This is a genomic window from Brevundimonas sp. EU05-FHT14B11, from assembly GCF_058790835.1.
In genome coordinates this window covers 546,496-601,244 of record NZ_JBYTCY010000003.1, presented here as the reverse complement: position 1 = coordinate 601,244, position 54,749 = coordinate 546,496, and the positions used below count along the sequence as shown (strand labels likewise).

At 69.3% G+C, this 54,749-nt stretch carries 55 protein-coding genes and 2 tRNA genes (2 of these 57 only partly in view); 21 read left to right on the top strand and 36 right to left on the bottom strand.

All coding sequences use genetic code 11. The features are described from left to right. From rpoN to AC3WRV_RS16270, 3 genes are all read left to right on the top strand, one after another. A protein-coding gene (rpoN, locus tag AC3WRV_RS16280) for an RNA polymerase factor sigma-54 (RefSeq protein ID WP_492314056.1) crosses the window boundary here: on the top strand, positions 1-1,030 show its 3' portion. The gene continues 476 nt to the left of window position 1, outside the view; only the last 1,030 of its 1,506 coding nucleotides appear in the window; its start codon lies off the left edge, out of view; it ends in the stop codon at positions 1,028-1,030. A gap of 243 nt (positions 1,031-1,273) precedes the next feature. After that, on the top strand, positions 1,274-1,939 hold the full coding sequence (gene hpf, locus AC3WRV_RS16275; RefSeq protein ID WP_492314055.1) for a ribosome hibernation-promoting factor, HPF/YfiA family: 666 nt from the start codon (positions 1,274-1,276) through the stop codon (positions 1,937-1,939). Between the two features lie 74 nt (positions 1,940-2,013). Then, positions 2,014-2,481 (top strand): PTS sugar transporter subunit IIA, encoded by a 468-nt coding sequence (locus tag AC3WRV_RS16270; RefSeq protein WP_492314054.1) that lies wholly within the window; start codon positions 2,014-2,016, stop codon positions 2,479-2,481. A gap of 48 nt (positions 2,482-2,529) precedes the next feature. Here AC3WRV_RS16270 and AC3WRV_RS16265 read toward each other — a convergent pair whose 3' ends face one another. The 4 genes from AC3WRV_RS16265 to AC3WRV_RS16250 all read right to left on the bottom strand — a co-directional run bounded on the left by AC3WRV_RS16265 (position 2,530) and on the right by AC3WRV_RS16250 (position 4,171). Further along, positions 2,530-2,790 carry a DUF1150 domain-containing protein gene (locus AC3WRV_RS16265; RefSeq protein WP_291835108.1) on the bottom strand — a complete coding sequence of 87 codons (261 nt, stop codon included), beginning with the start codon at positions 2,788-2,790 and terminating at the stop codon, positions 2,530-2,532. A gap of 82 nt (positions 2,791-2,872) precedes the next feature. After that, positions 2,873-3,292 carry an Hsp20 family protein gene (locus tag AC3WRV_RS16260; RefSeq protein WP_291835106.1) on the bottom strand — a complete coding sequence of 140 codons (420 nt, stop codon included), beginning with the start codon at positions 3,290-3,292 and terminating at the stop codon, positions 2,873-2,875. 161 nt (positions 3,293-3,453) lie between these two features. Further along, positions 3,454-3,529, bottom strand: a tRNA-Ala gene (locus AC3WRV_RS16255). A 180-nt stretch (positions 3,530-3,709) separates the two neighbouring features. Further along, the gene (locus AC3WRV_RS16250; protein WP_291835103.1) at positions 3,710-4,171 is read right to left on the bottom strand and encodes a TIGR02300 family protein; all 462 of its coding nucleotides are present in this window, start codon (positions 4,169-4,171) and stop codon (positions 3,710-3,712) included. 246 nt (positions 4,172-4,417) lie between these two features. On the opposite strand from AC3WRV_RS16250, the gene aroA reads away from it, so the two are divergent. The 7 genes from aroA to mscL all read left to right on the top strand — a co-directional run bounded on the left by aroA (position 4,418) and on the right by mscL (position 9,726). Then, complete coding sequence (gene aroA / locus AC3WRV_RS16245; protein ID WP_492314096.1) at positions 4,418-5,713, top strand: 3-phosphoshikimate 1-carboxyvinyltransferase; 1,296 nt, start codon at positions 4,418-4,420, stop codon at positions 5,711-5,713. Then, complete coding sequence (locus AC3WRV_RS16240) at positions 5,710-5,979, top strand: hypothetical protein (RefSeq protein ID WP_492314053.1); 270 nt, start codon at positions 5,710-5,712, stop codon at positions 5,977-5,979. The genes aroA and AC3WRV_RS16240 overlap by 4 nt, the downstream gene beginning before the upstream one ends. After that, positions 5,976-6,260 (top strand): hypothetical protein, encoded by a 285-nt coding sequence (locus AC3WRV_RS16235; protein ID WP_291835097.1) that lies wholly within the window; start codon positions 5,976-5,978, stop codon positions 6,258-6,260. Before AC3WRV_RS16240 ends, AC3WRV_RS16235 begins: the two co-directional genes overlap by 4 nt. After that, complete coding sequence (gene cmk / locus AC3WRV_RS16230) at positions 6,257-6,907, top strand: (d)CMP kinase (protein ID WP_291835094.1); 651 nt, start codon at positions 6,257-6,259, stop codon at positions 6,905-6,907. The genes AC3WRV_RS16235 and cmk overlap by 4 nt, the downstream gene beginning before the upstream one ends. A gap of 161 nt (positions 6,908-7,068) precedes the next feature. Beyond that, positions 7,069-8,772, top strand: a complete 1,704-nt coding sequence (gene rpsA / locus AC3WRV_RS16225; RefSeq protein WP_291835092.1) for a 30S ribosomal protein S1 — start codon at positions 7,069-7,071, stop codon at positions 8,770-8,772. A 244-nt stretch (positions 8,773-9,016) separates the two neighbouring features. After that, positions 9,017-9,301, top strand: a complete 285-nt coding sequence (locus tag AC3WRV_RS16220) for an integration host factor subunit beta (protein ID WP_291835090.1) — start codon at positions 9,017-9,019, stop codon at positions 9,299-9,301. A gap of 11 nt (positions 9,302-9,312) precedes the next feature. Then, positions 9,313-9,726 carry a large-conductance mechanosensitive channel protein MscL gene (mscL, locus tag AC3WRV_RS16215; RefSeq protein WP_291835088.1) on the top strand — a complete coding sequence of 138 codons (414 nt, stop codon included), beginning with the start codon at positions 9,313-9,315 and terminating at the stop codon, positions 9,724-9,726. A 13-nt stretch (positions 9,727-9,739) separates the two neighbouring features. Here mscL and AC3WRV_RS16210 read toward each other — a convergent pair whose 3' ends face one another. Next, a complete protein-coding gene (locus tag AC3WRV_RS16210; protein WP_492314052.1) occupies positions 9,740-10,849 on the bottom strand; it encodes an N-acetyltransferase in 1,110 nt (369 codons plus the stop codon). A 214-nt stretch (positions 10,850-11,063) separates the two neighbouring features. Here AC3WRV_RS16210 and AC3WRV_RS16205 point away from each other — a divergent pair, with 214 nt between their 5' ends. Genes AC3WRV_RS16205 through AC3WRV_RS16195 form a run of 3 tightly spaced genes read left to right on the top strand, consistent with a single transcriptional unit; the run spans position 11,064 to position 16,496 of the window. Beyond that, positions 11,064-11,717 (top strand): hypothetical protein, encoded by a 654-nt coding sequence (locus AC3WRV_RS16205; RefSeq protein ID WP_492314051.1) that lies wholly within the window; start codon positions 11,064-11,066, stop codon positions 11,715-11,717. Further along, positions 11,623-13,215 carry a Y-family DNA polymerase gene (locus AC3WRV_RS16200; RefSeq protein ID WP_492314050.1) on the top strand — a complete coding sequence of 531 codons (1,593 nt, stop codon included), beginning with the start codon at positions 11,623-11,625 and terminating at the stop codon, positions 13,213-13,215. Before AC3WRV_RS16205 ends, AC3WRV_RS16200 begins: the two co-directional genes overlap by 95 nt. Then, the gene (locus AC3WRV_RS16195) at positions 13,212-16,496 is read left to right on the top strand and encodes an error-prone DNA polymerase (protein WP_492314049.1); all 3,285 of its coding nucleotides are present in this window, start codon (positions 13,212-13,214) and stop codon (positions 16,494-16,496) included. Before AC3WRV_RS16200 ends, AC3WRV_RS16195 begins: the two co-directional genes overlap by 4 nt. A gap of 14 nt (positions 16,497-16,510) precedes the next feature. Here the strand turns inward: AC3WRV_RS16195 and AC3WRV_RS16190 are convergent, their stop codons facing one another. The 5 genes from AC3WRV_RS16190 to AC3WRV_RS16170 form a co-directional block, all read right to left on the bottom strand. Further along, positions 16,511-17,128, bottom strand: coding sequence for a hypothetical protein (locus AC3WRV_RS16190; RefSeq protein ID WP_492314048.1), 618 nt, complete (start codon positions 17,126-17,128; stop codon positions 16,511-16,513). An 18-nt stretch (positions 17,129-17,146) separates the two neighbouring features. Then, the gene (locus tag AC3WRV_RS16185; protein WP_291839156.1) at positions 17,147-17,335 is read right to left on the bottom strand and encodes a hypothetical protein; all 189 of its coding nucleotides are present in this window, start codon (positions 17,333-17,335) and stop codon (positions 17,147-17,149) included. Next, complete coding sequence (gene hppD / locus AC3WRV_RS16180) at positions 17,336-18,421, bottom strand: 4-hydroxyphenylpyruvate dioxygenase (RefSeq protein WP_291839162.1); 1,086 nt, start codon at positions 18,419-18,421, stop codon at positions 17,336-17,338. A 238-nt stretch (positions 18,422-18,659) separates the two neighbouring features. Beyond that, positions 18,660-20,600, bottom strand: coding sequence for a M1 family metallopeptidase (locus AC3WRV_RS16175; protein WP_492314047.1), 1,941 nt, complete (start codon positions 20,598-20,600; stop codon positions 18,660-18,662). A gap of 91 nt (positions 20,601-20,691) precedes the next feature. Further along, positions 20,692-21,951, bottom strand: a complete 1,260-nt coding sequence (locus AC3WRV_RS16170) for a multidrug effflux MFS transporter (RefSeq protein WP_291839167.1) — start codon at positions 21,949-21,951, stop codon at positions 20,692-20,694. Positions 21,952-22,031: 80 nt separating this feature from the next. On the opposite strand from AC3WRV_RS16170, the gene arsC reads away from it, so the two are divergent. The 3 genes from arsC to AC3WRV_RS16155 all read left to right on the top strand — a co-directional run bounded on the left by arsC (position 22,032) and on the right by AC3WRV_RS16155 (position 23,790). Continuing rightward, positions 22,032-22,391: an arsenate reductase (glutaredoxin) gene (gene arsC, locus AC3WRV_RS16165; RefSeq protein WP_492314046.1), complete on the top strand. Its 360-nt coding sequence runs from the start codon at positions 22,032-22,034 to the stop codon at positions 22,389-22,391. 65 nt (positions 22,392-22,456) lie between these two features. Then, a complete protein-coding gene (locus AC3WRV_RS16160; RefSeq protein WP_291839174.1) occupies positions 22,457-22,918 on the top strand; it encodes a hypothetical protein in 462 nt (153 codons plus the stop codon). Between the two features lie 98 nt (positions 22,919-23,016). Further along, positions 23,017-23,790: an energy transducer TonB family protein gene (locus tag AC3WRV_RS16155; RefSeq protein WP_492314045.1), complete on the top strand. Its 774-nt coding sequence runs from the start codon at positions 23,017-23,019 to the stop codon at positions 23,788-23,790. A gap of 59 nt (positions 23,791-23,849) precedes the next feature. On the opposite strand, the gene AC3WRV_RS16150 is transcribed toward AC3WRV_RS16155, so the two are convergent. The 9 genes from AC3WRV_RS16150 to AC3WRV_RS16110 all read right to left on the bottom strand — a co-directional run bounded on the left by AC3WRV_RS16150 (position 23,850) and on the right by AC3WRV_RS16110 (position 36,317). Continuing rightward, entirely contained in the window at positions 23,850-25,016 is a 1,167-nt protein-coding gene (locus AC3WRV_RS16150) for a cytochrome-c peroxidase (protein ID WP_492314044.1), read from the bottom strand. Further along, positions 24,989-27,514, bottom strand: coding sequence for a TonB-dependent receptor (locus AC3WRV_RS16145; protein WP_492314043.1), 2,526 nt, complete (start codon positions 27,512-27,514; stop codon positions 24,989-24,991). The genes AC3WRV_RS16150 and AC3WRV_RS16145 overlap by 28 nt, the downstream gene beginning before the upstream one ends. Before the next feature lie 136 nt (positions 27,515-27,650). Next, positions 27,651-28,340 (bottom strand): winged helix-turn-helix domain-containing protein, encoded by a 690-nt coding sequence (locus tag AC3WRV_RS16140; RefSeq protein WP_291838579.1) that lies wholly within the window; start codon positions 28,338-28,340, stop codon positions 27,651-27,653. A gap of 66 nt (positions 28,341-28,406) precedes the next feature. Continuing rightward, positions 28,407-31,082 (bottom strand): DUF4118 domain-containing protein, encoded by a 2,676-nt coding sequence (locus AC3WRV_RS16135; RefSeq protein WP_492314042.1) that lies wholly within the window; start codon positions 31,080-31,082, stop codon positions 28,407-28,409. Between the two features lie 2 nt (positions 31,083-31,084). After that, positions 31,085-31,660 carry a K(+)-transporting ATPase subunit C gene (kdpC, locus tag AC3WRV_RS16130; protein ID WP_492314041.1) on the bottom strand — a complete coding sequence of 192 codons (576 nt, stop codon included), beginning with the start codon at positions 31,658-31,660 and terminating at the stop codon, positions 31,085-31,087. An 11-nt stretch (positions 31,661-31,671) separates the two neighbouring features. Continuing rightward, positions 31,672-32,406 carry a TorF family putative porin gene (locus AC3WRV_RS16125; protein WP_492314040.1) on the bottom strand — a complete coding sequence of 245 codons (735 nt, stop codon included), beginning with the start codon at positions 32,404-32,406 and terminating at the stop codon, positions 31,672-31,674. A 19-nt stretch (positions 32,407-32,425) separates the two neighbouring features. Continuing rightward, on the bottom strand, positions 32,426-34,474 hold the full coding sequence (kdpB, locus tag AC3WRV_RS16120; RefSeq protein ID WP_492314095.1) for a potassium-transporting ATPase subunit KdpB: 2,049 nt from the start codon (positions 34,472-34,474) through the stop codon (positions 32,426-32,428). A 34-nt stretch (positions 34,475-34,508) separates the two neighbouring features. After that, complete coding sequence (kdpA, locus tag AC3WRV_RS16115; protein ID WP_492314039.1) at positions 34,509-36,212, bottom strand: potassium-transporting ATPase subunit KdpA; 1,704 nt, start codon at positions 36,210-36,212, stop codon at positions 34,509-34,511. A gap of 12 nt (positions 36,213-36,224) precedes the next feature. Continuing rightward, complete coding sequence (locus AC3WRV_RS16110; RefSeq protein WP_492314038.1) at positions 36,225-36,317, bottom strand: potassium-transporting ATPase subunit F; 93 nt, start codon at positions 36,315-36,317, stop codon at positions 36,225-36,227. A 280-nt stretch (positions 36,318-36,597) separates the two neighbouring features. On the opposite strand from AC3WRV_RS16110, the gene AC3WRV_RS16105 reads away from it, so the two are divergent. From AC3WRV_RS16105 to AC3WRV_RS16095, 3 genes are read left to right on the top strand one after another with little or no spacing between them, the layout of a single operon-like run. Next, the gene (locus tag AC3WRV_RS16105; RefSeq protein ID WP_291837611.1) at positions 36,598-36,735 is read left to right on the top strand and encodes a hypothetical protein; all 138 of its coding nucleotides are present in this window, start codon (positions 36,598-36,600) and stop codon (positions 36,733-36,735) included. Further along, positions 36,732-36,953: a hypothetical protein gene (locus AC3WRV_RS16100; protein ID WP_492314037.1), complete on the top strand. Its 222-nt coding sequence runs from the start codon at positions 36,732-36,734 to the stop codon at positions 36,951-36,953. The genes AC3WRV_RS16105 and AC3WRV_RS16100 overlap by 4 nt, the downstream gene beginning before the upstream one ends. Next, entirely contained in the window at positions 36,950-37,126 is a 177-nt protein-coding gene (locus AC3WRV_RS16095; RefSeq protein ID WP_291837608.1) for a hypothetical protein, read from the top strand. Before AC3WRV_RS16100 ends, AC3WRV_RS16095 begins: the two co-directional genes overlap by 4 nt. Before the next feature lie 239 nt (positions 37,127-37,365). Here AC3WRV_RS16095 and AC3WRV_RS16090 read toward each other — a convergent pair whose 3' ends face one another. The 14 genes from AC3WRV_RS16090 to AC3WRV_RS16025 form a co-directional block, all read right to left on the bottom strand. Continuing rightward, positions 37,366-37,725 (bottom strand): hypothetical protein, encoded by a 360-nt coding sequence (locus tag AC3WRV_RS16090; protein WP_291837606.1) that lies wholly within the window; start codon positions 37,723-37,725, stop codon positions 37,366-37,368. 147 nt (positions 37,726-37,872) lie between these two features. Beyond that, positions 37,873-37,957, bottom strand: a tRNA-Leu gene (locus AC3WRV_RS16085). A 49-nt stretch (positions 37,958-38,006) separates the two neighbouring features. Next, positions 38,007-38,789, bottom strand: coding sequence for an energy transducer TonB (locus AC3WRV_RS16080; RefSeq protein WP_492314036.1), 783 nt, complete (start codon positions 38,787-38,789; stop codon positions 38,007-38,009). 5 nt (positions 38,790-38,794) lie between these two features. Further along, on the bottom strand, positions 38,795-39,328 hold the full coding sequence (locus AC3WRV_RS16075) for a CcdC protein domain-containing protein (RefSeq protein WP_291837599.1): 534 nt from the start codon (positions 39,326-39,328) through the stop codon (positions 38,795-38,797). 87 nt (positions 39,329-39,415) lie between these two features. Next, a complete protein-coding gene (locus tag AC3WRV_RS16070; protein WP_492314035.1) occupies positions 39,416-40,225 on the bottom strand; it encodes a hypothetical protein in 810 nt (269 codons plus the stop codon). 107 nt (positions 40,226-40,332) lie between these two features. Beyond that, entirely contained in the window at positions 40,333-41,346 is a 1,014-nt protein-coding gene (locus AC3WRV_RS16065) for a fumarylacetoacetate hydrolase family protein (protein ID WP_291837593.1), read from the bottom strand. 58 nt (positions 41,347-41,404) lie between these two features. Next, the gene (locus AC3WRV_RS16060; RefSeq protein WP_492314034.1) at positions 41,405-42,145 is read right to left on the bottom strand and encodes a hypothetical protein; all 741 of its coding nucleotides are present in this window, start codon (positions 42,143-42,145) and stop codon (positions 41,405-41,407) included. Positions 42,146-42,228: 83 nt separating this feature from the next. Next, the gene (locus AC3WRV_RS16055; protein ID WP_291837587.1) at positions 42,229-42,495 is read right to left on the bottom strand and encodes a hypothetical protein; all 267 of its coding nucleotides are present in this window, start codon (positions 42,493-42,495) and stop codon (positions 42,229-42,231) included. Next, positions 42,486-42,956 (bottom strand): methyltransferase family protein, encoded by a 471-nt coding sequence (locus AC3WRV_RS16050; protein ID WP_492314033.1) that lies wholly within the window; start codon positions 42,954-42,956, stop codon positions 42,486-42,488. Before AC3WRV_RS16050 ends, AC3WRV_RS16055 begins: the two co-directional genes overlap by 10 nt. Beyond that, a complete protein-coding gene (locus AC3WRV_RS16045; protein WP_291837581.1) occupies positions 42,953-43,318 on the bottom strand; it encodes a cupin domain-containing protein in 366 nt (121 codons plus the stop codon). The genes AC3WRV_RS16050 and AC3WRV_RS16045 overlap by 4 nt, the downstream gene beginning before the upstream one ends. Continuing rightward, the gene (locus AC3WRV_RS16040; RefSeq protein ID WP_492314032.1) at positions 43,315-44,379 is read right to left on the bottom strand and encodes an isoaspartyl peptidase/L-asparaginase family protein; all 1,065 of its coding nucleotides are present in this window, start codon (positions 44,377-44,379) and stop codon (positions 43,315-43,317) included. The genes AC3WRV_RS16045 and AC3WRV_RS16040 overlap by 4 nt, the downstream gene beginning before the upstream one ends. Positions 44,380-44,418: 39 nt before the next feature. Next, positions 44,419-45,123 carry an ABC transporter ATP-binding protein gene (locus tag AC3WRV_RS16035; protein WP_492314031.1) on the bottom strand — a complete coding sequence of 235 codons (705 nt, stop codon included), beginning with the start codon at positions 45,121-45,123 and terminating at the stop codon, positions 44,419-44,421. After that, complete coding sequence (locus AC3WRV_RS16030; protein WP_492314030.1) at positions 45,120-46,109, bottom strand: FecCD family ABC transporter permease; 990 nt, start codon at positions 46,107-46,109, stop codon at positions 45,120-45,122. Before AC3WRV_RS16030 ends, AC3WRV_RS16035 begins: the two co-directional genes overlap by 4 nt. After that, positions 46,106-47,041 (bottom strand): TroA family protein, encoded by a 936-nt coding sequence (locus AC3WRV_RS16025; RefSeq protein ID WP_291838768.1) that lies wholly within the window; start codon positions 47,039-47,041, stop codon positions 46,106-46,108. The genes AC3WRV_RS16030 and AC3WRV_RS16025 overlap by 4 nt, the downstream gene beginning before the upstream one ends. A gap of 237 nt (positions 47,042-47,278) precedes the next feature. Here AC3WRV_RS16025 and AC3WRV_RS16020 point away from each other — a divergent pair, with 237 nt between their 5' ends. Further along, positions 47,279-48,961, top strand: a complete 1,683-nt coding sequence (locus AC3WRV_RS16020) for a peptide MFS transporter (protein WP_492314029.1) — start codon at positions 47,279-47,281, stop codon at positions 48,959-48,961. 105 nt (positions 48,962-49,066) lie between these two features. Here AC3WRV_RS16020 and AC3WRV_RS16015 read toward each other — a convergent pair whose 3' ends face one another. After that, positions 49,067-51,103 carry a TonB-dependent receptor plug domain-containing protein gene (locus AC3WRV_RS16015; protein WP_492314028.1) on the bottom strand — a complete coding sequence of 679 codons (2,037 nt, stop codon included), beginning with the start codon at positions 51,101-51,103 and terminating at the stop codon, positions 49,067-49,069. A 117-nt stretch (positions 51,104-51,220) separates the two neighbouring features. After that, complete coding sequence (locus AC3WRV_RS16010) at positions 51,221-53,248, bottom strand: TonB-dependent receptor plug domain-containing protein (protein WP_492314027.1); 2,028 nt, start codon at positions 53,246-53,248, stop codon at positions 51,221-51,223. 171 nt (positions 53,249-53,419) lie between these two features. Between AC3WRV_RS16010 and AC3WRV_RS16005 the strand changes: the two genes are divergently transcribed. After that, positions 53,420-54,388, top strand: a complete 969-nt coding sequence (locus AC3WRV_RS16005; protein WP_492314026.1) for a TraB/GumN family protein — start codon at positions 53,420-53,422, stop codon at positions 54,386-54,388. Between the two features lie 56 nt (positions 54,389-54,444). On the opposite strand, the gene AC3WRV_RS16000 is transcribed toward AC3WRV_RS16005, so the two are convergent. Next, on the bottom strand, positions 54,445-54,749 hold the 3' portion of the coding sequence (locus AC3WRV_RS16000) for a hypothetical protein (RefSeq protein ID WP_492314025.1). It continues 370 nt past the right edge of the window; only the last 305 of its 675 coding nucleotides appear in the window; its start codon lies beyond the right edge, outside the window; the stop codon is at positions 54,445-54,447.

Sequence of the window (54,749 nt, the reverse complement as noted above, 5' to 3'; positions counted from 1 at the left end):
GGCGGACCACGGCATCGCCCTAACCCTGATCGACATGGTCGACGAGGGCGGCTACCTGCGCGGCGACCTGGCCGAGGTCGCCGACCGGCTGGGCGTCGGCGGCGAACGGATCGAGCGCGTGCTGGCCGTCTGCCACGGGTTCGAGCCGACCGGCGTCATGGCCCGCTCGGTGCCCGAATGCCTCGAGCTGCAGCTGATCGAGCGCAACCGCTTCGATCCGGCCATGGCCGCCCTGCTGGAGAACCTGGACCTGCTGGCCAGGCGGGACCTGGCGGGGCTGCGCAAGATCTGCGGCGTCGACGCCGAGGACATGGCCGAGATGATCGCCGAGCTGAAGGCGCTGACGCCCCGTCCCGGCGCGGGCTTCGGCGGCGAGCCGGCCCAGACGGTCATCCCCGACGTCCACGTCCGCGCCGATCCGGCCGGCGGCTGGAAGGTGGAGCTGAACGCCGACACTCTGCCGCGCCTGATCATGGACAAGCGCTACCACGGCGTCGTCGCCGGCGCGGCGCGCACGGACGTCGACAAGACCTTCGTCGCCGAATGCGCCGCCCAGGCCAGCTGGCTGGTCAAGTCGCTGGACCAGCGGGCCAAGACAATCCTCAAGGTCTCGTCCGAGATCGTGCGCCAGCAGGACGCCTTCCTGGCCTTCGGCGTCGAGTTCCTGCGCCCCCTGAACCTGAAGACCGTCGCCGACGCCATCGGCATGCACGAGTCCACGGTGTCGCGGGTGACCTCGAACAAATACGTCTCCACGCCCCGGGGCGTGTTCGAGCTGAAATTCTTCTTCACCGCCGCCATCCAGTCGTCCGACGGCGGCGCGCTCCACTCCGCCGAGGCCGTCCGTCACCGGATCAAGTCGATGATCGACGGCGAGGGCCGCGACGGCGACGTCCTCTCGGACGACCGCATCGTCGAACTGCTCAGCGAGGCCGGCATCGACATCGCCCGGCGCACGGTGGCGAAGTACCGGGAGGCGCTGCGGATTCCGTCCTCCGTCGAGCGCAAGCGGATGCTCAAGGCGGGCTGACGTCCCCGCCACAGCAAAATGTTCGCATTTTGTTCTTGCGCTGCGAGGCGCAGAGGCGCTATGGTTTCATCCGCCGATCTCGGATCGGAAGCGGGCTCAAAGCGCCAGGCCGCGTCGGGCCGGAAGGTGCCGAAGGGCCGACGATCCGCGGCCCAAAAAAGAGTGCGACCAATCGCGCAAGCGTGACTGTCGATTTCCTTGTTCTTCGTTGACACCAATCCGGTTCGGTCGCGTTCTATCGACATGCAAGTCCAGGTCAGCGGCAAGCACGTAGATGTCGGCGAAGCGTTAGGCTCGCGCATCTCCCAGGAACTCGAAGACGGGATCGGAAAATACTTCGAACGCGGTGCTGAAAACGCCGAGGTCGTGGTGTCGAAGGACGGTCACGGCTTCAAGGTGGACTGTTGGGTCCGCCTTGCGTCGGGGCAGGCTATCGTCACCACCGGACTCGGCGGAGACGCCCACGGCGCCTTCTCGGACTCGCTCGACAAGCTCGAGAAGCGGGTCCGTCGTTACAAGCGCCGCCTGAAGGATCACCACATCGGGCCCAAGCGTCTCTCTCCGGAGAAGACCGAGGACGCCGCCCGCGAAGTCGCCCGCAGCATTGTCCTGCGCAATCCGGACGAGGTCGAGGACGACACCTTCGGCGAAGCCGGCGCGCCGGATGAGCCGCCGCCCGTCGGCATGGTCATCGCGGAGACCGAAACCGAGATCCGCACCATCACCGTCGGCCGCGCCGTGGCCGAGCTGGATATGACCGGCTACCCGGTCGTCGTCTTCCGCAACGCCGCCCACGGCGGCATCTCGGTGGTCTACCGCCGCCCGGATGGAAACGTGGGCTGGATCGACCCTGAGCGGAAGGCCGTCTCGCTCAACGGACACGGTTCGGTAAACGGTCGTACGTCATAGTGCTTCCCACAAGGGGGCGGGTGCTCTAAAGGGCGCCCGCCCACCCGGGATGATCGAGTAGAGTCGGGGTTCCAATGGACATCGGTGATTTGCTGGCGGACGGCGGTGTCGTTCTGCGCAGCGGCGCGTCGTCGAAGCGCCAGGCTCTTCATGTGGTGGCGGACGCCGCCGCACAGGCCCTCGGCATGTCCGAGGCGCGCGTGCTCGAAGCTCTGCTGGAGCGCGAGGCGCTGGGCTCCACCGGTCTCGGTTCGGGCGTCGCGGTTCCGCACGCCCGGCTGGAAGGCGTCAGCCGGGTGACGGCGGTCTTCGTGCGTCTGGATACGCCCGTGGCCTACGGCTCGGTGGACGACCGTCCCGTGGACCTCCTGTTCGCCCTGTTCGCCCCACCCAGCGACGGCGCGGAGCACCTGCGGGCCCTCGCCGCCGTCTCGCGCGCCCTGCGCTCGTCGGAAATGCGCGAGCAGCTGCGCCAAGCCCACACGACCGACGCCATCCGCGCCCTGTTCGTGCGCGACCAAGTCCCGGCCACGGCCGCCTGACGGCGGCCTTCGCTTCTTCGTTGAGTTCGGTTTGGGTTGGCGGTGGGTCTAGTGGACCGACACCGGCTCCAGTTCGTGGGCCACGGCGGTGGCGAAGGCGGTCTCGCGGTCCGTCATGATGGCCAGGCGCTCGCCGTCGGCGCCGTGCACGGCGTAGAGGGTGGCTTCCGGATCCACGGACAGGCCCTGGATCGCCGTCGCGGGCGTATCGGCCATCACGTCGGCGGCGCGGATCTCGCGCACATAGACGAGGTCGGGGGCGCCCAGTTCGGCGAAGTCCTGTCGGGTCATCTTCAGTTCGGGCGTCATGCGACCGCCTCCTTACGTTCAGCTAACGCCTGTGCGGCGCTTGGGTTCGGCCCCGAAAGCGGCGGCCGGAGAAACAACGGGTTCAACCCGTCGTGATGGGGATGCGCCGCAGGACGGGAAGGTCCTCGGGGCGGCTCATGTCGACGTGCAGCAGGCCATGCTCCAGGCGGGCCTCGTCGACCTCCAGCCCGTCCGCCAGCACGAAACTGCGGACGAAGCCGCGACCGGCGATGCCGCGATGCAGGAAGGCCTGATCGGCCTTGCCGGCGTCCTCGCGCTTGCCGGCGACGGTCAGCTGGCGGCCTTCGATGGTGATCGCCAGGTCGTCCGGGCCGAAGCCCGCCACCGCCAGGGTGATGCGCACCGACCGCTCGCCGCGCTGCTCGACATTATAGGGCGGGTAGCTGTCGGCCGCCGCCCGCTGGGCGCGGTCGATCAGGGCCCGGGTATGGTCGAAGCCCAGCAGGAAGGGGCTGTCGAACAGGATGGTGCGCGTCGTCATGTCTCAAGCCCCCGAAGCAGGCATTCGCGCCGTCCACGCCCCCCGAGATCGGCAGGGCGCCGGCTGAAGGATAGATGGGACCGGACGCCCGGCAGTGCAACGGCTCACGCTGACCAGGGCCGGAATTGGAGAAGGCCCCGCGGTTTCCCGCGGGGCCTTCATGGTGGAGCTTAGCGGAGTCGAACCGCTGACCTCTTGCATGCCATGCAAGCGCTCTACCAACTGAGCTAAAGCCCCGAACCGTTGCCGGTCAGTCCGCCGAGGTGTTGGTGTTGGCCCCCGGCGAGGCGGCGGAACCTATGTCAGGGCCGTTTGGTGATCAAGCCCGGTTCCACCATTTATTTTCGCCTTTTTCGAACGCTGTTCGGAAGGCGATTTCCGGGCGGATCGAACGCTGCCGATCCGCCCGGAATTTCGTCAGTCCTCGTCGGACGACGGCTTGCCGATTTCGTCTTCGAAGGAGTCGTCGTCCTCGTCCTCGATGAACGGAACCGAGTCGTCATCGTCGTCGTCGGCCAGGACGTCGTCGTCTTCGACGGCTTCGCCCATGCCCGATTCCTCGGTCGGATCGACGACGGCTTCGTCCTCGTCGTCGGGGGTCAGGATCGGCTCGTGGCCTTCCTCGTCGATCTCCGGCGTCTTGACGTCTTCTTCCTCGTCTTCGTCGCCGTCGACCTTCTTGTCCTTGACCTGATCCTCGGCCTCGTCGTCCGCCGGATAGCCGGCCGGGCGGCCGCGGCGGTTGCGCAGCTTCAGCGCTTCTTCCGGATCAAAGTCGGTTCCGCACTTCGGGCAGTGAGCCGGTCGGCGGTTCAGGTCGTAGAATTTGGCCTGGCAGTTCGGACAGACCTGCTTTTGGCCCAGTTCGGGATTAGCCACGGGGGCGCCTCTCACGGTAGGGGGGAATTCGGGCGGCTCCCTTGCCACCCTTGGGAGCCGCTGTCAAAAGCCATCTCCTCGGCGAAATCGGTTCGAGAGCGCTGCGCGCTCCCGAACTCAGATTTCGCCGGACTTTAGACTTGGGCCATTTTCTGGATTCAGGCCCTTCAGACCTGAAGCAAAAATGGCCGTACGCCCGCGCCATCCCTGCCCTTTGGAGACCGCCGGGTGACGAACTTCACGCATTTGACCGCCCGCCGCAGCCCCGCGCTGAAGGGCGCCGTGCGCGCTCCCGGCGACAAGAGCATGTCGCACCGGACGATGATCTTCGGCGCCATGGCGACCGGCGTGACCGAGGTCGAGGGGCTGCTGGAAGGCGACGATATCCTGGCCACGGCCCGGGCCGCCGAGGCGTTCGGCGCGACGGTCGAGCGTCTGGGGCAGGGCCGTTGGCGCGTGACCGGGCAGGGCGGCTTCCGCTCGCCGGACGGCGTCATCGACTGCGGCAACGCCGGAACGGGCGTGCGCCTGCTGATGGGGGCGGCCGCCGGCTATCCCGTCACGGCGACCTTCGACGGCGACGGCAGCTTGCGGAAGCGGCCGATGAAGCGGGTCACGGGGCCGCTGGCCGACATGGGCGCGCGGTTCCGCTGGCAGGCCGCCGAGGACCGGCTGCCGGTCGAGCTGTCGGGGGGCGGGCTGACCGCCATCGACTATGTGCAGACGGTCGCTTCGGCCCAGATCAAGTCGGCCATCCTGCTGGCGGGTCTGAACGCCGAGGGCGTCACCACGGTCACCGAGCCGGAGAAGAGCCGCGACCACACCGAGCGGATGCTGCGCGCCTTCGGCGCCGAGGTCGGGGTCGAGGCGCGGGGCGACGGCTGGAAGATCTCGCTGAAAGGCGGCCAACGGCTGACCGGAACCGCCGTGGCGGTGCCGGGGGATCCGTCCTCTGCGGCCTTCCCGCTGGCGGCGGGGCTGGTCGTTCCGGGCTCCGAGGTCACGGTCGAGGGCGTGATGCTGAACCCGCTGCGCACCGGCCTGTTCGACACCTGGCGCGAGATGGGCGCGGACCTGACCATCGCCAACCGCCGCATGGCCGGGGGCGAGGAGGTCGGCGACGTCACCGCCCGCCACTCGGCGCTGAAGGGCGTGGTGGTTCCTGAGGATCGCGCCGCCTCGATGATCGACGAATACCCGATCCTGGCCGCCACCGCCGCCTTCGCGGAGGGCCAGACGGTGATGCGCGGCGTCGGCGAGATGCGGGTCAAGGAAAGCGACCGCATCGCCCTCATGGTCGCCGGCCTGCGCGCCTGCGGCGTGGCTGTTGAGGAAGAGCCCGAGGGCTTCATCGTCACCGGCGGCCCCGTTGCGGGCGGCGCGACCGTCCACACCGCCCACGATCACCGCATCGCCATGAGCCATCTGGTGCTGGGCCTGGCCGCCGATCAGGCCGTCGCCGTTGACGAACCCGGCATGATCGCCACCAGCTTCCCGGGCTTCGTGGAGATGATGAACGGTCTGGGCGGTCTGATCGAATGAAGGCGCTGCGCGAGGTCTTTTCTCGCGGCGTTGCGATCCTGGGGCTCCTGACCTGTCTGGGCGGGGCCGGCTGGACGGCCTGGGTCGTGTGGCGAGGGATCGCCACCGGCATGGTGACCGGCAAGCACGGCGCGGTTCATCTGAGGATCGAGGGCGATTTCTTCTACTATTCGACACTGGCCCTGAACGGCCTGGCCTGCCTGTTGTGGCTTGGCCTGGCGGCCTTCGCGGTCCTTGTGCTGGTCCGCTGGAAGGACTGGACGTGAGCCGTGCGTTCATGCGGCGGTCTTTCAAGGCCGTGACGACCTGGATCCTCGCGGCGCTGATGGGCGTGGGGTGCTGGCGGGGCGGATCGGAGCTGCTGGTCATTCTGGACAGAGGCGTGATACCCGGCCGCCGGGGGCCGTCGCTGCATCTGGCCGACAACCCCCTGGCGTACTGGGCCGTATTCGCCTTCTTCTGCGCCGCGCTGCTGGCGGCGGTAGGCTTCACCCTCTTTCTGGCCTACGTCGGCTGGCGGCAAGCCATGGAGCATCGTCGATCTTGAGCAGGAACTTCATCATCGCCGTCGATGGACCCGCCGCCTCGGGCAAGGGCACCATCGCCGCGCGGCTGGCGGCCGAGTACGGCCTGCCGCACCTCGACACCGGCCTGCTGTACCGCGCCGTGGGCGTCGGCCTGCTGGATGCGGGCAAGTCGCTGGACGACGAGGCGGCGGCGGAAGCGGTCGCCCGGGCGCTGGACGCCGGCGACCTGACCGACACCGAGCGCCTGACCAGCGGCGAGGCCGGCGAGGCGGCCAGCCGGATCGCGGGCTTCACCGGCGTGCGCGCGGCGCTGCTGGCCTTCCAGAAGGCCTTCGCGGCCCAGGCCGGCGGCGCGGTGCTGGACGGGCGCGACATCGGCACGGTGATCACCCCCGAGGCCCCGGCCAAGCTGTTCGTTACCGCCGCGCCGGAAGTGCGCGCCACCCGCCGCTGGAAGCAGCTGACCGGGCGGGGCGCCGTCATCGCGTTCGAGGACATGCTGGCCGACATCATCCGCCGCGACGAGCGCGATGCGGGCCGGGGCGCGGCCCCGATGGTGCAGGCCGACGACGCCGTCTTGCTGGACACGACCGATATGGATATAGAAGCCGCCTTCGATGCGGCCCGCCGTATCGTCGAGGCGGCGCGCGCGAAACACGGTCTTTGACCCGTTCCGCAAATCCAACGCTCCCATCCTCGGCTTCCGCGGGCGCTCTGGTTGAGCTTCAGCCTCGCGTCCCGACGACCTGACTCTTTCTTCTGAACCCCTCTTTGGCGCGGGACCCTTCGGTCGCGCGCTCAAGCCTTTTTCTCCAACCCCAGAGTTACATGACCGACACCCTCACCCCCACCCGCGACGACTTCTCGGCGCTGCTCGACGAAACCCTTCAGGGCCGTGACCTCGGCGAAGGCCAGGTCGTCCACGGCCGCGTCGTCGGCATCGAAAAAGACATCCTGATCATCGACGTCGGTCTGAAGACCGAAGGCCGCATCCCGGCCCGCGAGTTCGGCATCGGCGAAGGCGCCGTCATTCCGAAGCTCGGCGACAACGTCGAAGTCTATCTGGAGCGCGTCGAGAACGCCCTGGGTGAAGCGGTCATCAGCCGCGACAAGGCTCGCCGCGAAGAAGCCTGGACCCGCCTGGAAGTCGTGTTCGCCGACGGCCAGCCGGTCAACGGCACCATCGTCGGCCGCGTCAAGGGCGGCTTCACCGTCGACCTGGGCGGCGCCTCGGCCTTCCTGCCGGGCAGCCAAGTCGACATCCGTCCGGTGCGCGACGTCGCCCCGCTGATGGGCAAGGAACAGCCCTTCGCCATCCTGAAGATGGACCGTCCGCGCGGCAACATCGTCGTCTCGCGTCGCGCCATCCTGGAAGAAGCCCGCGCCGAACAGCGCACGGAGCTGGTCGGCCAGCTGCAAGAGGGTGAAGTCCGCGAAGGCGTCGTCAAGAACATCACCGACTACGGTGCGTTCGTCGACCTGGGCGGCATCGACGGCCTGCTGCACGTCACCGACATGTCGTGGAAGCGCGTCTCGCACCCGTCGCAGGTCCTCGCCGTCGGCGACACCGTCAAGGTCCAGATCGTCAAGATCAACCCGGACACCCAGCGCATCTCGCTGGGCATGAAGCAGCTGCAGGCCGACCCGTGGGACGGCGTGGAAGCCAAGTATCCGGTCGGCGCCAAGATGTCGGGCCGCATCACCAACATCACCGACTACGGCGCGTTCGTTGAGCTGGAAGCCGGCGTTGAAGGCCTGGTCCACGTCTCGGAAATGTCCTGGACCAAGAAGAACGTCCACCCGGGCAAGATCGTCTCGACCTCGCAGGAAGTCGACGTGGTCGTGCTGGATGTCGACGCCTCCAAGCGCCGCATCTCGCTGGGCCTGAAGCAGGCCCAGGACAACCCGTGGGACGCCTTCGTCGCCAACAACCCGATCGGCTCGACCGTCGAGGGCGAAGTCAAGAACGCCACCGAGTTCGGCCTGTTCATCGGCCTAGACAACGACATCGACGGCATGGTCCACCTGTCCGACCTGGACTGGAACGTGTCGGGCGAAGAAGCCATCCAACGCTACCGCAAGGGCGAAACCGTCAAGGCCAAGGTCCTGGACGTCGACGTCGAGAAGGAACGCGTCTCGCTGGGCATCAAGCAGCTGGGCGGCGATCCGATGGAAGGCGACACCTTCAAGAAGGGTCAGCAGATCACCGTCACCGTGACGGCGATCGAGACCGGCGGCATCGAGGTCAAGTTCGGTGAAGACGACGCTCCGGCGACCGCCTTCATCCGCAAGTCGGACCTGTCGCGCGACCGCAACGAGCAGCGCACCGAGCGCTTCTCGGTCGGCGACCGCGTCGACGCCATGGTCACCGGCATCGACAAGGCCTCGCGCCGCGTCTCGGTGTCGATCAAGGCCCTGGAAATGAAGGACGAGGCCGAGGCCATCGAACAGTTCGGGTCGTCGGACTCCGGCGCTTCGCTGGGCGACATCCTGGGCGCCGCCCTGCGCGAAAAGGCCGGCTCCAAGGACTAAGTCTCTTCGTCATCGACGAAAAAACGATCAGGCGGCCGGAGCGATCCGGCCGCCTTTTTCGTGCTCAAAGCCTGAGGGCGCGGCGGAACTCGTGTACGGTTTCCGTCCTTTAACCTACAATTCGCGGGCTTGACGGACGGTTGGGCCTTTTTCGCCGGGCGCGCGAGAGATAGGGTGGGCTTGCATCCCGAGACTGGATGCAGCCGTATGGGTACGGGCTGGGGCTGAACAGGGCGGGGGCTGCATGATCAAATCCGAGCTGATCGAGAAGCTCGCGGCCGAAAACACGCATCTGACCCATGCTGAGGTCGAGCGTGTCGTGAATGTCGTGCTGGGCCGCATGGTCGAGGCGCTGGGCGACGGCGGTCGCGTAGAGCTTCGCGGTTTCGGAGCCTTTTCCGTTCGGGGCCGTCCGGCGCGCGCCGGCCGCAATCCGCGCACCGGCGAGTCGGTCGAGGTGCCCGCTAAGGCGGTTCCCTTCTTCAAGAGCGGCAAGGAGCTGCGCGAGCGGCTGAACGCCACCGACTGACAGGACGCCCCATGGGACTGGTCACCGAGTTCAAGGAATTCATCGCCCGCGGCAACGTCATCGACCTGGCGGTCGGCGTCATCATCGGCGCGTCCTTCGGCAAGATCGTCACCAGCCTGGTCGAACAGGTAGTCATGCCGCCGATCGGCCTGGCGCTGGGCCGGGTCGACTTCTCGAACCTGGAATGGGTGCTGGTCCCCGAAAATCCGGCGACCGCCGAGATCGAGAAGGTGGCGATCCAGTACGGCGCCTTCATCAACACCGTGATCCAGTTCCTGATCGTCGCCGTCGTCATCTTCCTGATGGTGAAGCTGGTGAACAAGATGCGCCGCGAGCAGGCGGCGGCGCCGGAAGCCCCGGCCGCGCCGACCCCGACCGAGGCCCTGCTGGCGGAAATCCGCGACGAGCTGAAGGCTCGCCCCTAGCCCTGAAAGCCGTCTAGGCCTTGGAAGCGGTCGCCGGGGCGGCCCTCGGAGCCCGTGCGCCGCGCGCCGCGCGTTCGAGCGGGACGGGCCGCAGGCAGATCGCATAGTCCCCGTCATAGGGCGTGGGCGACCACAGGGCCGGATCGGGCGCATCCTCTGAAAACTGGACGTGGCAGTGGCCCCAGCCGCCTTCGCGGCGGGCCGTGCGGGCGAAGTCGCCGAGCCGGAGCAGGTCCCGCGGCGTGACCATGGGCAGCCGCAACTTGGCCGCCCCCATGGCGCGGGCGGCGTCGCGCAGGGCCGTCATCAGAACCGGGATCGCGTCGGCGTGGGGCTGCAGGGCCTCCAGGTCGATGACCTCCAGCACCGGCGGCTCGAGGATGTTCGACTTGGCCATCATGGCCATGGCGTAGGCGACGACGGCGCCGTCCCGCTCGAAGGCCAGTATCAACGGGCGCTGGGACAGGTCGGGGTCCTGCAGACGCCACCGCTGGATCTCCGGGCTGCGGTCCGCCAGCAGCCGCCCCTCGTCCGTCAGCGCCTGCCAGAAGGCGGCGTAGGGCGAGGCGTCGCCGAAATCGGCCAGCAGGCTGACCCCGGGCGGCAGGGCGGGACGGGCGACACGGCCCAGCCGGTCGTTCATCAGCTGCTCGCCCAGTCCCGACACGGCGCGGGGCGCGGCCGCATACAGCCGCCGCCACAGGCGACTGAGGGCCAGGGGCAGGGGATCGACGACCCAGCTCAGCTTCAGCGCATGAGTCTGTTCAGGCCAGGCCAGCATGCCGTGGCGAGCGTAGAGGGGCTGGGAGGTGGAATTGGCGTTGAGGGTGTAGCGGACGAAGACATCGGGCTGGGAGGTGAAGGTCTTCAGCATGTGGCGGCTGGTCCCGCGCACGCTGGCCGTGACGATGATCGAGAAGCCCGTCGCGCCGTGCAGTCGTCGCCCGCCCAGCCGGAAACGCTGGATCAGGTTGCCGACGTGGGCGGCGGGTTCGCCGTCGGGGCCGTCCGCGACCCAGCCCGCCGGCGCGCCGATGTCCAGCCGGGCCGGGTTGGCGTGCAGCCACCGCCACCCGGCCAGCGACCGTTCCGGCCAGCCCACGCTGCGGTGCAGGTCCTGCACCCTTGGATAATCCGCTTCTACGATCTCTCTGAGCGTCATGGCTGAGCTGTATCGTTTCGGGAGCGGGGCGCGCTCCACGGCGGTAAACGTGCAGGGAGCGGGCCAGTTCTACAATCACGGGTATATGCGTCTCCACCGGAACGGGAGGGGCGGAATCCGGTTTGACTCTTCGTGGATGAGAACAAATAATGAACATTCATCTTTCATGGTCGCCATGTCCCCCTTTCCCGCCGCATCGCCGGAGCCGTTTCCCGAGGCCGCCGCGCCTCTGGAGGAGGCGTGCGCGTCGACGCCGCGGGACATGGCGGCGACCGTTCTGTTCGCCCTTTCGCGGCGACGGGAGGACGACGGGCGCCCGGCGCTGATCGCCGCGCCCCGGGCGTGGTTTGGGGAGTATGGCCGACTCTATGGCCCCGGCCTGGCCGGGACGGCGCTGATCCTGACGCCCGTGTCGACCGCCGCCGAGGCGCTGTGGGTGCTGGAGCAGGCCCTGCGGTCGGGGGCGGTGTCGCTGGCGCTGGGGGCGGTGGACGGGGCCAGCCTGGCCCAGACGCGGCGGCTGGACTTCGCCGCCCGGGACGGCGGTTCGACCGGATTGATGCTGCCGCGAAGCCTGGATGGCCTGAGCGCGGCGCGACGGCGCTGGCGCGTGTCGGCGGCGCTGTCCGCGCCCGACGCCGACGACCCGCGGGCGCCGGGACAGGCGCGCCTGATCGCGGAGATGACGCGGGGCCGGGGCGAACGTCCCGGCGCCTGGATGCTGGAGCAGGATGATGAGACGCATCGTCTCCGTCTGGCTGATCGACTGGCCGGTTTCGGTCCGGCGCCGATCGCTGGAACGGGCGCGGCGTCCGGCCTCGCCGCCTGACCCCGCCCTGGACCCGCAGACCCCGTTCGCCCTGATCCTGAAGAACAGTCGGGGCGCGGCGGTGATCCACGCCCTGAATCCGGCCGCCCGCGCCGCCGGCCTGCGGCGGGGCCAGACCCAGGCCGACGCCCTGGCTATGATCCCGCACCTGCTGTGCCGGCCCGCCGATACGGCCGCCGACGACCGGGCCCTGGAGGCGCTGGCGGTCTGGGCCGAGCGCTGGTCGCCGTCGGTCAGTCTCGATCCGTCCGGCGAGGGGCTGGAGGGGCTGTTCCTGGACATCACGGGGGCGGCGCACCTGTTCGGCGGCGAGGCGGCCCTGCTGGCGCAGATCCGAACCCGGCTGGCCGAGGCGGGGACGGTCGCGCGGGTCGCCCTGGCCCCGACGCCGGGGGCGGCCTGGGCGCTGGCGCGCTGGGGCGAGGGCCGGGATCCGGTCGCCACGGACGAGACCGTCTCCGACCTGCTGGCCGACCTGCCGGTCGAGGCGCTGCGGCTGGACGACCGCACCGTCACCGGCGCGCGCCGGCTGGGGCTGAAGACCATCGGCAGCCTGTACACCATGCCGCGCGCGGGTCTGGCGCGGCGCTTCCGGGACGGCGACGCCATCGGCCTGGTGCGGCGGCTGGATCAGGCGCGGGGGTATGTCGGCGAGGCCTTGACGCCCGTGCGCCCGCCCGCCCGCTATCGGGTCTGGCAGGCCTTCGCCGAACCCCTGGGCGACATCGAGGGCGTGGAGGCGCGCCTGCCCGAACTGGCCGCCGACCTGACGCGAGCGTTGGAGAGGGACGGGCAGGGGGCCAAGGCCCTGACCCTGACCGGCTTCCGCTCGGATGGGCTGACGACCGGGCTGTCGGTGCGCATGGGACGACCGGGGCGCGAGGTTCCGATCTGGATGCGGCTGTTCCGCGAGGCCGGGTTCGGACGGCTGGAGCTGGGCTTCGGCCTGGACGCGCTGATGCTGACCGCCGACCTGACCGAGCCCATGGCGGCGCGGCAGGGGGCGCTGGAAAGCGAGGCGGAGGCGAAGCAGGCCGAGAGCCTGGCGGCCCTGATCGACCGGCTGACCGCGCGGCTGGGCGAGGACCGGGTGCTGACGCCCGAACCGGTCGACAGCTGGATTCCGGAGCGCGCCGAGCGGCTGGTCCCCGCCTTGGGCCGGACTCCGGCGGCGGACCCGGCGGAGGCCGGTCGCCGCCCCCTGCTGCTGCTCGATCCGCCCGAGCCGATCGATGATCCGCTGTTCGACCTGCCCGAGGGGGCGCCCGCGCGCTTCACCTGGCGCCGGGTCAGCCGCCGGGTCGTGCGGGCGGAGGGGCCGGAGCGGCTGTCGCCCGAATGGTGGCGGCCCCGTCCCGACGGGCGCGAGGTCCGCACCCGTGACTATTACCGCGTCGAGGATGGCGAAGGCGGGCGCTACTGGCTGTTTCGCGAGGGGCTGTACGGGCGCGAGGAGGGTCGCGCGCCGTCGTGGTGGATGCACGGAGTGCTGCCGTGACGGTCTGGAACGGCGAATACGCCGAGCTGGGGGCGATGACGAACTTCAGCTTCCTGGAGGGGGCGTCCCACCCGGGCGAGATCATCCATCAGGCGAAGGCGCTGGGAATCGCCGCCGTGGGCGTGGCCGACCGCAACACCCTGGCGGGCATGGTGCGGGCGCTGATGGAGGCCGAGAAGGTCGGGCAGCAGCTGGTGATCGGGTCGCGGCTGGTGTTCACCGACGGGACGGCCCTGATCGTCTTCCCGCGTGACCGCGCCGCCTATGGCCGCCTGTGCCGTCTGTTGTCGCTGGGCAAGAGCGAGGCCGTGCCGCAGCCGGGCGCGGACCCCGAAGGCGAGCGGATCGAGAAGGCCGAGACCCGGCTGACCTTCAAACAGGCCGTGGGGCTGGGAGAGGGGATGATCGCCCTGGCCCCCGCGCCGGAGACGCCCGACGCCGCCTTCGAGACCCGGTTGGCGGCGTGGCGGGCGGCCTGGCCGGACGATCTCTACCTGGCCGCCGCGCCCCTGTGGCGGGGGGACGATCGGCGCCGGCTGAACCGGCTGGCGGCCATGGCCCAGCGCACGCGCGCGCCGATGATCGCCACCAATGCGGTGCTGTATCACCACGCCGACCGGCGCATGCTGCAGGACGTGCTGACCTGCATCCGCGAGGGCGTGACCATCGACAAGGCCGGACGGCGGCTGCGGGCCAACGCTGAGCGCGACCTGAAGACGCCCGCCCGCATGGCCCACCTGTTCCGGGGCCATGAGGCGGCGCTGGAGCGGACGATGGAGGTGGCGCGCGCCTGCAGCTTCTCCCTGCGCGAGCTCAGTTATCAGTACCCGGACGAACCGGTGCCGAAGGGCTGGACTGCGCAACGCCGCCTGATGCGCCTGGCCTTCAGGGGCGCGAGGGAACGCTGGCCCGAAGGCGTTCCGCCGAAGGTGCGGATCCAGATCCGGGACGAGCTGAAGCTGATCAAACTGCTGAAGTATCCGAACTACTTCCTGACCGTGCACGACATCGTCGCCTGGGCGCGGGGGCAGGAGAAGCCGATCCTGTGCCAGGGACGGGGGTCGGCGGCCAATTCCGTGGTCTGCTTCTGCCTAGGCGTCACCAATGTGAATCCGGCCGAGCAGGACGTGCTGATCGAACGCTTCATGTCGGCCGACCGGGACGAGCCGCCGGACATCGACGTCGATTTCGAGCACGAGCGGCGCGAGGAGGTGATGCAGTACGTCTATCGCCGCTATGGCCGGGATCGGGCGGCTATCGTGGCGACCATCATCCACTACCGCCCCCGCTCGGCGATCCGCGACGTGGGCAAGGCGCTGGGCCTGACCGAGGACGTGACCGCGCGCATGGCGGATACGGTCTGGGGCTCCTGGGGCGATGCGGTGAAGGACGAGCATGTCGATCGCACCGGCCTGAGCCGGGACGACGCGCGGATGCGGCTGGCGCTTCAGCTGACGGCCGAGATCATCAAATTCCCACGCCACCTGAGCCAGCATGTCGGCGGCTATGTGCTGAGCCAGACGCCGCTGCTGGAGATCGTGCCCATCGGCAACGCGGCCATGGACGACCGGACCTTCATCGAGTGGGACAAGGACGACATCGACCATCTGAAGCTGATGAAGGTCGATGTGCTGGCCCTGGGCATGCTGACGGCGCTGAGGCGCGGCTTCGACATGATCGCGGACAGCTATGGCCGCCGGCTGCAGCTTCACACCGTCCCGCAGGACGACGCCGAGGTCTACGGCATGCTGTGCAAGGGCGATTCCGTCGGGGTCTTCCAGGTGGAGAGCCGGGCCCAGATGGCGATGCTGCCCCGGCTGCGGCCCGAGGTCTTCTACGATCTGGTGGTGGAGGTGGCGATCGTCCGGCCGGGGCCGATCCAGGGCGGCATGGTCCATCCCTATCTGAAGCGGCGTCGGGAACGGCGCGAGGCGCGGGCGCGGGGCGAGCCCTATGAGATCGACTATCCCAGTCCGTCCCCGGAGCATGGTCCGGCGGACGAGCTGAAGCAGGTGCTGCACAAGACGCTGGGCGTGCCGCTGTTCCAGGAACAGGCGATGCGGATCGCCATGCAGGCGGCGAAATATACGCCCGCGGAGGCCAACAGCCTGCGCCGGGCCATGGCCACCTTCCGGCACATGGGCACGATCCATGAGCATGAGACCCGGTTCGTCAGCCGCATGATCGAGCGCGGCTACGACCCGGATTTCGCGCGAAGCTGCTTCGACCAGATCAAGGGCTTCGGGGAGTACGGCTTCCCGGAGAGCCACGCCTGTTCCTTCGCCCTGCTGGTCTACATCTCGGCGTGGATGAAGCACCACTATCCCGAGGTCTTCGCCGCCGCCCTGCTGAACAGCCAGCCCATGGGCTTCTACGCCCCCGCCCAACTGGTTCGGGATGCGAAGGATCATGGGGCCGAGGCGCGCCATCCGGACGTGAACATGAGCGACTGGGACGCCACGCTGGAACCGGCGCCGGGTGAGACGCGCCGCGCCCTGCGCCTCGGCCTGCGATCGATCGACGGGTTCAAGAAGGCTTGGGCCGAGGCGATCATGACGGCGCGGGCCGAGGGGCCGTTCGCCGACCTGGACGATCTGCGCCTGAGGGCGCGGCTGACGCCGGCGGCGATGGACCGGCTGGCCGAGGCGGACGCCTACGGCTCGCTGAAGCTGACCCGCCGGCAGGGGATGTGGGCCGCGCGTGGGGCGCCGCCGGTCGCCGGGGCGCCCCTGTTCGAGGCCATGGGCCTGCGCGAGGCCGACGGCCGCCCGCCCGAGGCCCTGCCCGAACTGGCGCCGTCCGAGGAGGTGGTGGGCGACTACCAGACCCTGCGCCTGTCGCTGAAGGGGCATCCGGTCAGCTATCTGCGCGACCGGCTGGCGCAGGCGGGGGCGCAGACCGCGGCGGATTATCCGCAAACGGCGAACGGCAAGCGGGTGGCCGTCGGCGGGGTGGTGCTGGTGCGCCAGCGGCCCGGCACGGCCAAGGGCGTCTGCTTCATGACCGTGGAGGACGAGACCGGGGTCGCCAATCTGGTGCTGTGGCCCGACGTCTTCGAACGACTGCGCCCGGTGGCCATGGGCGCGCGGATGGTGCTGGCGCGGGGCAAGGTGCAGACCGCCGAGGGGGTGACCCATCTGGTCGTCGAACAGCTGGAGGACTGGACTCCGATGCTGGGCCATCTGAGCCCCGACGCGGCCCCGGGCTCAGGCCATGCGCCCACGCGCGGGCGGCATCCGAGGGATGTGCGGGTGCTGCCGGGATCGCGGGATTTCCACTGAGCTGAAAACAGGCCTCAGGCCGCTCTTCGATGCAGGATCAACAGGCTCGCGCACTGTCTGCCGTCGAGATGTTCTACCACCGCGCCCTTGGGCAGATACCGTTCGAGCGCTGCGAGCTTGCGGCGGAAGGCCGGCGCGTCGTCGTACTGGAAGCAGGCCACGCCGTTCTGCATCTGCAGCTTCGCCGCTCCGAGTGGGACCCGCCGCGCGATGTCATGCAGGCGGATGTCGGCATCCCTGATCCGCCCATCGGAGGGATGCGCGTCCTTCAGCTTGATGAGGGTGGTAAAGGCGCCGGCCGGTGGGCGCTCGCCGACGGCCAGATTGCAGGCCTGGAGTTTGGCTGATGCGTCTTCGAGGCTGATCCTGCGCGCCTGCGGGGTCTGCCCGATCGTCTCCTCATCGCATGATTGGTTCACCGGGAAGATGAAGGTCGAACCCTGCGCCTCTTCACAGACGGATGCGTCAAGTTCCTGCGCCAGCCGATAGAGACTGTCCGCGGCCAAGCCCGATGGCGTGGGAACCTGACAGGCCGCGGCGGCCTGTGGCCGCTTCACACCGACGGGCAGCGGTTCTTCTCGCCCGCAAGCGGTCAACGCACACAATGCGCCCAGAGCAATCCAGCGGATCATGCGGCCCCCCGCTAAAGACTACCCCTTACGGTGCCAGCGCCACTTCCAGATGCGGTAGCCGATGATGGGGGCGAAGCCGCAGATCAGGGCCGCGGCCAGCACCGTCCAGAAGCCGCCGCCCAGCCAGAACTCGCCCGCCAGCGCCCCGACCACGGCCGCGAGGAGCGGGCCGAGCCAGGGTAGCCAGTGGGGCGGCCGCACCTTCATTCAGGCATCGACCTTGATGACGCCGCGACGGATCTGGTCCAGCTCGATCGAGTCGAACAGGGCCTGGAAATTGCCGTTGCCGAAACCCTCGTTGCCCTTGCGCTGGATGATCTCGAAGAAGATCGGACCGAAGGTGTCCTGGGTGAAGATCTGCAGCAGCAGGCCTTCCTCGTCCGAACCGTCGATCAGGATGCGGTTCTTGCGCATCCGCTCCACGTCCTCGCCGTGGTTGGGCAGGCGTTTGTCGATCAGTTCGAAATAGGTCTCGATCGTGTCCTGGAAGGCCACGCCGCGCGCCTTCATGGCCTCGACGGTCTCGAAGATGTTCTCGGTCGTCAGGGCGATGTGCTGGATGCCCTCGCCGTTGTAGCGACGCAGGAACTCCTCGATCTGGGAGTTGTCGTCCTGGCTTTCGTTCAGGGGAATGCGGATGGCGCGGTCCGGCGCGATCATGGCCTGCGAGAACAGGCCGGTGGCCTTGCCCTTGATGTCGAAATACTTCTGCTCTTCGAAGTTGAAGACCGAACCGTAGAAGCCTGACCAGGTGCGCATCTCGCCGCGACGCACGTTGTGGGTCAGGTGGTCCAGGATCTCGAGACCCATCGAATTCTTGCGCTCGGCCTCTTCCCAGCCCTCGATCTCGTCCCAGGCGTCGTAGAGCGAGCCGTTCTCGCCGTACTGGTCGATGACGTAGAGCAGCGAGCCGCCGATACCCTGCAGGATGTAGGGGTAGTCGTTCCCCAGCGCGCCGCCGGCGACGCCTTCGGCCTTGCGGGCGCCACGTTGCAGCGCGCCCTCGAAGGCGGCCTTGGCGTCGGCGACGCGGAAGGCCATGCCGTTGGCCGACGGACCGTGATCGGTCGCGAACTCGCCCGCCTGGCCCTTGGGCGACAGGTTGACCAGCATGGTGATGTCGCCCTGCTTTAGGCGGACGACGTTGTTGGCCGGGTTCACGTGGGTGCGGGTGAAGCCCATCAGTTCCAGGCGGGCGACCATGGCCTCGGGCTCGGGGCCGGTGAATTCGACGAACTCGAAGCCGTCGACGCCGAGGGGATTGTCCTGATCGATACGGGCGGCGTCAGTCATGTGGCGTCTCCTGAAGGGGTGTCGGCGAAGGCCGATCTTGTGGGGCGGAACCTAGTGTCGCGGGGCGGTGAAGCCAAGGTGGCGCCGGACACAGGTTCGTGGGTCCTTCTCCCTCCCCCGAAGTGGGGAGGGATGTCGGCGCGTAGACGACAGGGTGGGGTTCGTATCCGAGCGCTCGGTTCCCCACCCGTCTCGCTTCGCGAGCCACCCTCCCCAGACGGGGAGGGAGAGGCTTTGCTCAGTTCGGCCGGCCCACGACGGCGTCGACCGAGTTGGTCGTGACCGGGTGATAGCCGGGACGGGCCTGGGCGTAGATGCGGGTGGCGATGGGGCGCCCCCATTCGTACTGGGCCCACAGGCTGGTGAAGAGCGGCAGCACGAATTTGCGGCGGCCCTGGGTGGTCAGGAAATGCTCCAGCGTCGGCACGGCGGGCTGGTAGCGGTGCTGGACCGCGATCTGCAGCCAGGCGAACAGGACCTCGGCGTTGCCTTCGGTCTTCAGGTGCAGGGTCGATTCCAGGTCGGCGAGCTGGGCGTCCGAGAACCAGCGGCCGCTGGCCGGCGGCACGGGCGGACGCCAGGCGAGGAAGCGCTGGCGCTCCTGCGTCGACCAGTTCGCCCACGGAACGGCCGAGGCCGGGCCGCCGGCGGCGAAGGCCCGCGCCGCCGCATCGACCGGAACGAAGGCGTTGGATACCGGCGGCCGCCAGTTCGACGGCATGCCCGGCTGGTAGATCCAGGCGTCCATCATGATCTGGTCTTCCAGCGCCTTGGTGGTCACCAGATGCGCGCGGATGTCCTGGAGGAACAGTTCGGTGGTCATCGGGCGGAAGGCGTTGCGCTCGAAATAGCCCTTCAGCCAGGCGTCGAAGCGCTCGCGGCCGACGATGCGCTCGATGGTGCGCAGGAAGGCGGCGCCCTTCTCGTAGGCGACGTCGGTCAGGCCCTCGTCCGGATCGCGGCCGTCGAGTTCAAGCTTCAGGCGGGTGTCGGCGGGCGGCAGGTCGGCCAGCGTCGTCTGCAGGTCGCCCCAGCCCAGGGATTGCAGCATCAGCGCCCGGTCGGGGCCGTACAGGGCCTCCATGATCCGGTTCTCGAAATAGACCGTGAAGCCTTCGTTGAGCCAGAAGTCGGCCCATGTGGCGTTGGTCACCAGGTTGCCCGACCAGCTGTGCGCCAGTTCGTGCGCCACCAGCGACACCAGCGATTGGTCGCCGGCGATGATGGTCGGGGTGGCGAAGGTCAGGCGCGGGTTTTCCATGCCGCCGAACGGGAACGAAGGCGGCAGGACCAGCAGGTCATAGCGGCCCCAGCGGTAGGGGCCGTAGAGCTGTTCGGCCACGTCCACCATGCGGGCGGTCGGGACCAGTTCATCGTGGGCGGCGCGCAGGCGCGACGGCTCGGTCCAGACCCCGGTGCGTTCGTCGATCGCGGCGAAGTCCACGTCGCCCACGCCGACGGCGATCAGATAGGGCGGGACCGGATTGGTCATGCGGAAGCGCCAGGCCTTGCCGCCCTCGACCGGTTCGCCGTCCGTGGTCAGGGTCTCGGCGCTCATCACCACCTTGAGGTCGGCCGGCGCGACGATGCGGGCGTCCCAGGTCTGGCGGATGCCGGGGCTGTCCTGGGTCGGAACCCAGGTGCGGGTCAGGATCGCCTGCCCCTGGCTGAACATATAGGGCTTGCGGCCGCCCGCCGTCTGGGCCGGGGTCAGCCATTGCAGGGCGGCGGCGTCCGGGCGGGTCGAATATCCGATCACGACCTTCTGCGTCGCACCGGCGGCCAGCGCCGGGAAGCGGATGGTCAGGGCCTGGCCGAGGATCGGATCGGAGGGGCCCGTGCTGTGCTGCAGCGCCGCGCCCGAGCCGTCGGTGACGGTGCGGATGTCGAGGTTGCGGACGTCGAGGATGACCTCGGTCGCGCCGGGGACGCCCTGGATGTCGAGGGTGGCCGTCCCGGACAGGGTGTTGGTCTGGAAGTTCGCGGCCAGGTCCAGCGCGACGTGGCGGACGTGGGCGATCTCGGGCCGGGCGTAGGAGTGGACGTCGCGCACATACTGGATCGGCGCGGTGGCCGAGGCGGGCAGGGGCGGCATGTCGGAGCCGGAAGCGGTCATGGCGCATCCTCCCAGGGCGGTGGCGAGCGCGAGCGCGGAGACGAGGCCGAGGGTCCGGATCATGGTGCGTCCTTCCTGTGGCCCGCCGCCGTTCGGGCGTATCGAGGCCGTGTTCTTTTCGCTGGCCGGACAACGCCCCGGCGCAGCGAAAAGATCAAGAGGCGCGCGCGACGGGCGTCAGATGTTTGGCGCGGAACAGGTGGCCCCGCTCTGCGATCAGGACGAAGACCAGGGCCAGAACGCCCATGACCGTGAAGCCCAGCGCCATCGGAGTGGCCGAGCCGTTGAAAGACTGGCCGATGGCGAAGCCCATCAGCGAACCGATGATCGTGGAGATGAAGCCCTGGGCCGAGGAGGCGGTGCCCGCGATATGGCCCATGGGCTCCATGGCCATGGAGCCGAAATTGCCGGCGATGAAGCCGAAGCAGAACATGGTCAGGGCCTGGAGGATGGCGAAGGTCCAGATCGACTCGTGGCCGCTCAGGTTCACGGCGCTGTGGATCACGCCCATGGCGATGAAGCCCAGCAGGGCGGTGTGGGAGATCAGGCGCGAGCCCAGCTTCTCGACGAAGCGCGAGTTCAGCAGGCTGGCCACCGCGATGCCGCCGGCGATGGCGGCGAAGATGGTGGTGAACAGCTCCGGCGCCTTGAAGACATCGTAGAAGATCTGCTGGCTGGAGTTGATGAAGCCGAACAGCGCCCCGGTGATGCAGGTCATGGCCAGGGTGTAGCCGATGGACACCCGGTTGGTGACGGCCTCGCGGAAGGCGCCGGCGATGCGGCGGGCGTTGATGGGCAGGCGGTCTTCCGGATGCAGGGTCTCGGGCAGGCGGATCGCGGCCCAGGTCAGGACGACCGCCCCGAACACAGCCAGCACGCCGAAGACCCAAGGCCAGGGCGCGACGGTCAGGATCAGCTGGCCGACCGTCGGCGCCAGGATGGGCACGCCCAGGAAGACGAGGAAGCTCAGCGACATGACCCGCGCCATGGTCCGGCCGGAGTAGCGATCGCGCACGATGGACACGGCCAGCACCCGGGTGGCGGCCGCGCCGATGCCGGTCGCGACGCGGGCGGCGATCAGCAGGCCGAAATTCGGGGCGAAGGCGCAGGCGACGGCGAAGACGACATAGATCAGCAGGCCCGCGATCAGCACCGGCTTGCGGCCATAGCGGTCGGCCAGCGGGCCGTACACGATCTGGGCCCCGCCGAAGCCGAGCAGATAGGCGGTGATGACCCACTGGCGGCTGTTCTCGGTGACTACGCCGAGCGCCTCGCCGATGTTGGGAAGGGCCGGCAGCATGGAATCGATGGCGAGCGCGTTCAGCGCCATGAACATGGCGATCAGGCAGACGAACTCGGGGAACCCCGGGCCCTTGGCGGCGGGCGGGGCGGCGTCGGGCGTGGGGGAGGTCATCGGGGCCACATGCGGTCGGGGTGCGACAATCGCAACCGGTGGGCGGTGAAAAGATCGACGGAGTGGCTATAAGGCCGCCCATGACCGTGACCATCTTCCACAATCCGAACTGCGGCACCTCGCGCAATGTGCTGCAGATGATCCGCGACGCGGGCCAGGATCCGCAGGTGATCGAGTACCTGAAGACCGGCTGGACGGCCGAGGGGCTGAAGGCGCTGCTGGCCGAGGCGGGACTGACCCCGCGTGAGGCGATGCGGACCAAGGGCGAGGCGGCTGGGGCGCTGATCGGCGAACTGGGCCTGCTGGAGGCGGGCGTCTCTGACGACGCCATCCTGGCGGCCATGGTCGCGCATCCAATCCTGGTCGAACGGCCGTTCGTCCGCACGCCGAAGGGCACGGTGCTGGCGCGGCCGAAGGAAACGGTGCTGGACGTTCTCTAGCGTTTCTTGCCGGGCGAACGGCGGTCTGCTTACCCTCCGGAGAGAGCAATCGGGGGATTGACCACATGTCCAGACTCATCGCCGCAGTCGTGCTGATCGCCGCTGTGGGCGCAGCCGCCTGCACGCCGACCTATGTCGCGCCGAAAGGCGCGCCGACCGCCCATATCGCGCTGACGCGCGGGGCCCTGACCGACGCTGATCACGCCGAGCTGATGGTGTCGAACGCGGAGTGGTCGCGGCGGGCGAACATCTCTGGCGGACTGCTCTTCGCCTATGACAAGCCCGAGGTCATCGCGGCCGGCGTCCCGATGTATTTCGAGTTGCAGACCGAGCGGACCGCGGGCGTCACCATGATCTTCTGCGGCTCGCATTTCGTCTTCGTGCCGGCGGCGGGCCATAGCTACGTTGTGTCGCCCAACGAGGCGGGGACGCGCTGTTCGCTGACCCTGACGGACGCCGCCACGGGCCGGACGCCCGACACCTTCCGCGTCGAGCCGGTGCAGGAAGGCTGGAGTCCGGCAGACTGAACGGCGGCGCCCAGGCCGCAAACAGGCCACGCTGGCTGGTCTTTGCGAGTGATTATCGATATTAGACGAGCCCCTGTTTCACCCGGTTCGCGGCGTTCATGTCCTTCCGCCCCCGCCAGAGCACGACCGCCACGCCGGGCGGGCATGTGTTGGCCTATGCGCTGGTCGCGGCGGCGCACGTGGGCGGGCTGGCGCTGTTCGGCCTGCAGGCGGCGCCTGAGCTGATCGGAGGGGCCGCGCCGGTGATCAACCTGACGCTCATGCCGTCGCCCCGCTTCGACTCGCCGACGCCGCCCTCCGCCGCGGCGAAGGCCGAGCGCCAGGCCGGGGGCGCCGCGCGGCCCCAGGCCGCGGATCGCCCCCGCGCGCACCTGACCCCGGCGGTGTTTCCGGCGGAGCTGACCGTTCCGCTCTCAGTCCAGCCGCAACCCTCCGAACAGGCGCGCCGCCCGGATGACAACCGCACCGACGCGCCCGGCCCGGCGGGTCCCGGACGCGCGGGCGACCGGGGCCAGGTGACCGCGGACGCCGCGACGCCGGGCGCGACCCAGGGCGGCGGCGGGCAGTCGCTGGGCGCCGCCGCGGCGGCCGACACCGACACTTGGTCCGCCGAGGTCCTGGCCTGGATCGAACGCCACAAGCGCCATCCGGGCGGCGCGCGCGGCGTCGTGACTGTGAGTTTCCAGCTGGATCGCCGCGGTCGGGTGCACCGGCTGCGTCTGGTGCGTTCCAGCGGCGTCAGGGCGCTGGACCGGGCGGCGCTGGACCAGATCGCCGCTTCCCAGCCCTTCCCGCGACCGGCCCCCGGCGCACGCTGGAGCCTGCGCGACTTCACGGTGAACATCGACTACCGGGCCAGGGGCGCCGCCTAGCATCAACCTGGAGCGAAATTTGAGCGAGTTGGACATCGCCCAACTCGACCGACTTCGCTTCAGAGGGCTTCCAGGTAGGCGACCAGGTCGTCGATCTCTTCGTCGGTCAGGTTCAGCGGCTCCAGCATCGGATCGGTGATCGGATACATCGGGTCAGTCTCCGATCCGGCGGGCCGACGCGGATGCGCTCCGCCAGCATTGTAGAAGCGGACGATGCCTTCCATCAGCGGGAACAGGCCGTTGTGCATCCATGGCCCCGTGCGCGAGACGCCCAGCAGGCTGGGGGTGCGGAAGGCGCCGACGTCCTGGGGACGTCCGGTGACGTGATAGCGCCCCAGATCCTCGTGCTCACGGCCATAGAATGTCAGGCCGAGGTTGTGGAATTGGCCGTCGCTGAACGCCGGGCCGCTATGGCAGCTGGCGCAGACGGCCTTGGTGCGGAACAGGTGCAGGCCGCGCAACTGCTGGTCGTTGAGCGCGCGTCGGTCGCCGCCGATGAACCGCCGCCAGCGGCCCTGGCCCGGACGCAGGCTGCGCTGGAAGGTGGCCAGCGCCTTGGCGATGCGGTCGATGGTTACCCGGTCGTCGCCGAAGGCGGCGCGGAAGGCTTCGGCATAGGTCGGGTCGGCGGCGATGCGCGCCTCGATCTCGGGCAGGGCGCCGGCCATCTCCAGCGGATCGACCAGGGGGTGCAGGCTCTGGGCCTCCAGGGTGTCGGCGCGGCCGTCCCAGAACAGGATCGGCATCCAGGCGGCGGGGGCGACGGACGGGGCGTTGCGCTTGCCGCGCCGGCGGTCGTGACCAAAGGAGGTGCGCACGCCGTCGGCGAAGCCCAGCTCGCGCGCGTGGCAGGAGGCGCAGGCGATCTGGCCCGAGGCCGACAGGCGCGGATCGTCGAACAAACGCTGGCCCAGCGCTGTCTTCTCGGCCGTCACCGGATTGTCCGCTGGGGTCATGGGCGGGGGCAGGGGAGCGAACTCGGTGAAGACCGCGCCGGCCCTCAGGGTCGGGGCGGGCCAGGTCTCCGGCGCCCCGGCGTAGGCGGCGCGCAGGTCTTCCGTCGTGGGCGTTTCAGACACGACGGCGCGAACGACCGCCGCTGAATCCTGCGCGCGCACGCTGTCGAACGCCCAGGCCCCGGCGATCAGGCCGATCGCCAGGACGACGGACGCCGGAGCGGCGCGCCAGGGAATGTGTCTCAGTAGCGGAATTTCACGGACGCCCATGCATTGCGGCCCAGTTGGTACGGCTGCGCCGGCGAAATGTAGTTGTCGTTCAGCACGGTGTTGAACAGGTTGTTGACCCGGAGATCGAGGGAGACGCTTCCGTAGGCCGTGCGGGCCACGTCGACCTGGGTCGACAGGTTCACGTCCACCGAATCCTTGATGTCGACCTTGCCGTAGACGTCATAGCTGACGCCGCCGACGGTGGTGTTGACGCCGGTGTCGGCGACCCGCTGGTAGCCCTCGCGGTAGCGGGCGTTGACGTTGGTGCGCACGCGTCCGTCGAACCAGCGCGCGCTCCAGTCCCCGTTCAGGATGAAGGGAGAGGCGTAGTCCTGCAGCTGGTTGTCGGCGATGGCTTCCAGGAGATCCACGACCTGGCCGTTGTAGAAGACCTTCTGGCCGGACAGCTCGACCTCGTCGGCCATGGTGAAATAGCTGAGGTTGGTCGCGTCGGTGTGGGAGAAGTTGGTGCTCATCGTGAGCGTGTGGTCGTCCCCGAAGCGGCGCGTGTATTCCAGCGACAGGCCGCGGTAGCTGCGCTCGCCGTCATTGGTGGCCGTGTAGACGCTGCGGGTGGCCGTCGTGCCGGTCTCGCGGTCGTAGATTTCGGTGGTGCGGACCGAGCGCGCGATCATGTCGCGGGTGTCGCGCAGCACGCCCTTGATCCGGTACTCGCCGCCGATCCAGGCCAGCGGTCCGGTGAGGGCCAGGGTGGCTTCGTCCGAATGCGGAGTGTCCAGGCCGAGACCCGAATAGCGGTTGCTGTCGGTGTGGCTGCTCAGGATCCAGTTGTCGCTCCAGCGGCGCTCGGTTCCGACGATGGTGGGGGTGCGGGTGTAGGTGCGCGTCACCCCGGCGCCCTCGCGCAGGGCGTAGCCGACGAAGCTGCGGTTATAGTAGCGGTTCAGGCCCGCGGTCAGGTTCATTCCGGCCCAGGGCAGGTCGCGGGAGACGGACAGGCGCGGCGCGATGTTGTGATTGTCGAGGAAGTCCTCGTGGTCGTAGCGCAGGCCCGCGCGGACGTCGAAGCCGGCCAGATCGACCTGGTACTCGGCCCACAGGGCGTAGGCGTTGATCTCGGCCCGGGCGTCGAAGGCGCCGTAGCGCAGCTGGGTCGTCAGGGCGTAGGAGCCGTTGCGGCAGGCCAGGCTCTCGCCCTTCACGCAGACGGTGTTGACGCTGATGTTGCTGGTCAGGTGCGAGATCAGCTCCTGCGGCCGCTCACGGTGCGCCTTCATATTGGAGACCTCGAAGCCGACGGACAGGTTTCCGAGGCCGAGCGGTTGCGCCCAGTCGCCCCTCAGGCGGATGTCGTCCTGCTCCTGGATGAAGTCCCCCGCCGCGCCGATGGTGCAGGACGTCGTGGCGGAGCACCCCGCCATGCCCGGCGCGGCGGTCGAGATGTTGAACGTGCCCCACGGCGCGTCGCGGGTGTTGTCCGTGTTCGCATAGGTCAGGTCGAGGCTCCAGGCCGCGGTCCCGCGCTCGCCGTCCAGCCCGATCCGGGCGGTCAGTCCGCCGCCGTTGGAGGTGATCAGGTTGTCGTAGGCGGTGTTGGTCTGGCGGGCCTGGCTCTCATAGGGCGTGTAGTTGACCTGGCCGGTCAGGGTCACCGTGTCGGCGAGATCGTATTCGGCCTTCAGCAGGACGTTCTCGCCCTTGCTGCGCAGGTTGAACGCGCCGTAGGCCAGATAGTTGTTGCCGGGGAAGTTGGTGACGGTCGAGGTGCTGCGGTTATAGCCTGCCAGCAGGCGCAGCCGTTCGTTGACCGGCAGGTCCGCACTGAAGCCGAAGCGCTCCTTCTCAAACTCGGGCGTGGCGGGCATGGCGCCCGATCCGATGGCGGTGCGGGCCAGGTCGGAGACCCGGTACTCGGCCATGCCGTCGCTGGTCAGGCCGTAGTAGGTTTCGAAGCCGAACACGTGCGACGGGGCGCGGGTGGCGATCTCGACGACGCCGCCGGTGAAGTCGCCGTAGCGGGCCGAGATGTTGGAATCCCGCACCGTCAGCTCGCCGACCAGGCTGGCGTCGACCCAATGGGTCTGGGCCGAGGCGGCGGCGACGCCGAAGCCGGTGAAGTCGCCCGCACCCTCATCGCCGTCGTACATGTAGGAGTTCACGCCGACGCCATCGAGGACGAACAGGTTCTCGTTCACCGAGCCGCCCGAGATGGAGATGGTCTCGGGGCGCAGGTCCTGCAGGGACTCGCGGCTGGCGGCGCCCGCCGAGTTGCTGAACTGAACCGTCGGCAGGATGCGCAACAGGCTGTTGACGTCGCCCGAGCCTGGGGCGCGGCTGTCCACCGCCTCGCGGTTCAAGGTCGTGGTCCCGGCCTCCACGCCCGTGCCGTAGACCGGCGCGGCGGGGGCGGCGCCGGAGTCGTCGATGACCACGGTAGGGATGGGCTTGGGCGGCGTCTGCGGCGCTGCTTGGGCCGCCGCGCCGCCAGCGTGGGCCAGCAGGGCGACCGCAGCCGCTGACGAAAGAAGATGACGCATGACCATGGATGCACCCCGCAAACTGACTGGGCGGGTCGGTTATCCGCGATCAAATGAATTTGCAAATCATTATCAATGACCGCGACGACAAAGCCACGCTTGGGCACGTCGCGGGCGTGTAATCCGCGCCCGAGCCCTAGGTCTGCAGCCGGTATCCGACCCCGGGTTCGGTGGAGATCCAGCGGGGCTGGGCGGGGTCGGGCTCCAGCTTCTGCCGGAGCTGGCCGACGACGACGCGCAGGTACTGGGTGTCGGCGGCGTGGGCCGCGCCCCAGACGGCGGTCAGCAGGTCCTTGTGGCTGATCACCTTGCCGGCGGCGCGGGCCAGCTGAGCCAGCACGTCGTATTCCTTGGGCGTCAGGCGCACCTGTTCGCCCGCGCGGGTGACCAGGCGGCGGTCCAGGTCGATGACCAGGTCGCCGACCGTGATGGGGCCGTGCGGCTGGTCGGCGCCCGTCTTCAGGCGCAGGGCGACGCGCAGTCGGGCCAGCAGTTCGCCGACGCCGAAGGGCTTTTCGACATAGTCGTTGGCGCCGAGGTCGAGCGCCTCGATCTTCTCGGCCTCGCGGTCACGAGCGGAGAGAATGATGATCGGACCCTGATAGAATTCGCGAGCACGGAGCAGCACGTCCTTGCCGTCCATGTCGGGCAGGCCGAGGTCGAGCACGACGGCGTCGGGGTTCCACAGGGCGATGGCGCGCAGGCCCTCCTGTCCGCTGTCGGCGCGTTTCGGATCGAAGCCGGCGGCGTCCAGCGCGGGCGACAGGAAGCGGTGAATCTGCGCTTCGTCGTCGATGACCAGGACGGTGGTTCTAGCGGCGGACATAGGCCCAAGCGTTTTCAAGCGAAGTGTGAGCGGTTCGCGTCAAGAAAACGCGTCTTGCTGGAGTGATCATAGCAGGTCCCGGTGGGTGGCGATGGCCTTGGGCAGGCTGATCAGCACGCGGGTGCCGTGATCATCGACGATGGGGCTGGCGGCGGCGATGCGGCCGTTCATCGCCTCGACGAAGCCCTTGGCGATGGCGAGGCCCAGCCCGGCGCCCTTGGTCCGGTCCGAGGGTTCCTCCATGCGGCGGAACTTGTCGAACACCCGCTCCAGTTCGGCGGTGGGGATTCCCTTGCCCTCATCCTCGATGGAGATGACGACCGAGCCGCGATCCTCATAGGCGGCCAGTTCGATGCGGGAGCCGTCGGGGCTGTAGGCGATCGCGTTCTCGAGAATATTGACCACGGCCTGCTCCAGCAGGCCCTCGTCGACCATGATCATGCTGAGGTCGGCGGGGAAGTCGCGGGTCAGGGTGCGCTTGTCGAGGCGGCGCGAGATACGCCCGGCGGCGGCGTTCAGCACATCCCGCACGTCGGTCCAGTCGGACTTGATGTTCAGCCCGCCGCCCTCAAGCCGGGTCATGTCCAGCAGGTCACCGACGTAGCGGTTCAGCCGTTCGGCCTCTTCGCGGATGCTGAGCAGCAGGTCGGCGCGGATCGCGGGCGTCAGGGTGTCGCCATAGTCGATCAGGGTGGTCGCGGACCCCAGCACGGTCGACAGCGGCGTGCGCAGGTCGTGGCTGACCGAGTTCATCAGGGCGCCGCGGAAGCGGTCGGTCCGTTTCAGGGTCGCCGTCTCCAGCGCCTGTCCGGCCAGATCGGCGCGCTCGATGGCGACGGCGCCCTGGTCGAGGATGGCCAGCGCCAGCCGCTCTTCGTCCGAGCCGGGCGCCAGGGCGTCGGCCTCGATGCCGGCCACGCCCGAACGGCCGCGCACCCCCTGCAGGGGGCGGAAGGTCCAACTGGTCTGGGGCAGGGTGCCGGTGCCGTGGCCGGCGGGTTCGCCCTTCTCCCAGGTCCAGCGCGCGGCGGCCATGGCGGCGGCGCCGAGCTGGAGCGGCGGGTCGACCGGAGGCGCGGAGGCGGCGACCATCAGGTCCTCGCCCTCGGGCAGCAAGACGACGGCCTTGGCCCCAGCGGCGGCGGAGGCCTGTTCAGCCAGGGCCCGGGCGGTGGCGCGGGCGTCCTCGGCGCCGGACAGGGTCTGGCTGGCGGCCAGCAAGGCCGAGACGGCTGAGGCGCGGCGCTGGGCGTTGCGGACCTGTTCGCGCACCCGTCCCGCCAAGGCGCCGGTGGTCAGGGCCACGGCCCAGAACAGCACCAGGGTCAGCAGGTCGGTGGGGGAGCCGATCGCCAGGCTGTACAGCGGGCGCAGGAACAGGAAGTTGTAGACGAGGAAGGCGGCGGTCGCCGCCGCCAGCGCGGGGCGAAGGCCATACAGCACGCCGGCGCCGACGACCGCCGCCAGGTAGATGACGCCCAGGTCAACGCGTTCGAAGCTGCGGTCCAGCACGGCGCCCAGACCGGTGGCCAGCAGCACCAGCCCGACCCCGACCGCATAGCCCGTCCAGCCCGCGTGGGAGGCCGGCGGCCACAGGCGGAGGCGGCGCTCTGGCGCTTCGCCGCCCGCATCGGTGATGATGTGGACGGCGGCGCCCTGGGCGGCGCGCAGCAATTCGGCGGCCAGCGACCGGCCGAGGAAGGCGCTGAAGCGGTTCTCGCGCCCGCGCGCCAGGACGATCTGGGTGATGTTGTTGCGGCGGACGTAGTCCATGACCGTCCGCACCACGTCGTCGCCGCTGAGCCGCACGCTGCGCCCGCCCAGCTGTTCCGCCAGCTTGACCGCCTCGTTCAGGCGCGCGGCGCCGACCGCGTCGGCCACACCGCCGCTGGGCCGTTCGATGTGGGCGACGGTCCAGGGGGCGTCCATCATCATGTCGGACATGCGCCGTCCGGTGCGGACCAGGGTGGCGGCCATGGCGTCGCCGCCGATCAGCACCAGGATGCGCTCGCCCGCCGCCCAGGGACCCTCGACGCCCTTCTCGCGCAGGGTGGCGACCAGCTGGTCGTCCACCGTCTGGGCGGCCCGGCGCAGGGCCAGTTCGCGCAGGGCGGTCAGGTTCTCGACCTTGAAGAAATTCTCGGACGCCAGCCGCGCGGTCTCGGGCACATAGACCTTGCCCTCGCCCAGCCGCTTGCGCAGCTCGTCGGGGGTGATGTCGATGACTTCGATGTCGTCGGCGCGGCTGAGCACGCTGTCCGGCACGGCCTCGCGCTGGCGCACGCCGGTGATGCGCAGCACCACGTCCGACAGGCTTTCCAGGTGCTGGACGTTCAGGGTGGTCCAGACATCGATCCCGGCGTCCAGGATCTCCTCCACGTCCTGCCAGCGCTTCGGATGGCGCGAGCCGGGGGCGTTGGAGTGGGCGTATTCATCGACCAGAAGCAGACCCGGCCGGCGGGTCAGGGCCCCGTCGATGTCGAACTCCATCAGGGCGCGGCCACGATAGTCGATCGGCTGACGGGCCATGACCTCCAGCCCCCGCAGCAGGCTTTCGGTCTCGCGGCGGCCGTGGGTCTCGACCACCCCGACCACGACATCGCCGCCCTCGGCCTTTCGGCGGCGGGCGGCGCGCAGCATCTCATAGGTCTTCCCGACGCCGGGAGACATGCCCAGAAACACCTTCAGCCGCCCACGCTTGCGGCGGGCGGCTGGCGATGCGGACGGGTCGGGTCCAGTCATGGTCAAGGGGCCGGCAGCTCCGCGTCGAGAGCGCGGTTGGTCATCAGCACGTTCACGCGCGGCTGGCCGATGAAGCCCAGGGTGGGCTGTTCGACGTGCCGGCCGATGATGCGCTGGACCTGTTCCACCGAGACGCCCCGGGCCGTCGCGATGCGCGCGGCCTGCAGCCGAGCGTAGGCCGGGGAGATATCCGGGTCGAGGCCCGAACCCGAGGCGGTGACCGCATCGGCGGGGATGACCCCGGCCCCGTTCTCAGCCCGGATCGCGACGGCGCGCTCGGCGACGGCGGTCTTCAGGTCCTCGTTGAGGGGGCCGAGGTTCGAGCCGGACGAGGCCGAGGCGTCATAGCCGTCGCCCGCCGCCGAGGGGCGCGGGTGCAGGTAGCGGCCTTCCGCGAACGGCTGGCCGATCAGGGCCGAGCCGCGCACCGTGCCGTCCCGGTCGCGGATCAGGCTGCCGTTCGCCTGATCCGGGAAGGCCAGCTGGCCGATGCCGGTGACCGCCAGTGGATAGGCGACACCGAGCAGCAGGGTGAAGAGGCCCGTCATGACCAGGGCCGGACGCAGTTGGGAGATCATGTCATCGCCCCTCAGAAGGCCGCCTTCAGCGAGGCCACGGCGCGCGCGCCATAGCTGTCGCCGAAGTCGTGCTGGTCGGTGTCGTGGTAGCGGACGTCGACGCTCAGGTGATCGGTCAGGGCGTAGGCAGCGCCGAGGTTCCAGGTGGCGTAGTCGAGATCCGACGACACCCACTGACGGCCCACCGCGCCCGAGACCGTCCAGCGGTCCGCGGGTACGAAGGCGGCGTTGGCCTCCAGGTAGGTCGCCTCGTCCTCGGACGCGCCGAAGAAGTCCGGCGACCAGTAGACGGCGCCGCCGACGGTGACCGGTCCGACCGCGCGCGAGGCGGCGGCCTTCAGCTCGACGTAGTCATAGTCGGCCCCGTCCGGCTGGCCGGTATAGAGGTAGGCCACGCCGCCGAGGTCCAGGTTCCAGCCGGAGACCTCGGGCCGCCAGCCGCCGTACAGGTCGACTTCGGCGTCGGTTTCGTCGCCGAAGTCGACGTTGGAGGCCCAGGCCCCGGCGTAGAAGGCGCCGTTGGTCAGGTCGACGCCCGCCGAGATCGCCGGGTTCTCCTGCGTCTGGCTGACGCCCCGGAAGACGTAGTCGGAGGTCACGGCGGCGTTCCAAGAGATCTTGGGGCCGGTCGCGTCTTGGGCCCGGGCCTGTCCGGCCACGCCGACGATGACGAGGGCGGCGATGCAGGCGCCGGCGAACAGGGCGTCGTTGCGGCCGGAGGCTTTCAGTTGGGTTTTGCGGTTCATGGTTTCAGTCCTTGCAGGATCAGGCCAGGCCGAGGCCGGTGATCACGAGATCGATGAGTTTGATGCCGACGAAGGGCGCGACGAGACCGCCGAGGCCGTAGATCAGCAGGTTGCGGCCCAGCAGCTTTCCGGCGCCGACGGCCCGGTACTTCACCCCGCGAAGGGCGAGCGGGATCAGGGCCACGATGACCAGGGCGTTGAAGATCACCGCCGACAGGATCGCGCTTTCAGGCGAGCCCAGCCGCATGACGTTCAGCGCGCCGAGGGCGGGCAGGGCGACTACGAACATCGCCGGGATGATGGCGAAATACTTGGCCACGTCGTTGGCGATGGAGAAGGTCGTCAGGGCGCCGCGCGTGATGAGCAGCTGTTTGCCGACCTCGACGATTTCGATGACCTTGGTCGGATCCGAGTCGAGATCGACCATGTTGCCGGCTTCGCGGGCGGCTTGCGCTCCGGTCTGCATGGCGACGCCGACATCGGCCTGGGCGAGGGCCGGGGCGTCGTTGGCGCCGTCGCCGCACATGGCCACTAGCCGTCCCTTGGCCTGTTCGGCCTTGATGAGGCGCATCTTGTCCTCAGGGGTGGCCTCGGCGAGGTAGTCGTCGACCCCGGCTTCCGAGGCGATGGCCGCCGCGGTCACCGGGTTGTCGCCGGTGATCATCACGGTGCGCAGGCCCATCAGGCGCAGCTCGGCGAAGCGCTCCTTCACGCCCGGCTTGACCACGTCCTTCAGGTGGATGACGCCGACCAGGGCGCCGTTCTCGGTCACGGCCAAGGGGGTGCCGCCCGAGCGGGCGATACGGTCCACGGCCGAGCGGAACTCGGCCGGGGCGGCGGCCTCGTCCAGCGCCAGCGATTTCAGTACGGCGTCGACCGCGCCCTTGCGCCAGCTGTCCTTGCCCGCATCCAGACCCGACTGGCGGGTCACGGCGGTGAAGGGGATGGCCTTGGAGCCTTCCGGCTGTTCGACCACGATGCCGGCGTTGCGGCCCAGTTCGACGATGGAGCGGCCTTCCGGCGTCTCGTCCGCCAGGGAGGCGGTGACGGCGGCGCGCAGGGCGGCCTCGGGACGCACGCCCGGGACCGGGATGACCTCGGTGGCCATGCGGTTGCCGAAGGTGATGGTGCCGGTCTTGTCGAGCAGCAGGGTGTCGACGTCGCCTGCGGCCTCGACCGCCCGGCCTGAGGTGGCCAGCACATTGACCTTCAGCAGCCGGTCCATGCCGGCGATGCCGACGGCGGACAGCAGGCCCCCAATGGTTGTCGGGATCAGGGTGATGAACAGGGCACCCAGCACCAGGGGATCCAGCTTCACGCCCGAATAGGCGCCCAGTCCCAGCAGGGTCACGACCGCGATCAGGAAGACCAGGGTCAGTCCGGCCAGCAGCACCGATAGGGCCAGCTCGTTGGGCGTCTTGCGGCGGTTGGCGCCCTCGACCATCGCGATCATGCGGTCGAGGAAGGTCGAGCCGGGAGCCGAGGTGATACGCACCTTGATCCAGTCCGACACCACGGTGGTGCCGCCGGTGACGGCGGACCGGTCGCCGCCGCTTTCGCGGATCACCGGCGCGCTCTCGCCGGTGATGGCGGCTTCGTTGACCGAGGCGACGCCCTCGATGATCTCGCCGTCCGAGGCGATCACATCTCCGGCCTCGACCAGGATGATCGAGCCGACCGCGAGCTCATGCGCCGGGGTCGGGACGATCGTGCCGGTCTTCGGGTCGACGATCAGCTTGGCCTTGGTCGTCACCCGGGTGGCGCGAAGGCTGTCGGCCGCCGCCTTGCCACGGCCCTCGGCGACGCTCTCGGCCATGTTGGCGAACAGGACCGTGGCCCAGAGCCACAGCGCCAGCTGGATGGCGAAGCCGGCCGACTGGCCGCCCACCACCGCCGCGACCGCCGAGACGGTCGCCAGCAGGGCCACGATCCAAGTGGTGAAGATCACCGGATTGCGCAGCAGTTTGCGCGGGTCCAGCTTGACGAAGGCGTCGCCGAGCGCGCGGCCCAGCATGGCGCCGTTGAGGCCGCCCGCCAGAGGCGCCGGGCGGGTCTTGCCGCCCGGCATTTCAGGATTTGCGAAGGTCATTGGGGATGTCCGTTCAGAACGCCCCGCCGAGCATCTGGAAATGCTCGACGATGGGTCCCAGGGCGAGGGCCGGGAAGAACTGCAACCCGCCGAGGATGAGGATGACGCCGATCAGCAGGCCGATGAACAGGCCGCCGTGGGCAGGGAGCGTGCCCGGGCTGGGCGCCAGCTTGGGCTTGGCTACCAGCGAGCCGGCGATGGCCAGCACCACGACGGCGGGCACGAAGCGACCGGCCAGCATGGCGATGCCCAGCGTCGTGTTCCACCACGGTGCGTTGGCCGTGAGCCCGGCGAAGGCCGAGCCGTTGTTCGCCGCCGCCGAGGTGTAGGCGTAAAGCATCTCCGACAGGCCGTGCGGCCCGTGGTTCAGCAGCCCCGCCAAGGCGGTCGGGAAGACCGCCGCGATGGCCGTGAAGCCGAGGATGGCCAGGGGCAGGACCAGCACCGCGATCATGGCGTACTGGATCTCTCGCGCCTCGATCTTCTTGCCCAGGTACTCGGGCGTGCGACCAACCATCAGGCCCGCCACAAAGACCGACAGCATGGCCATGACGACCATGATGGCGATGCCCGAGCCGATGCCGCCGGGCAGAATTTCGCCCAGCTGCATCAGGAACATGGTCAGCCCGCCGGCCAGCGGCATCAGACTGCCGTGCATGCCGTTGACCGAGCCGTTGGAGGCGCCGGTGGTTTGACCGGCCCAGGCGGCGGTGGACGCCACGCCGAAGCGGGTCTCCTTGCCTTCCATGTTCACCGGTTGCTCGATCCCGGCGGCGACGAGCGCCGGCGCGGGCTGGCTTTCAGCGATGTAGATGCCCGAGGTGCAGGCTCCCAGAAGAACCAGGGCGGCGATGGCGAGCGCTCTCACCTCACGCTTGGCCAGCACGCTGCGGCCGAAGGCGAAGAAGGCGGCCCAGCCCATGACGTTGATCGCCACGGCGGTGATCAGATTGGTAAGGGGCGAGGGGTTCTCGAGCGGGTGGGCCGCGTTGGCGTTGAAGACGCCGCCGCCGTTGATGCCTAGCTGCTTGATGGCGACCTGGCTGGCGGTCTGGAACAGGCTGATGGTCTGCTGTCCGCCTTCCAGGGTGGTCGCCGTGGCGTGCGCCGACAGGGTCTGCGGCAGGCCGAGGCCGACCAGAACGACGGCGAGAATGAAGGCCAGCGGCAGCAGGACGTACAGCGTCGTCCGCGTCAGGTCGGCCCAGAAATTGCCGACGCCTTCGCCGCGGTTGGCGACGAATGCCCGCGCCAGGGCGGCCGCGATGGTCGCGCCGGTGGCGGCGGAGACGAAGTTCTGCACCGTCAGCCCGGACATCTGGGTGAAGGTCGACATGGTCGACTCGCCCCCATAGGACTGCCAGTTGGTGTTGGTCACGAAGCTGACGGCGGTGTTGAACGCCAGATGCGGGCTGACGCCCTCGAACCCTTGCGGGTTGAGCGGCAGCACGCCCTGCAGGCGCAGGATGGCGTAGAGCAGCAGGAAGCCGACGGCGTTGAACGCCAGCAGGGCGCTCGCGTAGCCGAGCCAGCCTTGGCTGCGGGTCGGATCAACGCCCGAGGCCTTGTAGAAGACGGCCTCGACCGGCTTCAGCACCGGATCCAGCCAGGTCCGCTCGCCGTTCCAGACACGCGACATGTAGATCCCGATCGGCCAGCCCAGAAGGGCGGCGAGACCGAGGGTGAGGGCGATTTCCGCCCAACCTTGAACAGTCATGACGGCGGCTCCCTAGAACCGCTCGGGGCGCACGAGCGCCGCGATCATGTAGGCGGCGACCACGACGGCCCCGGCCCCCCAGAGGATGGAAACGATCATCGTCACATCCTCTTCATTGCAGCGGCGAGACCGGCGAAGGCGACAAACGCCCCACCGCCCAACGCCAGAAAGATCAGATCGGCCATGCCGACAGCCTCCGACTAAAGAAGGCCGGACAAGGCTCCCGAACCGCGTAAGCGCGCCATCCGCTTTCGCGGCGGCGGCATAAGGAAAGCGTAAGGGCGGGCCATCGGGATTATGCGGCCCTTATGCGCGGCCCCGCTTTTCGAATGGCGCGCTGAGGCCTGCCGGGTGTCGATTTGGGGCCTCTGCAACGGAGGTCGAAATGACCCGCAATTCCCTGCTGATCCACAGTCTCAAACCGCGTCCGCAAGGGACGCCCGGCGTCTGGCGCATGACGCTGGATCTGGTGGGCCTGGCTTTCGGCGCCCGTCCATCGTCGGATCGGGAGCGCGGCCGATGATGAGCGGATATGCGGACGGCGCTCCGGCGTCGGTCCGGCCCCTGCGGCCACGCCGCTACAGGGTGCGGGCGTGCAAGGGCGGCTGGTGCGTCGCCGTCAACGGCTGCCGCACCGGAGCGCTGGCCGACCGGGAGGCCGCGGCGGCGTTGGCCGGAAGCCTGCAGGCCGAGGCGGACCGGCTCACCGGCCGCCGGAAATGCGGGAGGGCGTCGGCATGATGGCCCGGGTTCCGGTCGATGTTCGACCCTCCGACGGCCTGTGGACCTTCGCTTCGCGCGACGGGCGGCTGCTCGGCATCTTCACCAGCCGTCAGGCCGCCTTGCGCGCCGCGCGCGACGAGGTCAGCGGCCATCCGGGCTATGTGCTCATCGCAGGTTCGCCGGGCGGCTGACGTCATGGCGCGGAGGGCGGACCGACCAGTGGAATAGCCGCCTCCGTTATCGAAAATTATCCGCCGGGGGCGCGACGGACTGGCTGAAATCATCCGTTCAGATAGTGCGTTCGCCTAACGGCCCGGAGTTCCTCACCCCGGTCTGACCCGATGAACGTCGGAGCCCCCGTTGGTCCCCTTCCGACGGGGGCTTTTCCATGCAGAAAGGGCGACCCTTGCGGATCGCCCCCAGGAGCTCATCAGGCCGGCGGGTTCCAGTCGCCCGGCTCGAACGGCCCCATCTCGGTACAGACGTACATCGGCGTCTTCACCTCATAGCCGGACGGCAGGTTGGGTGAGCTGACGTAGATCATCGAGCCGGACTGGACGCAGGTGTCATAGCCGCCGCCGATATAGTTGGTGTGCTCGGCGTCGGAGTAGACCTCATAGGAATAGGCGATCGGGAAGCACTGGTTCGGGCCGAAGCAATAGACCCCGGGACCGGGATAGTACTGCTGGACCGAGGCCGCCGCGGCGGCCGTGGGGGCGGGGGCGGCGGCACCGAGCGACGCGGCCATGACCAGACCGGCCGCCGTCGCGGCCAGGATGTTCTTCAGCATGAGACCCTCCTACAAAAATAAAGCCAAGCTTGGCGCGAGGCAGTAGGGGGCGCCGGATCGGCAACCCAAAGTCACAAGATTGTGCGCGCGATGAGTGTGTTGGGGCGCTGGGCTCGCGTCGGCATGAATCTCACGCCTTGAGTCGATTGGTGCGGGCGGTCGGGCTCGAACCGACACTCCTTTCGGAACCGGATTTTGAGTCCGGCGCGTCTACCAGTTTCACCACGCCCGCATGACGTTGCGCCTACAGGGGCGGTCGCACGAATGCAACTCGCCTCAGGTCACCGGCCGCCCGGCGGTTCGAACTGCATGGCGAAGACCAGCAACTGGCCACGAATATCCGTCCCGTTCGTCGGAGGATTCAGGCGCGCGTCACGGGCGCTTCGCAGCGCGCTGGCGCCGAAGTCTGCGTCCGGCGGCGTCTCGCTCTCGACCCGACAGTCCGTGAGCCCCCATTCCGGCGAGACGATGCAGGACAGACCGACCCGTCCCCGGCCCGCGGTCTGCGCGGCCGGACTCCTTGGGAAGGCCGGGATGGGCATTGCGCTCCAGGTGACGGGTTCGGAGACGCGCACCAGCAGGTCTCGCGGCTCATCCAGCGGTTTGGCGCAGGCGGTCAGGACGGCGTCCACCGCGGCGGCGGAGGCCGGGACGGTCAGGCGGTAGCGGTGCGAGCGATCGGTCGGACCTTCGGGATCCAGCCGGATGTCCAGATCGCCGCCGGCGCGAAGCTGGCGCGCCAGCCGGGCGGGCTCGTCGGCGCCCAGGACGGGCTGGCCGGGCTGGGCGATCCAGACCTGGTCCTCGGCCGCGATGGCCCCGGCCGACACCCGCACCTTGCGCGTCGCGCCGGTGGAGACCGGGACGCCGGTCACCAGCATGTCCAGGTCGCCCGCGCGGCAGCGCAGGGCCAGGACGTTGGCGCCGAAGTCGAGCGTGGCCAGGGTCAGCTGCTGTTCGGCGTTGGTGGTCAGGTCCCAGTCCTCGGCCGCCTGCTGGGCGAGGGCGGGAGAGGCGCCGAGCGCGCAGACGGCGGCGGCGAGAAGGGTCTTGGTCAGGCGCATGGGTGTCAGGCCTCGGTCTCGACATGGGCGTCGGCGCCGCCGTGGCGGATGTTGCGGGCGCGGATCCACATTTCGATGCGCTGGACCACAACGGTCCCCGCGGCGAAAAGCATGAAGGCTTCGAGGATCGCGAGCGGATTGACGTGCCAGTCGGCGGCGTGGGCCTCGAGCCACGGGCGCAGCGTCTGGCGCGCGATCAGGATGGCGATGATGATGACCAGGCCGATGGGCGAGGCCTGGGCCTTCAGCGTGCCGTCCGGCTCCTTGTAGATCGTGGTCATCTTGCCGCGCTGCCAGCCGAAGGCGCAGCCCAGCGCCAGGCCGACGGCGAGGATCAGCAGGGACAGAGGCTCGACCGGCGCGTGGCCGCGCCCGCTGACGGTCATGCCCCAGATGCCGAAGCCGATGGCGGCCACGACCAGCAGGGGCGCCACCCACATGTACTCGATGCGCAGGGTCCGGGGTCTGCGATTGCGCAGCAGGACGAGCGGGATCACCACCGCGATGGCGATGAGCGGAATGAGTTGTTCTTGCGTCACGAAGACTTCCCCCGTTCGCGCTGATCGGCGAACGGGGGAAGCTTAGTCCGTCTTGAGCCCGCGTAAAGACGGGCCGGCGTTCGAGACCTAGTTGGGGGTCACGCGCTGCGGATTGTAGATCTCGTCACGGCCCGGCAGGCGGCTGGGCGGCGATTCCATGTAGTTGCCTTCGAGCTGTCCGTAGTTGGTGACGAAGCTGATCGTCCGACCGGCGATGGACTCGCCCTGAACGATCGGAGACACCCGGCCCGAACGGTGGGCGCCGAGCACGGCGGCGCGCCCGAAGCCGCCGTTTTCCGGGAACTCGCTTTCGGCGCGGCAGCCGCGCAGCGATCCATCGGCCTGGACCGTGCACTGGATCCCGGCCAGGCCGGCCTCGAAGCTTTCCGAACGGTTGGGGAGGCTGGGGCGCGGCGCGCGGTCCCAACGCAGGCCGACGAAGCTTTCACCGGACGGCGCGACATCGGCGGGGGTGGTCAGGCTGAGGCCGCAGGCCTCGAAGACGCGCCCGACGGCCTGGTTGGACGCCGGAATGTCGACCTCGTACCGGCGCACTCGGCTTCCATCCGCGATGGAGACATTGAGGCGACCGCCATGGCTCAGGTCGGTGGCGACGCTGCGCGGCCAGACCGCGAACGCCGAGGTGCTGTTGCGCGCCGACACCCATTGCGAAGTCCGGTCGGCGGAGCCGTTGAGGCTCCAGCCCAGCGACCGGCGGCCGGAGCCCGCAGGCAGGCCCGAGACCACGACGCTCAGCCGGTCGTTGGCGCAGCGTACGGCGACGCCGAAATTCTGGAAGGTGACGGCGGCGATGCTCAGGTTCCGCGATTCATCGCGCCCGAAATCCCAATCCTCACCCGCATCCTGGGCCAAGGCCGGCACGGCTGCGAGCGCCATGCAGGTCATACCGATCGTGCGCCAAAGCGACTTCCGGTTCATTAGTCTACTCCCCATTCCCTTGTTGTCGTGGCCAAGCTTAACACCGACAGAAAGGCGAAAAGGCGTCAGCCCGCAACCGGACCGACAGTTTGCTCGATGGCGCCGAAAATGGAGTGGTGCTTGTCGTCCAGCATCTCGATGCGGACGGTGTCGCCATGCTTGAGGAAGGCCGTTTCGGGCTTGCCGCGCAGGATGGTCTCGACCGTGCGGACCTCGGCGATGCAGGAGTAGCCGAGGCCGCCCTCGGACACCGGCTTGCCCGGGCCGCCGTCGGCGTCGCGGTTCGAAACGGTGCCCGAACCGATCACCGTGCCGGCGCACAGGGCGCGGGTCTTGGCCAGGTGAGCGATCAGGGTTCCAAAGTCGAAGGTCATGTCGACCCCGGCGTCGGCCTTGCCGAAGTCCTCGCCGTTCAGCTGGACTGCCAGGGCGCCGTGCAGCTTGCCGTCGACCCAGCGATCGCCGAGGGCGTCGGGGGTGACGAAGACCGGCGACAGGGCGCTGGCGGGCTTGGACTGGACGAAGCCGAAGCCCTTGCCCAGCTCGGCCGGGATCAGGTTGCGCAGCGACACATCGTTGACCAAACCGACCAGGCGGATGTGCGACAGGGCCTCTTCGCGGGTCACGCCCTGGGGCACGTCGCCGGTGACGACGACGATCTCGGCCTCGAGATCACATCCCCAGCTTTCGTCGGCCAGCGGGATGGCGTCGCGCGGGGCGAGGAAACCGTCCGAACCGCCCTGATACATCAGGGGATCGGTCCAGAAGCTGTCGGGCATTTCGGCGTTGCGGGCCTGACGCACCAGGGCGACGTGGTTCACATAGGCCGAGCCGTCCGCCCACTGGTAGGCGCGGGGCAGGGGCGAGGCGGCGTCGCGCTCGTGGAAGCGGCCGCGCGGCACGCCGCCGTGCTCCAGGCTTTCAGCCAGGGCCCGCAGGTCGGGCTCGACCCGGTCCCAGTTGTCCAGCGCCGCCTGCAGGGTCGGCGCGATCAGGAAGGCGTCGGTAAACCAGGCGAGGTCGCTGGAAACGAGAACGAGGCGGCCGTCACGACCGTGCTTGAGCGAGGCGAGTTTCATGTTTCCGGCTTAAGCGGTTTCCGGCGTTCGGGAAACCGCCTGTCGCGGGATCGTGTCGTCAGTCGTGGCTGAAACGCGGCCCGTCGACGCCGGACAGCTCGGCCAGCGCGGCCCGCAGCGCCCGGATGCGGGCCTTCTCGTGCCGCCAGTGTTCATTGAAGGCTGCGACGGCGAGGCGCAGGGCGTCGGTCTGTTCGCGCACCGTCATCTCCTTACGCGGTGCGGGGGCCGGATGATGATCGTGGTGGGGCTTGTCCGGCTTGGCGGGCGCCGGCGGGGCGACGTTGATGGTGATGTTGGCCGTCGCGGCGCTGGCGGCCGGGCCATGGCCGTGGTCGTCGGCAGGCTTGTCGTCATGACCATGGCCGTCACGGGCCTTGTCAGGGTCGGCCTTCGGAGCGTCGTGGCTGTCCTTGGGCTTCTCGGGCACCTTGCCGTCGACGGCGGAGCGCAGGGCCTTCACGCACGCGGACAGGCCGTCCTTGCCGCCGGCGAGCGCCAGGGTCTTGCCCAGACGGTTGTCGACCACGCCCAGCAGATGTTCGGCCCGGCCCTTGAGGGCGCTGTCGTCCGCCTTCATGGCGTCCTTGGCCGCGCCGTCGATGGCCTTCCAGATCGAGGCCGAGGCGTCGCCGGTCTTCGGCGCCGCGCGCGCGCCGAGGAACCAGCCCAGCAGGACGGCGGCGAGCAACAGCAGGATCAGGGCGCCCCACAGCACCGGGTCCGCGCCCAGATAGAGGGGGGCGTCGAGCGGGGCGTTGGCCGGATCGGCCGTGGCGAAGTCTGGGCCGTAGGACATGCAATACCCGCTGAGAGGACCGAACGGCATTCTGCGCCGACGGCAGCGCTTGGCAACGGGAAAAGGTTAACGGTTTTGTGGATTCAGCCGGGCGGGTGGATCAAGGCCTTGGCCTCGGCGCCTTCGCGGCCCCCGATCAGGCGCACCTCGACCTCGACAGCGATGGCGCCCTCGGGCTGGTGGGCCCACAGGTAGCGGCGCTCGATCTCGACCTCGCGGCCGGACGGCGCGACGCCCTCATAGGTGTCGCCCCAAGGCGTGACGGCCTTCATGTCGGGCCACGGCAGGGCGCAGGCGGCGTCCAGCTCCTCGATGGCCACCACGGACAGTTCGTCTTCGTTCACAGCCATCGGCGCACCTTCGAGCGATAGGCGTCCCAGGCGGCGCCGAATTTCTGCGAAAGGTAGCGTTCCTCGCGCAGGATCACGAAGCGGTGGATGACGACCAGGCAGGGCAGAAGTGCGGCGAGCGCCGCCGAGCTGTCCATGGCGACCGCGAAGCCCATATGGATGACGGCGAAGCCGATGTAGATCGGGTTGCGGCTAAAGCGATACAGGCCGTCGGTGATCAGGGCGGTCGAGGGCTTCCACGGCTCGGGCGCGGTGCCCCAGCGGCGGAATCGGCCGAGGGCGATCATTTCGATCAGCAGGCCGCCGATCACGAGGCCGAACGCCAGACCGCGGCGCAGGTTGGTGTCCAGCCCCAGCGAGGAGTCGTGGAACAGCTGGCCCAGACCCCAGCCCGCCAGAAGGAAGGCGAGATAGATCAGCGGCGGCGGGGCGAGGACGCCGGGGGTGTCGCGGGCGGTCATACGGTCTGTCCCGACGGAGCGGTGAAGTCGGAGACGGGTGCGTCGCCGGTGTTGATGACCTCGGACGGCTCGAAGATCATCACCTCGGCCTCCTCGTCGGCGGCGGTGCGGTGTTCGACACCGCGCGGCACGACGATGAACTGGCCGGGGTCGAGGGTGACGATCCGGTCGCGGAACTCGACCCGGAAGCGCCCCTTCCAGACCAGGAACATCTCCTCGGCGTCGGCGTGGCTGTGCCACGGAAAGACGCCCTGCACCTTCACCAGCCGAACGTCCTGACCATTCAACTGGGCGGCGACGCGCGGCCGCCAGTGATCGGAGAAGGCGGCGAACTTCTCGGTCAGATCGATGGCGGCGGTCACGGCTGGAGGTCCTCATCGCCATAGATGGCGACCTGGGCCGGCGCGGAGCTGGAGACGGCGCCGCGATACATGCCGGAGGTGTTCATGGCGAAGGCGGGCGCTCCGTCGCGGCCCATGACGATCACGCCCCCGTCGCCGCCGATCGAGCCCACGTCCGCGATCTCGGTCTCGGCCGCCGCCTGTGCGGTCGCGCCGCCCCGCGTGCTGACGCAGATGTCCCGCGCCACGGTCGCGCGGATGAAATACTCGCCCGAGCCGGTCGCCGAGACCGCGCAGCCGTCGGCGTTGGAGGCGTAGGTGCCGGCGCCGATCACCGGCACGTCGCCGACGCGGCCCCAGCGTTTGGCGGTCATGCCGCCGGTGGAGGTGCCGGCGGCGAGACGGCCCTGCTGGTCAAGCGCGACCGCGCCGACGGTGCCGAATTTGCGCTCGTTCAGGGGCGGCTGCGGCAGGTCGTTGGCGGCCTGCGGCCCCGGCGCGCCGGCGGGACGGGGCGGGATCGGCAGGTTCTGGGCGCGTAGGGCGGTCTCCAGTCCCCGCCAGCGGCGCTCGGTGAAGAAGAAGCTCGGATCGACCTGCTCCAGTCCGACGGATGCCGCGAAGCTGTCGGCGCCCGGGCCGATCAGCATGACGTGGGGCGATTGCTCCATCACCGCGCGGGCGGCGCCGATGGGGTGGCGGGTGGTGGTCAGGCCGGCGACCGATCCGGCGTTCAGGGTCGCGCCGTCCATGACCGCGGCGTCCAGCTCGTTGCGGCCCTCGGCGGTGAAGACGGCGCCGCGTCCGGCGTTGAACAGCGGATCGTCCTCCATGACCTGGATCGCCGCCTGGATGGCGTCCAGCGCCGAGCCGCCGTCGGCCAGGATCGTCTGTCCGGCCTCCAGCGCGCGGTGCAGGGCGGCGCGGTAGGCGGCGTCCTGCTCGGGCGTCAGGCTGGCGCGCTCGATGACCCCGGCGCCGCCGTGGATGGCGAAGGACCAGCGGGGCGTCTCCTGCGCCGCGGCGGGCGCGGCGATCAGGGCGAAGACGGCGGCGGCCAGGGCGAGGCGGAGACGGGTCATGACCGCAGGGTCGGCCACCCGGGCCGTCAACTCAAGGGCTCAGGAGACAGCATGGCCGCAGCAGGGGCAGGCGGTGGTCTCGACCCCGAACAAGGCGCGCAGGCGGTCGGGCGCGAGGGCGGCTGCGGGGCTCGCCGATTCGATCCAGTCCGGTCCCAGCGACAACACCCTGTCGGCGCGCACGGCGAAGGGCAGATGGTGGGTGGAGGCGATGACGGCGCGCCCCTCGCCCGCCAGCGCCCGGATCGCGGTCTCGACCTGCAGGCTGTGGGCGGGGTCGAGCAGAGCCAGGGGTTCATCCAGCAGGCAGACGGCGGCGTCCTGCACGAACAGGCGGGCGATCAGGACCAGCTGCTGCTGGCCGCTGGACAGGCGGTCGAAAGGGCGGTCCGCGAGATCGGCGACCTCGAGCCGGACGAGGGCGGCGCGGGCGGCGTCCAGGTCGTCGGGGGCGAGGGCCGAGGACCAGCGCCGCCGTCCCGCCCGGCCCAGGGCGGCCACATGCAGGGCGGAGAAGGCGGCCGACACGGCGCCCGGCGGCGGCAGATAGGCGGCCGGTCCGGCCCCCACGGTACGGCCGTGCAGCGGGGGCAGCAGGCCCGCGACGGTCTTCAGCAGGGTGGTCTTGCCGGCGCCGTTGGGACCGATCAGGGCCACGACCTCGCCCGGCGCGACGGCCAGATCGAGCAGCGGCAGGCGGAAGTCGCGGCGGCCCGCGACCAGTTGTTCTAGGATCAGGCTCATGCCCGCCTCGCACTGATCACGAACAGCAGCAGGAAGGCCGGGGCGCCGACGGCGGCGGACAGCAGGCCGACGGGCAGCTCCGCAGGGCCGAAGGCCGAGGCCAGGCGGTCGATGACAAGCGCGAACAGGGCGCCCATCGCCATGGCGGCGGGGATCAGCCGCCCGGCCTGTTCGCCGACGACCAGCCGCGCGGCGTGGGGCGCCAGCAGGCCGATCCAGCCGACCACGCCGGCCACGGCCACCGCCGCGGAGGTCATCAGGGCGGCGGCGCACAGGGCGAGGATGCGCAGGGGCCGCGCGGGCAGGCCCAATGAGCGCGCCTGCTCGTCCCCCAGAGACAGCACGTCCAGCCGGAAACCCAGCCACAGCAGGATCACGGCCCCCAGCGCGGCGGGGACCAGGGCGAGGGCCGCCTCCGACAAGGTGGCGCGGGTGAAGGAGCCCAGCAGCCAGTACGTGATGGCCGGAAGCTGGGAATAGGGCTCGGCCAGGGTGACCACGAGCCCCAGTCCGGCGGAGGCCAGCGCGCCGGCCACCACCCCGCACAGGATGAGGGCCAGCCGCCCGTCGCCGCTGCGGGTCAGCGCCGCGCAGCCGACCGCCAGCGCCCCGGCGGCGAGCCCGCCGATGAAGGCGGCGGTCTGGGTCATGAAGACCCCGGCGCCCAGCAGCAGGGCGACCGCCGCGCCGAAGCCCGCGCCGGAAGAGACGCCGAGCAGGTCGGGCGAGGCCAGGGGGTTACGGAACAGGATCTGAAAGCCCGCCCCCGCGCCCGCCAGCGCCGCGCCGCAGGTCAGGGCCGCGAGCAGGCGGGGGCCGCGCAGGGCCAGGGCCAGCTCCGCTTCGGGCGAGCCGCGTCCGAACAGGGCGGCGGCGAGGTCGGCCGGGGCGACCGACAGCGGGCCGGAGCACAGGACGGCGGTCGCGGCGGCGAGGGCCGCCAGCGTCAGAGCGGCGGTCGGGACCCAGGCTGGAACGCCTCTCAATCGAGCCATTGCGGGCGGCGGATTTCGGCCGGAGCCAGCCCGTAGAGGCGGCGGCTCAGCATGGCCAGCGCCATGGCGCTGTCGCCGGGAGAGGCCAGCCAGGCGCAGCCCAGCAGACGGTTCACCGACGGCGGCCGGTCGATCCAGCCGAACGGCTTGTCGGGCAGCAGCAGGATGCGGCGCATCCCGCCGTTGGGACGGCGGCGCCAGACCTCGCTGTGCAGGGCGGTACGCGCGAAGCCCTCGTTCAGGGTGACCAGCACTTCGGGGTCCCAGGCGATGATTTGTTCGCGGGTGACCCGTCCGATGTCGGTCGCGCCGACCGCGACATTGGTCCAGCCGGCGCCCTCGAGCACCTCGGTAGCCAGGGCGCCGCGGAAGCCGGTCTCCAGCCCGTCGGCGCCGCGGGCGTAGTAGAAGCTTCGGCCCGGCGGCGACCTGCGCCAGTCGGCCAGCACCCGTTCGGCGTCGTCGGCCAGGCTGGCGCCGCGCTCGGCGGCGCCGAGCAGCCCTCCGGCTTGTCGGAAGGCTTCGGGAATGCGGGTCAGGGCGCCGTCGATCAGGGTCCAGGGCAGGTTCAACCGCGCCTTGATCCGGACCCCGCGCTGGACGTTCTGCGCATCGGTGTCGCCGTAGTCGAGAATCAGGCTCGGGCGCAGGGCGGCGATGGCTTCCAGTCCGGCCTGCCGTCCCGGTCCGGCCAGCCCGCCCAGCTCGGGCAGCGCCGCGGCGCCGGGCGCCAGTCCAGCCAGGCATTCGGGGTCCGGCTTGCGCGGCCATCCCGCCAGCCGCTCGCGGGCGACGGCCCAGATCAGCAGGGCGGCGGGTTGGCCCGCGGCGACTACGTCGCCCGTCACTGTGGGCGCGCGCGAGCAGGCGGCCGCGGCCAGGCCGCCGGCCAATCCGATCAGGGTCGCGCGCCGAGTCGTCATGCTTTTACCTGCCGCCTGTCCGGCGGGCCTATCCTGCCGTCAGGGGGGGCGGCAAGCCACCTCGGCGCCAATTTACCCTTAACTCTTGTCCGGTCTTCATCCGCGTGCTGCTTATGCGCCCATCGCGTCAGGTGGGGCGCAAGGCAAAATGGGAGTTGGCCGTTGAGTACGACGGACACAGGGGGCGCGCTTACCGCCGGGCCCCGCAAGACATTTCTGGGACATCCGCGCGGGCTGGTGATCCTGTTCTTCACCGAGATGTGGGAGCGCTTCTCCTACTACGGCATGCGGGCCCTGCTGGTCCTCTATCTGACCCAACATTTCCTGTTCAGCACCGGCGAGGCGCAGGGCATCTACGCGGCCTACGCCGCGCTGGTGTATCTGATGCCTGTGCTGGGCGGCCTGATCGCGGACCGGTATCTGGGATCGCGCAAGGCGGTCATCATCGGCGCGGTGCTGCTGGTGGCCGGCCACTTCACCATGGCCTTCGAGGGCACGGGCGGGCGTGAGCGCCTGACCATCGGCGCCACGACCTACGAACTTCAGGTCGAAGGCCGAGACCAGAACCGCAAGATGTTCGCCGTCAACGGCGACGAGCGGGTTCATATCTCGATCACGCCGCAAGGCGTCTCGACCGTCGGCGCCGAGCCGGCAGCCGCCAATGCTGTCGCGGCTCCGACCGCCGGCGGCTTCCCGGCCTTCACGCCCGTGGGCGGCTACAGCCTGGAGACCAACCGCGACCTGGCGCTGGGCGAACCGATCCTGTTCTTCGCCCTGTCCCTGATCATCGTCGGGGTCGGCTTCCTGAAGGCCAACATCTCCACCGTCGTGGGGGCGCTCTACGAAGAGAACGACCCGCGTCGCGACGGCGGCTTCACCATCTTCTATGTCGGCATCAACCTGGGTTCGTTCCTGGCCACCGCGGCCTGTTCCTATCTCGGAATCAAGTACGGCTGGGCCTACGGGTTCGGCTTGGCGGGCGTGGGCATGCTGTTCGGCCTGCTGACCTTCGTGCTCGGCCAGGGCTGGCTCGAGGGCCGCGGCGCACCGCCGGTTCCGGTTCAGGGGCGCAGCATCCTGGGCGTGCCGCTGGTGCCGTTCTTCTGGATCGCCGGCCTGGTCGCGGTCTTCCCGACCTGGCTTCTGATGCAGCGACACGAGATCATCGAGAACCTGCTGCCGTGGCTCGCGGGCGTCATCTTCACCCTGGTTGTCGGCTACACGGTCTTCAAGCTGAAGGGCTCCGAGCGGAGCCGCATGCTGGTCGCCCAGGTGCTGATCTTCTTCTCGGTCCTGTTCTGGGCCCTGTTTGAACAGGCCGGCTCGTCGCTGACCCTGTTCGCCGACCAGTCGACCCAGATGCCCTCGTGGTTCAATGCGGCCATGACGCAGATGTTCAACCCGGGCATCATCGTTCTGGGCGGTCCGATCATGGCGGCGCTGTGGGTCTGGCTGGCCAAGCGCAACGCCGAACCCTCCACTCCGGTGAAGTTCTCGTTCGGTCTGATGTTCGTCGGGATCGGCTTCCTGGTGCTGATGTGGGCGGCGGGCAATCTGGCCAATGCGGACTTCCGCGTGCCGCTGCTGTTCCTGTTCCTGACCTACTTCTTCCACACCATCGGCGAGCTCTGCATTTCGCCGGTCGGCCTTTCGATGATCACCAAGCTTTCGGTGGCGCGCGTGGTCGGCCTGATGATGGGCGTGTGGTTCCTGTCCAGCTCCGTGGCGCACATCGTGGCCGGCATCATCGCCAAGGCAACCGCGACCGACACGGTGGCGGGCGTCGTCACCGACCGCGCCCTGGCCCTGGAAACCTATGGTTCCATCTTCGGGACCATCGGCTGGGTCGGCGTCGGCGTGGGCGTGTTCCTGCTGATCATCTCGCCGCTCCTCAAGAAGGGCATGGCGGGCATCCACTGATCGCCCTCACGGGTTGATCACACAGGAAGGGCGGGACCTCGCGGTCCCGCCCTTTTTGATGCACCGGGGCATCCTCAGTTTCCGGGGGACGGAGGGACGCCTTCTTCAGAAGGTCTTTCTTATCTGCAGGAACAGCCAAGGGCTCATCTTCGTGCGGCGCACCTCGTGGGTGACGACCGGCGCCACGTCGCGCGGTCCGCTGTAGAGGTCGCGGTTATAGCCCTGGGCCCGGTCGCTGGCGTTGCCCATGTCGACGCGGACGGTCAGGTCGGGCCGCGGCTTCCACTGGCCATAGAGCGATACGCCCGGCTCAGCGTAGAGGGCGCGGATCTCGCGCACCCGGAAGATGCGGCCCTTGTCGACATTGCAGCCATGGTCGAAGCCGTAGGACCAGCGACCGCCCTTCAGGTCCTGGTTGAAGTTGACGCCGCAGCCGAAGGCCTGGTTGCCCTCGAAGCGGCGCTCCTGGCCGGTGACCGGGTCGGTGACGCGGGTCTGTGACCAGCTGCCGCGAGTTTGCAGACGGGCGTTGGACAGGCCCAGCCGGTCCATCGGCAGCGTCAGGCGCACCTGGTAGAAGTTCGAGGTCCCGTCGCCGATGTTGCCGACGCCGTCGAAGCCCCCCGCCAGCGGGATCACATCGACCACGTCCTGGACCTCGGCATGCTGGACGGTCACGTCGAAGACGCCCTTGTCCCAGAAGCGGCGCTCGTAGAAGGCCTCGAACACCGTCTCCTGCGACGGCGCCAGATCGGGGTTGCCGCCCTCGACCTGGCCGATGTCGATGTCGGCCGAGGCGACAAAATCGCCGAAGTCGAGCTGGCCCACCGTCCGCTCGACCCGGAAGCGGAACTGGTGCCCGGTCCACGGCGTCCACGTCGCCTGGATGCGGGGCTTGGGATAGACGAACGACTTGCTCAGGTCGCTGTCGCCCGTCTGGCTGATCTCGGACACCTCGACCCGTACGCCGAACTCGAGGGTGAACTCGGGATTGGGTCGCCAGGTGGCCTGGCCGAAGACCTCCCCCCGCAGCTCCTCGACCCGCACCGAGGCCGAGGGCAGGGGAACGGGCACGCCGTTCTCGGAATAGGTCGTGGCGCTGTCGAGGAAGTTCCACGCCACCTCGCCGCCGGTCTCGACCGACCACTGGTCCGAGGGGCGATGGCGCAGCTCGACGCGGGCGATCGACTCTCCCTCGGTGTCGTCGGAGGTGAAGGTCGAGCTGTTCCCGCCGCTGGCGGAGACGCCGGTGTAGTCCTCGGTTTCGTAGCGCTGCAGGCCGGTCAGCTCGAGCGCGGTGCGCGGCCCAAGGTCCCGGACCCAGCTGACGCCCAGCTCGCTGTCGATGCCGTGGTCTTCCTCGTCGTTGCGACTGTCGGTTCCGGGACCCGAGCGGATCAGGACGTCCTGGGCGTTCTCATTGCTGAACCAGCCCAGCAGGCCGGTGATGCGCAGGCGACCGCCGGCGAGGCGGCGTTGTACGGCGCCGGTGCCGCGCACGTTGCGGAAGCGATCCCACAGCACCAGGTCGGCGTCCTGGACCAGATTGCCCGACGCGTCGTAGCGCCGACGGAAGCCGTCGCCCGTGCCGTCCGTGCGGTCGGAGGTGGCGCTGATCGAGCCTTCGATCTGGTTGTCGCCGTCGCGACGGGAATAGCGGGCCGCCAGAAGCGGACCGAGATGGCCGTCGGGATAGATGTAGCTGTTCAGCTCCAGCACCCGTTCGGTGGTCACTTGGCGCGCCAGAACGACGTTGGCGACGACCGGATGGCCCTGCATGTCGATGCCAGGAGCGCCGCCGCGGATCAGCTCGATGCGGGCGACCCCTGCGGCCGAGATGCGGCGCAGGACCGCCTCCAGATTATCTGTCTTGGCCGAGGGCGGCTGGCCGTCGATCAGGACGTTGCCCGACGCGCCGGCCAGGCCGCGCGTGTCGCTGTCGCCGGAGTTGAAGGCGAAGCCCGGCAGGCGCGTGATCATGTCGAACGCCGTGTCCGGGCGGCTGTCGGCGAAGAAGACGGGGTCGAACACCAGCACGCCCTGCTGGGCGATGGTTTCGGGGGCAGGCGGCGCGGTCTGCGCCAGGGCCGGGGTTATGAGGACGGACGCTGCGACGCTCGCTAGCCAGAATGCCTTGTGCATGACGTCTCCCCTGTCGGTAGAGGTTGCCTGCGAAGCCCCGCCGGCTCCAGTTACAAGCGGGACAGGTGTGTGAACCGGCGGCGGTCAAAGGGAAACCGCCGCCGCCTCCGGAGCCGATCAGAACGTCTTGCGCAGGCGCAGCTGGTAGAAGGTCCGCGGGTCGATCTGACGGGTTTCGATGTAGGCGATCGGCCGGGTCAGGCGGTCGCCGTAGACGATGCGTTCCTGGTCGAAGTCGTTCCAGACGTTGATCTGAGCCCGCAACGACAGGGTCGGGGTCGGCTTGTATTCGGCCCAGAGCTCGAAATAGTCCTTGCCGCGCCAGCTGAACCTCTGGTCGGGGTCGTAGCTCGCCAGGCCCAGCAGCGGCAGCCAGGCGCCGCCCCACTGCAGGTTCCAGGACTTGATGTCCTGAGCGATGGTGATGGTCGCCTGTGTGGGGCGCACGTCTGAGATCGGGCGCGTCTCGCCGGTGGTCGGATCGGTGACCTCGGTCTTGTTCCAGGTGTTGCGGAAGCCGACGCGGCCGCCCGTGAAGCCGACCTTGTCCATCGGCACCAGGATGTTCACCGCCAACTGGTCCAGCGTTCCATCGCCGATGTTGCCGTTGGCCGACAGGCCGCCGTCCAGCGGGATCACGTCGATGGCGTCGCTGATCTCATCGTGGCGCAGGGTGATGCTGACGATACCATCGCCCCAGAAGCGGCGCTCATAGGCCAGCTCGCTGATCCAGCGCTGTTCGGGCTCCAGGTCGATGTTGCCGCCGAAGACGTTCTCGTCCTCCAGTTCGGCCGAAGCGGCGAAGTCGCTGAAGTTCAGCTGTCCGACCTCGCGTTCGAAGCGCAGCCGGAACTGGTTGTTGGGTCTCGGCGTCCAGGTGGCCAGGAAGCGCGGCTTGATGAAGTAGAAGCTTTTCTCCTTGTCCGCGTCGCCCGACTGGCTGATGGTCGAGGCCTCGACACGCACGCCGCTTTCCAAGGTCAGGTTGTCGCGCAGCCGCCAGGTTCCCTTGGCGAAAAGCTCGCCGCGCGTCTCCTCGACCTTGACCGAGGCCGAGGGCAGCGGAACCGCCACGCCGCCGACGCTGAAGGCCTGCTCGGTCTCCAGCATGTTGTAGGCGATCTCGCCGCCGGTCTCGATGGTGAGCTTGGGGGAATGCTCGTAGCGCAGCAGGCTGCGCAGGATGGTCTCGGAGCTCTCGCTGACCGAGGAGAAGCGCTGCTCTGGCGCGTTCACCGCATTTTCCGTGACCCGCGAGAAGGCGCTCGAATCGTTGTCGGAGAACTCGTGGATGAAACGGGTTTCGGACTTCAGGCGGCTGTCGATATCGCGGGTGTAGACCAGGCCGAACTCGCCGCTGGCGCCGTCCTCGGCGTACACGCTCTCACGCCGCACGGTGGGCGAGGTCTGCAGGTTTATGTTCGAGAAGTCGTTGATCCCGTAGCGGGCGGTCAGGTCGATCTTGCCGCCCAGGAAGGGGCTGGCGTAGTTGACCCGCAGCGAATTCCCGCCGCCGGACTGGTCGTTGAAGAAGTCTTCCTGACGCAGGATGGTCCCGGCGCCGTCGCGGCGGACGACCGGGCCGACGCCGTTGGAGTCGCTGGTCGACATGCCGTCGCTGAGGGTGAAGCCCCAGGTGCGGTCGCCGTCCTTGGCCGTGAACTGCCACGAGCCGCCGTAGACGTCGTTCCCGCCCTCGAACAGGGCGGCGTTGCCGGTGAAGACCGACTGTCGGCTGGACTCGCTGCGGGTGATGACGTTCACGACGACCGAGAAGCCCTGCATGTCGATGCCGGGGGCGCCGCCGCGGATCAGCTCGATGCGCAGGACCTGGGCGGCCAGGGTGCGCGACAGGACATTGGAGCCGGTGTCGTTCTTGGAGGCGGGCCGCGAGCCGTTGATGAGGATGTTGCCGACGGAGCCCTCGAAGCCGCGGCTGCCGTCGCCGTCGTTGACGCTGAAGCCGGGGACGCGGTTGACCATGTCCAGCGCGGTGTTCGGCTGTTGGTCGGCGAAGAAGGCGGGTTCGAAGATCAGCACGCCCTGCTGACCCGCTTCGGCCTGTACAGGCGGCGGCGTCTGAGCGGCGGCGGCGCCGGCGGTCAGCAACAGCGCTGTGGTCGCCAACAGAATGGTTCTGGTCATTGCGAAACTCCCCTCGTCGTGTGACGAGAGGTGTGACCGGATGGTTTGCTTGTCTCCAGTTACAAGACGGACAGGTGGATTAAATCGGCGACAGCATTACAGGGCTGTCATCTTTATGTTCTGATCTGGTCTATCCAATACTTCTCTTCATCAAGTCTAACGGGTGAGTTCGTGAAAGCCGTCGTCGCCGTTGCCGTCTCCCTTCTGCTTCTGACTGCCGCCGCATCGCCGGCCCTGGCGCAGACGCCCTCCGCCCCCGCTTCGCAGGAAGCGACCGAGCTGGATGAGGTCGTGGTGCTGGCCCGTCGCTCGGGCGCGCCGATGTGGACGATCACACGGGGCGATTCGACCCTGATCCTGGTGGGCTCGATCCGCGCCATCCCGCGCGACGTCACCTGGCATCCCGATGCGCTGGAGCAGGCGACCGCCAAGGCGGACCTGATCCTGCTGCCTCAGGAGGGCCGGGCGTCGTTCAGCGATATCCTGCGCGTCATCTGGCGCGCACGGACCATCGGGCGGATGCCACAGGGGCAGACCACGGCGACCTGGCTGTCGCCCGAGTATCAGGCGCGGCTTGACGCGCTGATGGCCGACGAGCGGAACCAGAACTGGCGCACCCAGAGCCTGCTCTTCACCAGCCTGGACCTGATGCAGGACAAGGCCGGCTTCCGCGCCGGGGGCGAGGCGCAGGACGCGGTGGACGTGGTGCGCCGCGCCGGCCGCCGCGCCCGCATCGACATGCGTCCGGTCGGCACCGTGCGGGGCGACGAACTGGTCGAAAGCCTGATCTCGGCGCCCCAGAGCGTCCATGTGCCGTGCGTCGAGCGCGCCATCGCCGCCGCCGAGGCCGGGCCCGAGTCGTCGCGTGACCGCGCGATCGACTGGCGCGCCTTCCGCGTGCCGGAGGTGGTCAACTCGCCGATCGAACAGGCGCTGAACGTCTGCTGGCCGTGGGGCGATCCCGAGCTGGCTCCCCAGCTGCACCAGCAATGGGCGGCGGCGGTGGAGACGGCCATGATCTCGCCGGGCACGACGATGGGCGTCGCGCCGGTACGCCTGCTGGCCGAAGAGGGCGGTGTGCTGGACAGCCTGAAGGCCCGCGGCTTCGAGATCGTAGGACCGGAGTGGCGGTCCCGGTAATCCGGCTCAGAATGTGATCGGCGGCGCGGCGAGAGCGGACTGGCCCGTTCGTCGCCTCACTGCTGGATCAGCAGGGGCACGAGGTCAGTGTTGGACGCCACCGACCGCGCCCATGTCCCGCTGTCCCAGCTCCAGCCGTTGTTGATGTCGAACTGGACCGTGCGCTGCGCGGCGCCCCTGAGGTCGATCAGCACGCCGGGGGCATAGGCCTGATAGATCACGGTGCCGGTGTTGACCGACATGGCCGAGAGCATCAGCAGGACCTGCTCCACCGGCGCGATGACGTCGAGCATGTTCCCGTAGAGCGGTACGGCGCAGACCGGGTTCGCCTGGTTCTCGACCACCTGCGAAACGCCGCAAG

Excerpts from the sequence above, each read along its gene's own strand:
- AC3WRV_RS16025 (WP_291838768.1), bottom strand. The coding sequence starts at position 47,041 with ATGACGACTCGGCGCGCGACCCTGATCGGATTGGCCGGCGGCCTGGCC.
- AC3WRV_RS16160 (WP_291839174.1), top strand. The coding sequence starts at position 22,457 with ATGTCCAGACTCATCGCCGCAGTCGTGCTGATCGCCGCTGTGGGCGCA.
- AC3WRV_RS16200 (WP_492314050.1), top strand. The coding sequence starts at position 11,623 with ATGAGACGCATCGTCTCCGTCTGGCTGATCGACTGGCCGGTTTCGGTC.
- AC3WRV_RS16175 (WP_492314047.1), bottom strand. The coding sequence starts at position 20,600 with ATGATCCGGACCCTCGGCCTCGTCTCCGCGCTCGCGCTCGCCACCGCC.
- AC3WRV_RS16035 (WP_492314031.1), bottom strand. The coding sequence starts at position 45,123 with ATGAGCCTGATCCTAGAACAACTGGTCGCGGGCCGCCGCGACTTCCGC.
- AC3WRV_RS16090 (WP_291837606.1), bottom strand. The coding sequence starts at position 37,725 with ATGCTGAAGAACATCCTGGCCGCGACGGCGGCCGGTCTGGTCATGGCC.
- AC3WRV_RS16100 (WP_492314037.1), top strand. The coding sequence starts at position 36,732 with ATGATGAGCGGATATGCGGACGGCGCTCCGGCGTCGGTCCGGCCCCTG.
- AC3WRV_RS16055 (WP_291837587.1), bottom strand. The coding sequence starts at position 42,495 with ATGGCTGTGAACGAAGACGAACTGTCCGTGGTGGCCATCGAGGAGCTG.
- AC3WRV_RS16095 (WP_291837608.1), top strand. The coding sequence starts at position 36,950 with ATGATGGCCCGGGTTCCGGTCGATGTTCGACCCTCCGACGGCCTGTGG.
- AC3WRV_RS16070 (WP_492314035.1), bottom strand. The coding sequence starts at position 40,225 with ATGGCGCTCGCAGCCGTGCCGGCCTTGGCCCAGGATGCGGGTGAGGAT.
- arsC (WP_492314046.1), top strand. The coding sequence starts at position 22,032 with ATGACCGTGACCATCTTCCACAATCCGAACTGCGGCACCTCGCGCAAT.
- AC3WRV_RS16205 (WP_492314051.1), top strand. The coding sequence starts at position 11,064 with ATGTCCCCCTTTCCCGCCGCATCGCCGGAGCCGTTTCCCGAGGCCGCC.
- AC3WRV_RS16145 (WP_492314043.1), bottom strand. The coding sequence starts at position 27,514 with ATGCGTCATCTTCTTTCGTCAGCGGCTGCGGTCGCCCTGCTGGCCCAC.
- AC3WRV_RS16060 (WP_492314034.1), bottom strand. The coding sequence starts at position 42,145 with ATGTCCTACGGCCCAGACTTCGCCACGGCCGATCCGGCCAACGCCCCG.
- AC3WRV_RS16125 (WP_492314040.1), bottom strand. The coding sequence starts at position 32,406 with ATGAACCGCAAAACCCAACTGAAAGCCTCCGGCCGCAACGACGCCCTG.
- AC3WRV_RS16065 (WP_291837593.1), bottom strand. The coding sequence starts at position 41,346 with ATGAAACTCGCCTCGCTCAAGCACGGTCGTGACGGCCGCCTCGTTCTC.
- AC3WRV_RS16170 (WP_291839167.1), bottom strand. The coding sequence starts at position 21,951 with ATGACCTCCCCCACGCCCGACGCCGCCCCGCCCGCCGCCAAGGGCCCG.
- AC3WRV_RS16050 (WP_492314033.1), bottom strand. The coding sequence starts at position 42,956 with ATGACCGCCCGCGACACCCCCGGCGTCCTCGCCCCGCCGCCGCTGATC.
- AC3WRV_RS16185 (WP_291839156.1), bottom strand. The coding sequence starts at position 17,335 with ATGAAGGTGCGGCCGCCCCACTGGCTACCCTGGCTCGGCCCGCTCCTC.
- AC3WRV_RS16265 (WP_291835108.1), bottom strand. The coding sequence starts at position 2,790 with ATGACGCCCGAACTGAAGATGACCCGACAGGACTTCGCCGAACTGGGC.
- AC3WRV_RS16140 (WP_291838579.1), bottom strand. The coding sequence starts at position 28,340 with ATGTCCGCCGCTAGAACCACCGTCCTGGTCATCGACGACGAAGCGCAG.
- AC3WRV_RS16240 (WP_492314053.1), top strand. The coding sequence starts at position 5,710 with ATGAAGGCGCTGCGCGAGGTCTTTTCTCGCGGCGTTGCGATCCTGGGG.
- kdpA (WP_492314039.1), bottom strand. The coding sequence starts at position 36,212 with ATGACTGTTCAAGGTTGGGCGGAAATCGCCCTCACCCTCGGTCTCGCC.
- AC3WRV_RS16040 (WP_492314032.1), bottom strand. The coding sequence starts at position 44,379 with ATGACCCGTCTCCGCCTCGCCCTGGCCGCCGCCGTCTTCGCCCTGATC.
- kdpB (WP_492314095.1), bottom strand. The coding sequence starts at position 34,474 with ATGCCGGGCGGCAAGACCCGCCCGGCGCCTCTGGCGGGCGGCCTCAAC.
- hpf (WP_492314055.1), top strand. The coding sequence starts at position 1,274 with ATGCAAGTCCAGGTCAGCGGCAAGCACGTAGATGTCGGCGAAGCGTTA.
- AC3WRV_RS16080 (WP_492314036.1), bottom strand. The coding sequence starts at position 38,789 with ATGCGCCTGACCAAGACCCTTCTCGCCGCCGCCGTCTGCGCGCTCGGC.
- AC3WRV_RS16260 (WP_291835106.1), bottom strand. The coding sequence starts at position 3,292 with ATGACGACGCGCACCATCCTGTTCGACAGCCCCTTCCTGCTGGGCTTC.
- rpsA (WP_291835092.1), top strand. The coding sequence starts at position 7,069 with ATGACCGACACCCTCACCCCCACCCGCGACGACTTCTCGGCGCTGCTC.
- mscL (WP_291835088.1), top strand. The coding sequence starts at position 9,313 with ATGGGACTGGTCACCGAGTTCAAGGAATTCATCGCCCGCGGCAACGTC.
- kdpC (WP_492314041.1), bottom strand. The coding sequence starts at position 31,660 with ATGATCTCCCAACTGCGTCCGGCCCTGGTCATGACGGGCCTCTTCACC.
- AC3WRV_RS16155 (WP_492314045.1), top strand. The coding sequence starts at position 23,017 with ATGTCCTTCCGCCCCCGCCAGAGCACGACCGCCACGCCGGGCGGGCAT.
- AC3WRV_RS16135 (WP_492314042.1), bottom strand. The coding sequence starts at position 31,082 with ATGACTGGACCCGACCCGTCCGCATCGCCAGCCGCCCGCCGCAAGCGT.
- AC3WRV_RS16270 (WP_492314054.1), top strand. The coding sequence starts at position 2,014 with ATGGACATCGGTGATTTGCTGGCGGACGGCGGTGTCGTTCTGCGCAGC.
- AC3WRV_RS16010 (WP_492314027.1), bottom strand. The coding sequence starts at position 53,248 with ATGACCAGAACCATTCTGTTGGCGACCACAGCGCTGTTGCTGACCGCC.
- AC3WRV_RS16015 (WP_492314028.1), bottom strand. The coding sequence starts at position 51,103 with ATGCACAAGGCATTCTGGCTAGCGAGCGTCGCAGCGTCCGTCCTCATA.
- AC3WRV_RS16220 (WP_291835090.1), top strand. The coding sequence starts at position 9,017 with ATGATCAAATCCGAGCTGATCGAGAAGCTCGCGGCCGAAAACACGCAT.
- AC3WRV_RS16190 (WP_492314048.1), bottom strand. The coding sequence starts at position 17,128 with ATGATCCGCTGGATTGCTCTGGGCGCATTGTGTGCGTTGACCGCTTGC.
- AC3WRV_RS16105 (WP_291837611.1), top strand. The coding sequence starts at position 36,598 with ATGACCCGCAATTCCCTGCTGATCCACAGTCTCAAACCGCGTCCGCAA.
- AC3WRV_RS16150 (WP_492314044.1), bottom strand. The coding sequence starts at position 25,016 with ATGGGCGTCCGTGAAATTCCGCTACTGAGACACATTCCCTGGCGCGCC.
- hppD (WP_291839162.1), bottom strand. The coding sequence starts at position 18,421 with ATGACTGACGCCGCCCGTATCGATCAGGACAATCCCCTCGGCGTCGAC.